Genomic DNA, 57,671 nt, shown 5'->3' on the forward strand with positions numbered 1-57,671 from the left:
AGTCAAACAACGCTATGCTCGCGCTTCGTGACAAGCGGAGGAATGGCGATCGACTGGACTCACTCCATCGATCAGCGTTTGTGCCAACATCGCGAGGGCGGAAGGCCAGCTAGATGCTTCCAGTGTTACAACATACTCACTATGGCAATCCCGCGGGAGAGCGCAATAATTCATAGGAAGCTTGAGACTTCGACCTTCTGATCGAAACCGCAAAATCGCAAAGCTACGCACTGCAAATCCACGCTTAATCTGCCGCCAAGTGCAGAGAATATAGATGGAGGAAACATGATGCCGGAGCCCCAATCCAGGCCAACGCCAACCCTGGAGATGCGGAACGTTTCCAAGACCTTTCCAGGCGTAAAGGCGCTGGACGGAGTTCATCTCAAGGCATGGGGGGGCGAGGTATTGGCGTTGATGGGAGAAAACGGCGCCGGTAAGTCGACTCTTATGAAGATCCTGTCAGGCGCGTACCAGCCCGATGCCGGAGCAGAGATCCTGATCAACGGACAGCATGTCGACATTAGCGATCCCATCGCGGCTAAACGCCATGGCATAGCGATCATCTATCAGGAGCTGTCTCTCGCGCCCAATCTGACCGTTGCCGAAAATATGTTTTTGGGCGACGAGCTTCAACGCCGCGGCTTCGTGGACCGAAGGTCCATGAATGAGCAATGCCGTCCGGTCCTGCAGCGCCTCGGCGCGCCGTTTGGTCCGGAAACACGCGTGGGCACTCTTTCGATCGCTGAGCAGCAACTTGTTGAGATTGCTCGCGCATTGCATGCCAAGTCCAAGATCCTGGTTCTGGACGAGCCGACAACGGCGCTGTCCTCGCGCGAGTCGGAGCGCCTGTTTACGCTGGTGCGGCAGCTCCGATCCGAAGGCATAGCTCTTATCTACATCAGTCACCGCATGGCCGAGGTGTATGACCTGTCGGACCGCGTGTCGGTGCTGCGGGACGGCACGTATGTCGGCACCCTCGAGCGTGAGGAAATCAGCGCCGAGGCGCTGGTCAAGATGATGGTCGGACGTGACCTGTCCACGTTTTATAAAAAGGAACACGATCCACATTTCAGCCGTGGGCCCGTGATCCTCGAAGTCCGGGACATCACCGACGGCGGACGGCGGGTAAAGCCATGCAGCTTTCAGGTTCATCAGGGCGAGGTGCTTGGCATCGCTGGTCTTGTGGGCTCCGGCCGGACCGAGTTGGCGCGCCTTATCTTCGGCGCGGATGGGCGGACTGGGGGAGAGGTCCTTCTTGACGGACGGCCGGTCAGCATCACCGAACCGCAAGACGCCTTGAACCTGGGGATTGCCTATCTGACTGAAGACAGAAAGGCGCTCGGCTTGTTTCTGGATATGAGCTGCGGTGAGAATATCAACCTGGGCGTGCTTCACCGTGACGCCCATCGTGGCGGTATCCTGAATCTCGCAGCCGCCCGTCGACGCGCCGAAAATGCCTTCAAGGCGCTTCGTGTTCGGGCTGCAAGCCCAATCGTTACGGTCGGCAGTCTATCCGGGGGCAATCAGCAGAAGGTCCTCCTGTCACGTTGGCTCGAGATCGGTCCCAAGGTTTTAATCCTCGACGAGCCTACTCGCGGGGTCGATATCGGCGCAAAATCTGAGATCTACCGTATCATCGATGAGCTCGCCGCGCGGGGCATCGGCATTGTGGTTATTTCAAGTGAACTACCTGAAATCATCGGCATATGTGACCGGGTCCTGGTCATGCGAGAGGGGCAGATTCAGGGAGAAGTCGGCGGGCAGAGCGGGCGGGCGGTCACGCAGGAGAATATCATGACATATGCGGCCGGAGCTGCAGCCTGATCAAGCGGAAAGAACGCGGAGGAGAGCCTAGATGACGGACAACAGGACGTTGGAATCAGGTGCCCCGGATACGCCGAGTACCGCAATAGGCTCCGGGCTCTCCGCGCGGCAAGTCCAATGGCGGAGCATCGTCCAAGCTGCCGGCATGCTGCCGGTCCTGATCATCATCTGCATCGGTTTCAACTACATGACCGACGGACGTTTCTTCACGGCGCAGAACATCTCGATCGTCGCTCAGCAAGCCTCGATCAACACAGTGCTCGCCGCTGGGATGACCTTCGTGATCCTCACTGGCGGCATCGACCTCTCCGTCGGCTCTATCCTAGCCGCATCGGCCATGGCCAGCGTCACTGCGTCCCTGATCCCCGGATGGGGCCTCCTGGGCATTCCTGCCGGGATCTTGGCGGGTTTGTTCTTCGGCTTCCTGAACGGAGCGCTGGTGGCTTTCCTCAAACTACCGCCTTTCATCGTGACACTGGGCTCCCTTACGGCTGTGCGCGGGATAGCTCGTCTCATGGGTGGAGACACCACAGTCTTCAATCCTGAGCTGCCCTTTGACTTCATTGGAAATGCGTCCCTCTTCGGTGTCGTGCCTTGGCTTGCCGTGATCGCTCTCATGGTCGTGGTGGTCTCCTGGTTGATCCTTCGTCGGACGGTTCTTGGCGTGAGGATCTACGCGGTCGGCGGAAACCCGACGGCAGCACGGCTGTCAGGCATCAAGGTCTGGTCGGTCCTGCTTTTCGTCTATTGCGTCTCAGGTTTCCTTTCCGGATTGGGCGGAGTGATGTCGGTGGCGCGGCTATATGCTGCCAACGGCCTTCAACTGGGACAGGCCTATGAACTCGATGCGATTGCGGCGGTCATCCTGGGAGGAACGAGCTTCGTGGGCGGCATCGGCACCATATGGGGCACCCTGATCGGCGCCCTCATCATCGCCGTTCTGTCCAATGGGCTGATCCTGCTTGGCGTTTCCGACATCTGGCAGTTCATCATCAAGGGCTTGGTAATCATCGGTGCGGTGACGCTTGATCGCTATCGCCTTCAGGGCAGCGCCCGCACGTAAGAACGCGGCCACGCCATCTTGGCATCGGGCCGGGTAACGGCAGCTACCGGCGGAAGGCTGGCCCACCGCCGGAAGAGCTCGACAGAGGGTCAGGGAGGCTACGTCCAATGTTGAGAAAGTTGTTGGTTGCAGGAGCCGCGTTGGCATTGGCAACGAGCGCAGCGTCGGCGAAAGAACTCAAGTCCATCGGGATCACGCTCGGCTCTCTGGGCAATCCCTTCTTCGTTGCCCTCTCCAAGGGAGCTGAGGCGAAGGCCAAGGAGATAAACCCGAACGTGAAGGTTACGGCGACCTCGGCCGACTATGACCTGAACAAGCAGTTCAGTCACATTGACAACTTCATTGCGTCTGGCGTGGACATGATCCTGCTCAACGCCACCGACCCGAAAGCCATCATTTCTGCGGTGAAGCGCGCACAACAGGCGGGCATCGTGGTCGTGGCTGTTGACGTCGCGGCCGCCGGGGCCGATGCCACTGTTCAAACCAATAATGTGCAGGCAGGTCAGATCGCATGCCAATACTTGGCCGACAAGATCGGCGGGAAAGGCAACGTCATTATCCAGAACGGACCTCAGGTTTCAGCCGTCACCGATCGGGTCAAAGGGTGTAAGGAAGTTCTCGCAAAGAGCCCCAACATCAAAGTGCTGTCCGACGACCAGGACGGAAAAGGCGATCGTGAAGGCGGGCTCAGAGTCATGCAGGGTCATCTGACTCGTTTCCAAGATATCGCGGGCGTATTCACGATCAATGACCCGCAGGCCATCGGCTCGGATCTCGCGGCTAAGCAGCTCAACCGCAAGAACCTTGTCATCACGTCCGTCGACGGCGCACCCGACATGGAGTCGGCGCTGAAAAGCGATACGAGCATTGTTGCTTCGGCAAGTCAGGACCCATGGGCCATGGCGCAACAGGCTGTCGCAATCGGCTATGACATCATGAATGGCAAGAAGCCTGAGAACGCGATGATCCTCATGCCGTCAACCCTGATCACACGTGATAACGTGGCGCAGTATAAGGGCTGGTCATCGCCTCGTTGAATAATTGCGCCCGAGGCATTCCTCGGGCGCCTCTCGCGTTTCGGCGGATTGATCCTAAGCAGCCCGAGGCCTTGCATGGTCGATAGCCCTGGCGATGGCGCAGCAATTATGATGCGGCGATCAGTATAGTTCTGGTACCAAAAGTTGCCGATAGGACTTGTCTTAAAAGAAGAACGAAATCCTGCTGTGCGCTTGGCGCGAGTTCACAAGCCGAAGGCCCGCGCCACGTGCTGCCGAGGGAGAGAATCATGACAAGAGAAGAGAGAGTTTTCACCAAGGCAGAGAGAGCTTCAGGCAACCTCGCGCGCTGCTCCATGGCGTTCGTCTTGGCCGGGGGCAGAGGCAGTCGGCTGATGGAGCTGACCGACAGGCGCGCCAAACCGGCGGTCTATTTTGGCGGAAAATGCCGCATCATCGACTTTGCCCTCTCCAATGCTCTCAATTCTGGAATCCGGCGTATTTGCGTTGCGACGCAGTACAAAGCTCACAGTCTGATCCGGCATCTGAACAGAGGCTGGAACTTCCTTCGTGTCGAGCGCAACGAGGGCTTTGACATTCTGCCCGCCTCGCAGCGGATTGCCGAGGACAAGTGGTACCTAGGCACGGCAGATGCCGTTACCCAGAACATCGATATCATTGAAGGTTATGGCCCGGAATACATTGTGATCCTGGCAGGAGACCACGTGTATAAAATGGATTACGAGCTCATGCTGCAGCAGCACGTGCAAAGCGGGGCCGACGTAACAGTGGGCTGCCTTGATGTACCGCGCCATGAAGCGAGCGCCTTTGGCGTCATGGGCGTCGACGAGAGCGGCCGCATCATTTCGTTTCTCGAAAAACCGGCTGATCCACCGCCCCTGCCCGGCAATCCCGGCCTCGCGCTCGCCAGCATGGGAATCTACGTCTTCCAGACGAGATTCCTGGTCGACCTGTTGCGCAAGGACGAGAACGATCCCAATTCGAGCCACGACTTCGGCAAGGATCTCATCCCGGCAATCGTTCGAGACGGAAAGGCGGTGGCGCACCGCTTCTCTGATAGCTGCGTACGCTCAGGGGCTGAGGTTGAGCCCTATTGGCGGGATGTCGGAACCGTGGACGCGTTCTGGGAGGCCAATGTCGACTTGACCGACTTTGTTCCTGCCCTCGACCTTTATGATCGTGACTGGCCGATCTGGACGTATAGTGAGCTGACGCCGCCGGCGAAATTTATTCACGATGAGGAAAACCGGCGAGGTTCGGCAACAAGCTCTCTCGTTAGCGGCGGCTGTATCGTGTCCGGATCACGGATCGACAAGTCTCTGCTGTTTACCGGAGTCCACGCGCGCTCCTACTCGCTGCTTACCCATGCGGTGGTTCTTCCCTATGTCACGATTGGCCGTCACGCCCGCCTCAGCAAGGTGGTGATCGACCGAGGCGTCGCGATACCGGAAGGTTTGGTGGTTGGAGAGGATCCGGAGGAGGACGCCCGCCGGTTTCGCCGAACCGACAAGGGCGTCTGCCTCATTACGCAATCGATGATTGACCGACTTTGACCCGATCAGCTGCGCAAAGTCCGGCCGTTATGTCGAGACGGAGGCTTTGAATCCACGTTCGTTCGGCATGAAGATACGGCAAGTTCTGCGTCTTCTACGAAGAGGCGGGTTTCAGGCGTTCCAGCTATAGCCGAAGGACAAACCCGAGGACCGACGCGGGTGATCAAGTTCGCGCATTCGCCTTTCGAGGTCGACTCGGTCTTGAGCTTCCGCGAGATATGCGCGGTCGGCCTCATTTTCAGACAGAAGCCCGAGGGTACGGCGGAGGCTGCTGAAGGCGTCGGCAATCTTGCCGTCGAAAAAAGATAGAAATTTCATCATATATTTCCTTAATATTCCTGAAATCGAACCTCCTTTGGCGTTTCCATCGAGTGCCGCGGATTACGATTCCGCAGTCTTATTCAGTGCAATAACTGAGGTTATTAACGATTGTCTGGAATTCAACCCAGGCGGAGCCCGCTAGGCGCATGTCTCTTATGCACCTAGCGGTCACTAGTACCTGAACCAAGCGTGTATCAACCCTTCTCAGGCTGCAATTGCTGCCGTCTGGCAAGCGCGGCTATAAACATCCTGATACTTGGCCGCAGAACGATCCCACCCTTCAGGTCGGCTCATCGCGGCCCAGCGCATGGCCGTCAGTCGCGACTTGGATCCAAATGTTTCAAGTCCCCGCCGGATTGCGTCTAAAAATCGATGCAGCGAGTGTTCACCGAACAGGAAACCGTTGATTCCGTCCTCGATCGTATCGGCGAGCCCACCTGTCCTATGGGCGATTGGCAGGGACCCGAATCTCTGGGCATACATTTGGCTCAAGCCGCATGGCTCAAAACGTGATGGCATGAGAAGAAAATCGCTGCCCGCGTACATGCGGCGAGCATCCGCCTCATCATATCCGATCTTGACCCCGATCGATCCCGAGTGCCGTTCTGCCAGCGCTTGCGAGGCATACTCCAGCCTCGCCTCGCCTCGCCCGGTGACGGCCACCTGCCCTCCCTGTGAAACGATGCTCTCGGCAGCCGCAATGGTGAGATCGACGCCCTTTTGATGAACCAGCCGGGATACGACGGCAAAGAGCGGCCCGCGAGAGACCGCAAGCCCGAAACTCTTTCGGACATCGTTGGCGTTGGCGCGCTTGCCACGCCAGTTGTTCGCCGAGAAGGGGCTGACGAGATAGGGGTCCTTGCTCGGGTCCCAGCTTTCGTCGATGCCATTGACGATCCCATCAAGCCGCCCTTCCCCCGCCCGGGTTCTGAGGAGCCCGTCGAGGCCGCATCCGAATTCCGGCCTCGTGATCTCCTCCGCGTAGGTCGAGCTGACTGTCGTGATGTGCGACGAGTAGAAGATGCCGGCCTTGAGGAAGGAAAGCTTGCCGTGAAATTCTACACCGTTGATCTGAAAGGCTGCGTCAGGAATGCCGAGATGCGGCAGGCGGCTACGATCGAAGAGCCCTTGGTAGGCCAAGTTGTGAACGGTCAGGATGGTCGGAATCTGCCGTCCACGCCACGCGAGATACGCGGCAGCAAGGCCGGATGGCCAGTCATTGAGGTGTAGGAGATCAGCTCGCCACAGGGGATCGCCGGACCCGCAGGCGATATCCGCAGCCGCCAAACCGAGGCGCGCAAAGCGGATGTCGTTGTCGCTCCAGTCAACACCGCAATCGTCCCCGTAAGGGGTGCCCTCCCGATCATAGAGTTCCGGGCAGAGAAGAATATAAATGGTCAGACCGTCCGCAGTGATCGCGCGCCCGAGCCCACAGGCCGGAATCCCGGAGGCTGCCCGATCTGTTCGACGTTTCCGATTTTGGATAGAAGCTGGCGATAACCGGGAACGAGAATCCGGACATCGTAATGGCTCCGAAGCGCTCTCGGCAGAGCGGCAGAGACCTCACCAAGGCCGCCCGCCTTCACGTAATCCGCGATCTCCGAGGTCACATACAGAATGGACTGGCGTCGCTTAAGAGAAAGGACCTGAGAGGTATAGTTGTGCGACGCGCAAGCAGACGCATTCGGGAAAGCCGTTCTGGCTTCCAGATTGCTTGATTCCGACATTTCGACACAGTGGCGCGATCCCCATGCCCCTTCCCGCGCCGGAGGCAGGGGGCGCCCGTCAACTTTCTCACGATGTGAAAGTTCCACCTATTAGAAAACTTTTTCAGCGAGAACTCCTACAAACTCCATCCGGGCAGGACAAGCCGGTTCCGATGTGGGGATAGGAGTAAGTTCCGGCCAGGAGGCCGCAGCGCGAAACACCAAACACAAACTTGGCCGTTTTTCCAAAAAGCTCTGGAACAATGGCCCGGCGCCGTCGTTCGCAAGTACCCTTCCTATATCCCATCCCACGGAGACCCGATGCGGCGAGTTCACACGATGCCATTCGGCGCCGAAATCACGACCGAAGGTGTTCGCTTTGTCATCTGGGCACCGACCGCACGCGACGTGCGTCTCGTTCTGGATGAGACAGATTTCCCGATGCCCGCTGGACAGGATGGCTGGTACGAGCTGGTCGCCCCTCAGGCGAGGGACGGCGCTCGATACGGATACAGGATCGACGGCGATATCGTGGTGCCTGATCCGGGATCACGGTTCCAACCCGACGACGTGCATGGCCGCAGTCTTGTGGTTCGGCCCGCCTCCTTTGAGTGGTCCGATACCGATTGGGTCGGTCGGCCGTGGGAGGAGACTGTCCTTTATGAGGTCCATGTCGGCACCGCCACCCCAGAGGGCACCTATGTGGGCCTGATGGCGAAGCTAGAGGAACTCCGCGATCTAGGCATCACAGCGATTGAACTTATGCCGGTCGCGGAATTTCCAGGTCGTCGCAATTGGGGCTATGACGGGGTTCTTCCTTTCGCACCCGATGCCGCATATGGAACGCCGGACGATCTAAAACGGCTCGTGGAGCGCGCTCACTCGCTTGGCATGATGGTGTTCCTGGATGTGGTCTACAATCACTTCGGCCCCTCGGGAAATTATCTGCACGTCTATGCAAAGTCGTTCTTCACTGACCGGCACGAGACCCCCTGGGGCGCGGGGATCAATATCGATGGCGAGAGCAGCCGCCCCGTACGCGAGTTCTTTTTCCACAACGCACTCTACTGGCTTGAGGAATTTCATATCGACGGCCTGCGCTTCGATGCCGTCCACGCGATCTCCGATGACAGCCAGCCTCATTTCATCGAGGAATTGGCAAGGCGCATCCGCGAAACCATTCCTGGCCGAGAGATCCACCTGGTTCTCGAAAATGAGGCCAACGAGGCCCGCTGGCTTGGCCGCGACGAGGCTGGCCGGCCGCCGCTCCATACGGCCCAATGGGCCGACGACATTCACAACGCGTGGCATGCCCTCCTGACTGGTGAGAGCGAAGGGTATTACGAAGATTACGCCGACCAGCCGTTAGAAAGGCTTGCAAGGGCTCTGGCGGAAGGGTTCGCCTATCAGGGAGATCCGTCCCCGCACAAAGGCGGCGCGACTCGCGGGGAGCCTTCCGGGCATCTATCGCCTACGGCCTTCGTATCGTTCCTCCAGAACCATGATCAGGTCGGAAATCGCGCTTTCGGCGAAAGGCTTTCTCACCTCATACCTCCAGAGAAGCTTGCCCTCGCGCGGGCGCTCCATCTTCTTGCGCCGCAGATCCCACTCCTGTTCATGGGCGAGGAATGGTCTGCATCGACACCATTCATGTTCTTCGTCGATTTCGAGAATGATCCTGATCTGGCCAAGGCTGTGCGCGAAGGCCGACGGGGCGAGTTCAAGCACTTCAAGGCTTTCGCCGATCCGGAAGCCGCTCTTCAAATTCCAGATCCCACGGATCGCGCCACCTTCGAGCGCTCAAAGCTCGATTGGGCGGAGGTGAGCCGCTCGCCCCACTGTGACGTGCGGGCCGACATACGAGGGTTGCTGCAAGTCCGTCAGTCGGAAATCACCCCGTTGATAAAGAGCCCGTTCAAGGGATCTCGTTACAGCCTTGGTCCTGCACAGACCGTCGACATCACATGGCACTTCGCAGCGGGGACGCTCAGGCTGCTTGCGAATTTCGGCGATACCGACAGCAGGCATCAGAACACCAGAGACGCTCGCCCGATCTGGTCCACTTCAAGCACTACAGCCACGAGCCAAGACATCAGCCTCGCGCCTTGGTCCGGCATTGTACTAAAAGGTCTTCCGGAATGAACGGACTGGAAACGCTGCTCGGGCGGATGGCGACGCTTGTCGGGATTTCTCCACAGTATAAAGATGCTTTCGGCCGCAGCGTCGAGACCACTCCTGAAACCAGAAAGGCTCTTCTGACGGGACTCGGGCTCGCGGTTCAAAATGAGGCGGAGGCGCGAGAACGTCTCGCTCAGCTGGAGCGCCTGAAGACCGGTATCATCCCGGCTCTCGTGGTTGTCGCGCCCGATCGCGCTGCGACCATAACCCTGCGCGGATCGGCTCAGGAGCTTCAGTGGCGTCTCGAGGAAGAGACCGGCACGGTCCACGAGGGACAGACGCCGAAGACGGGTGGCGTTTTGCAGCTCCCTGCCCTGCCCGCCGGGTATCACCGCCTGCAGATTGGGGACGCGCGAGCCACTGTCATGGCAGCCCCGCCCAAGTGCTGGCAGCCGAATGTGCTAGGCGGCGATGTACGCCTATGGGGGGCCGCCGCACAGATTTATTCGCTGCGATCCGAGAGCAATTTCGGGATCGGCACCTACACGGACGTGGCGGTTGTCGCGCAGGGTGTGGCTAGGTTCGGTGGAGCCTTCCTGGGTCTCAGCCCGGTCCATGCCCTGTTCGCGTCCGACCGTTCGAAGATTTCTCCCTACTCGCCATCCTCGCGCCTGTTCCTCGAGACGATCCATATCGACCCGACATCGGTTCAAGGCTTCCGCGAATCCCGCGCCGCGGCTCTCTTAGGGCAATCGGATATCGAAGAGCGCCTTTCGCAGCTTCGAGAGGCAGCGTTGCTCAATCACGCAGCGATATGGTCGACCGTGCGTCCGCTCTTCGATTTGCTCTGGGAGTATCACCAAGCGCATGGCGACCAACGTACATTCGAGGCGTTTCGGCGGGCGGGCGGAGAAGCTCTTGAGGCGCATGCAACGTTCGAAGCGTTGTCGGAGCACTTCAAGGAGCAGGGGCGGTGGTGGCTCGGAGAATGGCCGGTGGAATTTCAGTCCATTGAGTCGGATGCTGTTCGGCGCTTCCGGACCGAGGAGGCCCAACGGGTCGCTTTTTATGCATGGCTCCAGTGGGTAGCCGACCAGCAACTCGCCGACGCGGCCGCGAGGGCTCGGGATGCCGGAATGCCGATCGGGCTCTACAGGGATCTCGCGGTAGGAGCCGACCGCGGCGGGTCGGAGGTGTGGGCCACCCCGCAACGCTACGCAGCTGGCCTGTCGATTGGGGCCCCGCCCGATCCCCTAGGCCCACAAGGGCAGGATTGGGGCCTGCCGCCGTTCAATCCACTAACGCTTGAAGCGGATGGTCTCTCGGCGTTCCGTGACCTCGTATCAGCCAACATGCGCCATGCAGGCGCGATCCGCATCGACCATGCGTTCCAGCTCAGCCGTCTATTCCTCATTCCGCCGGGAGCGCCAGCATCGCAAGGCGCCTACGTTGGTTTCCCGTTCGAGGCGATGTTGGCCGTACTGCGGATTGAGAGCCATCGCGCTCAATGTCTGGTGATTGCGGAAGACCTCGGCACCGCGCCGGAGGGCTTTTCCAAAGCCATCATGGAATCCGGAGTGCTGAGCTACCGTGTTCAGCCCTTCGAGCGCGAGGGGGAGGCATTCACGCGTCCAGCCGAGTATCCGCGATCCGCGCTCGCGGTTCTCACGACTCATGATCTTCCGACCTTTGCTGGCTGGTGGCGCGGCCTCGACATCGATCTGCGCCAAACTTTCGGCGTGTTCGATCCGGCAACAGGTCGGAGAGAACAGGCTGGGCGTCGCGCCGACCGCCAGCACTTTGCGCAGGCTCTGGCGGAGCAGAAGCTCCTGCCCTCGCCGGACGCTCCTGAGGAGCCGCCCCTCGAAGGAGCCGTGCGCTATCTTGCCCGAACCGCATCGGCTCTTGCGGCGCTGCAACTCGAAGACGTGTCGGGGGAATTGAATCAAGCAAACATGCCTGGGCTCGACGCTGGTCATCCCAACTGGCGCCGACGCCTCTCAACCTCCATCGAAGAGATCACGGCGTCGAACAGCCTGTTGGCCAAACTTGCCTCCGCCATGGCCGAGGAAGGGCGGGACATGCACCGGCGGCGCAACATGCTTGCCTCTCCGCCGCCCAGGGCGACTTATCGTCTCCAGTTCCATAAGGATTTCACCTTCGACGATGCGATCGAGGTCATTCCCTACCTTGCGAAACTCGGGATCAGCCATGTCTACTCGTCTCCGATCCAAGCTGCCCGCCCGGGCTCGACACACGGCTACGATATTGTCGACCACTCCGTCATCAATCCCGAACTCGGGGGCGAGGACGCCTTCCGCAGGTTTTCGGATATCTTAAAGCAGCATGGGCTGAAGCTATTGCTGGATATCGTGCCTAACCACATGGGCGTGGGTGGGGCCGATAATCCATGGTGGCTTTCCGTCCTGGAGTGGGGAAAGCTGTCCCCATTCATCGACGCCTTCGACATCGATTGGACCCGTCCTGGAGCGGATGGAAAGCTCATTCTTCCCAATCTCGGCGACCTTTACGGACGCGTTATCGAGAACGGCGATCTCAAGCTGACCTTCGATCCAGCTGAGGGAAGTTTCAGCGTCTGGCACTGGGAACATCGTTTTCCACTCTGTCCGCTGACCTACCCTGTCGTGCTTGAGCATGCGCTCACAGCCCTCGGTGATGCTCCGGGATCAAGGGAACTGGCCAGGCTCAGCGCGCAGTTTGGGGTTTTGAGCGAGGGCGCTCCTAGTCATCGTATTGCCGCAGCAGATCAACTGAAGGCGGAATTGGCGAAACTCGCCAGTGCGTCTCCTGGAATGAAAAGCGCGATCGATCAGGCCGTCGAGATGATCAGCGGCACCCCGGGAGTCCCGGAGAGTTTCGGCATTCTTCATCGTCTGCTGGAGGAACAGGTCTACCGTCTGGCCTATTGGCGGGTTGCGTCCAGCGACATCAATTACCGTCGCTTCTTCGATATTAACAGCCTTGCCGGTCTGCGGGTCGAGGTGCCGGAGATCTTCGAGCGTTCCCATGAATTGTTGTTCCGTCTCGTGGACGAGAAGCGGGTCGATGGGCTTCGGATCGACCACATCGACGGTTTGGCTGATCCCAAGGGTTATGTTCGCGCCCTTCAAAGCAAGGTCGGTCCAGGCTTTTATGTTCTCGTCGAGAAAATCCTTGAACCGGGCGAAGAGCTGCGCCCCTGGCCCGTGGCGGGAACCACCGGCTACGATGTCTTGAACGTCATAGACGGAGTCCTTCTCGAAACGCAGGCTCGCGGTGCGTTCGAGAGCGCTTATCGCGATGCATCTGACCTCGACGGCAGCTATGATAGTCTCCTGAGGCAGGCGAAGACGGAGATTACGCAGAACAATTTTGCAAGCGAGCTTGCTGCGCTGGTCTCCGATGCCAAAACGATCGCTGATACGAATTATCGAACCCGCGACTACACGGCCTTCGCGATTCGCAAGGCGATAGTCGACATCATTGCAGCCTTTCCGGTTTATCGAACCTATCTTGACGGCGTCGAGCCCTCGGCCGAGGACGTGTCTCTGATCGAGTCGACCATCGAGGCGGCCAAACGCTTCAGCGGCCTGTCCGATCACAATGTGCACGAGTTCATAAAGGCGGTCCTTCTTGGAAACGGAAATGCCGACGGTGCTTCACCACGTCCCGACGATGACGAACGTTTCCGCCGGTGCTTTCAACAACTGACCGGGCCGGTCATGGCCAAGAGCCTCGAGGACACCCTGTTCTATCGCTATGGGCGGCTTATCGCTCTCAACGAGGTTGGCGGGGACCCCGGCCATTTTGGCATCTCTCTTGCCGAGTTCCACGAGGGCAACGCGGTTCGGGCGCGGGAATGGCCCCATGCAATGATTGCCACCGCAACTCATGACACGAAACGTGGTGAGGACGCCCGCGCTCGTCTTCTGGCGCTCTCGGAGATACCTGACGAGTGGAGAGATGCGCTGGATCGCTGGCGTGGGATTGCGTCGCCTCACCTGTCGCTCGTAGATGATCTCCCGTCGCCCGATGGAAACGATCAGGTCATTCTTCTGCAGGCTCTGCTCGGCGCATGGCCCCTGGAGCTTCTGGACGAGGATGACCCTGCGATCCTGAGCACTTTCCGGGAAAGAATGGAGGGATTTGTCCTCAAGGCGCTTCGGGAGGCGAAGCGGCATACGAGTTGGATTGATACGAACGAGGCCTATGAGGATGCAGCTCTACACTTGTTGCGGGCGCTCCTTGAGCCGCGAAGCGAGTTCCTCGCGAGTTTCCGCCCCCTTGCCAAGCGCCTCTCGCTCCTGGGGATGCTGAACGGTCTTTCGCGCACAATCCTCAAGATGACGATCCCGGGCGTCCCGGACATCTATCAGGGGACGGAGTTCTGGGATTTCTCCCTTGTCGATCCGGACAACAGGCGGCCCGTGGAGTACGAAGCCAGGGTTCAAGCGCTTGGAGGCAAGATCGGGCTCGAAGGATTGATTTCGGAGTGGAAGGATGGGCGCATCAAGCAGCATTTTCTCTCCAAGCTGCTCGAAGACCGGGCGCGACACCCCGCTTTCTACGCAGAGGGTGATTATCGGCCCACGGTTATTTCCGGCTCCCGCTCCGATCACCTGATCGCCTTCACCCGGAGCCATGGCGATGAAACTCTAGCGGTTATCGTGCCGCGACACTGGTCTGACCTCACGTCGGGCGGAGCACAGCTTCAAGTGAATACGGAATGGCGGGACACGGCAATCAACCTGCCCGGCGGCCGCTGGCAGGACGTCATCAGCGGTCACGAGGTGGAAACTGGGACGGAAGATTGCCCGGTTGCATCTCTGTTTGCTTCTACGCCTTTCGCCGTACTGAGGAAGATCAGCTAAAAACTGGCTCTGTGGAGCGAAATCCACGCCATTACACGGGCACTTCGCTCCCTTCAAACGTTTTACTACTCGCTGCTGTCAGGCCGGCCCGCTAGAATCTCTGGCAGATTCTTGGCGTGATTGTCTTACGATTAATGTTTCGATGGTCTCTTATGTCTATCGTTCGCCCTGGAATCCATATGAATGAGCAATTCAAGACGCGCAGACGCCCTATAAGGGAAACCGCGTCGCCCCTGATCCGCAAATCCAGGATGCGGGAGGGCTTGCCCTACCCCCTGGGAGCAACCTGGGACGGGCTTGGGGTCAATTTCGCTCTGTTCTCGGCGAATGCCACACGGGTGGAGCTTTGCCTCTTCGACGGGGATGGGAAGCACGAACTGGAGCGCGTCGATCTGCCCGAGTATACCGATGAGGTCTGGCACGGTTACCTGCCGGATGCGCGTCCCGGCACCACATACGGCTACCGCGTCTACGGGCCCTATCAGCCCTCTGAAGGACACCGGTTCAACCCCCACAAGCTTCTGATCGATCCCTACGCCAAGCAACTGATCGGCGGCGTCACGTGGAACCCGGCCTTGTTCGGCTACAGGATCGGCGCACCCGATGGGGACCTGTCCTTTGACCATCGAGACAGCGCCGCCTTCATGCCCAAGTGCCGTGTTGTAGAATCAGCCTTCACATGGGGTCATGAGCGTCGGCCGCAGATCCCGTGGGAACGGACCATCATCTACGAGATGCATTTGCGCGGGTTCACCATGAAACACCCGTCGGTTCCAAAGGATTTGCGAGGGACCTTTTCGGGCCTCATGCATCATGACGTGATCACCTACATCAAGAGCCTCGGTGTTACGGCGATAGAGCTTCTTCCAATCCATGCTTTCGCGGACGAAACGCACCTCGTGGAAAAGGGGCTGCGAAATTACTGGGGCTATAATTCGATAAGTTTCTTTGCCCCTCAGCCGAACTATCTCGCCACCCCATTTGTCAATGAACTGAAACAAATGGTCAGCCACTTCCATGACGCGGGCATCGAAGTGATCCTCGACGTTGTGTACAATCACACCGCGGAAGGCAATGAAACCGGTCCTACCCTGTCGTTCAGGGGCATTGATAACGCCTCCTATTACAGGCTCGAGCATGACCGGCGATATTATGTGAATGACACCGGAACCGGGAATACCGTCAATCTCAGCCACACGCGGGTGTTGCAACTCGTCACCGACAGTCTCCGGTACTGGGCCCAGGGGGTTCACATCGACGGATTTCGCTTTGATCTTGCAACCATCTTGGGACGTGAACCGCATGGTTTCGAGGAAGACGGTCGCTTCCTCGATACGGTCCGGCAGGATCCCGCGCTGAGTCAGGTGAAGCTCATTGCGGAGCCCTGGGATTGCGGTCCAGGCGGCTATCAGGTCGGTCGCTTTTCACCCGGGTGGGCCGAGTGGAACGATCGATACAGGGACACTATTCGGGCGTTCTGGAAAGGTGAGGAGGGAAAAGTTCCTGAACTGGCGTCACGGCTCACCGCCTCGGCGGATATCTTCAACAAACGCGGACGCAAGCCATGGGCTTCCGTGAATTTCGTGACGGCTCATGACGGGTTTACGCTCAATGACCTCGTCTCCTACGAGAAAAAGCACAATGAGGCCAACGGAGAGGCCAATCAGGACGGACACGACCACAATCTTTCTTTGAATCATGGCGTCGAAGGCCCGGCCAGCGACCCGGACATCAAAGCGCTGCGCTTCCGCCAGATGCGTAACATGCTGGCGACGCTGCTCTTCTCCCAGGGAACGCCCATGCTTCTGGCCGGCGACGAGTTCGCCCGGACCCAGAAAGGCAACAACAATGCCTATGCGCAGGACAATGAGATCTCCTGGATCGACTGGGAGTCGATCGACCAGGATCGCACGAAGCTGCTCAACTTCACCCGCAAGCTTATTCACCTGCGTCACAGCCAACCGATCCTGAGACGCGGACGCTTCCTGGCCGGGACCTACAATGAGGAACTCGACGTCAAGGATGTGACGTGGCTGACGCCAAGCGGCGAGGAGATGGAGCCGGGGCACTGGAACGACGCAAATGCGCGTTGCATAAGCATTCTTCTCGATGGACGGGCGCAAGCCACGGGCATCCGCAAGCGTGGCACCGACGTGACCCTCCTGCTCATCCTGAACGCCCACCACGAGACCGTACCGTGCAGGTTGCCGGAGGTCGTCGGGGGACGAGTATGGCTCTGCCATGTCGATACTAACCTGCCTGACCTGGAGGCGCCGCCCCTCTGTAAGTTTGGCTCAAAGTACGACGTGGCCGGACGCTCGCTGCTGCTGTTTCAACTCGTTGCAGAAGACGCCGATGCGGCGCAGGTGCGATAAAGTTCGGCGTAGCGTTTCGCCGGCTGGGTCCAGCCCACGTCGGTCCCCATACCGTTGCGTTGCAGGCGTTTCCAACTATCCCTGTCGCGCCATAGCGTCTTTGCTCGCGCAACGGCTCCACCGAATGCCGCAGGAGTGACCGGAGAGAATTGAATACCGGTCGCGACACCGGCTGCGACCGCCATCTCGTTCGCGTCGATGATCGTATCAGCGAGCCCGCCGACCCGTGCCACGAGCGGTATGGTTCCATACCGCATGGCGCAAAGCTGCGTCAGGCCACAGGGCTCGAACCTGGAGGGCACCAGCAACGCATCGCTTCCGCCCTGTATCTGATGGGCGAGAGCTTCATCATAGCCGAAGAAGCAGCCGACTTGACCCGGATAAACCGACATGGATGCTCGAAAGGCTGCTTCGAGCCCCCTGTCGCCGGCTCCGAGCAATGCAAGCTGGGCTCCATCAGCTAGTAGGCTGGGTAATTCTCCGAGAAGGAGGTCGAGGCCCTTCTGCTCCGATAACCGACTCACGACGCCAAAGACAAGCGCGTCGGGATCAGGGCTAAGACCCAATCGTTCCTGGAGCGCTGCCTTATTCACTGATCGGGCTTCCAGACCGGCCCTGTCGAAGCGGGCGGCAAGATGCGGATCCGTTGCCGGATCCCAAACAGTCTCGTCGATCCCGTTCAGAATTCCGGACACGATACCGGACCGGGTCCGCAGCAGGCCGTCGAGCCCCATTCCGCCCTCTGGGGTCTGGATTTCAACTGCGTAGGTCGGGGACACGGTTGTGATGCGGTCGGCGAAATGCAGACCCGCTTTCAAAAACCCTATCTGACCGTAATATTCGACCCCGTCGATGGTAAAGGAACCAGCAGGTAGGTTGAGGTAGGAAAGAAGATATGCCGGAAATCCACCCTGGAAGGCGATGTTGTGCACTGTGAGAACGGTTCCGGGCCGACGCCCGCCGGCATAGTGCAGATAGGCAGGCGCAAGGCCCGCTTGCCAATCGTGCGCATGGACGACGTCCGGCTGAAATTCCGGTAGGCCGCCAAGCCCGATCATCGCCGCAACCTCGCTAAGCGCGGCAAACCGCTGGGCATTGTCCGGCCAATCCCACCCCTCAGGCGTCACATAGGGAGAGCCCGGCCGATCATACAGGTGAGGCGCATCGAGCACGAAAAGCTCAAGGCCTCCGGCTTTGGCGGAGAGAATCCGGGCCGTACCCCCGTAAAGGCCGTCATAGCGATGGACGACCTCCGCACTCTCGACGGACCGCATGGCCGCCGGATAGCCTGGGATGAGGGCCATCATCCTGACGTTCTGACTGGCAAGAGCTCGGGGCAGCGCTCCGGCGACGTCAGCAAGACCACCCGTCTTGATGATCGGATAGATTTCCGATGCGACGGAGAGAACGTTGAGCGGCCTCATCTCATAGCCTGACAATTTTCCGAGGCCCGATCCAGTCGATAGCGAGCGCGGGCGTCACGGTCTCGCCGCGCCCGCGCGAACTCCTTGCCGAGCGTCTTCTGCAACGTCTATGCCCAGGACCCTGTTAGGGAGTCTGGACTGACCGTTTCCGCCTTGGCGTCGTTGCGGGCTCGAGGCCTGCATCGTCCGGTTTCGGAGAAGCGGGAGCCCGTTTTTTGCGAGTTTTGACCATACCAACGTCTGCCAGCACGTTCTCTGAAAGACCAACTGCATTGACGGAGGGCATCGCGACGTCGTCCGGCATCGCTGACGTGTCGGACAGCCCGGAGCCTGATTGAGTTTCGCTTCCCTCGTCGAAGGCTACGCCTTCTTCGCTTCGGATCTGTTGCTCAGCTTCGTACCAATAATCGTCGGCCTTGCCAGGGATATGCCCGTCCCGCACCCAAAGCTCGTAAGCGCGCTCCCGGATTTTCTGTTCAATCTGACTGTCCATGACTTCCCTTTGCCAATCTACGTCGGCCGCGCGACCCGGTCCTATGCGCCGTATCGGAGCCAATATTGCTACCCCAGGGCCACACCGCCCTGAGGCTTGAACCTGAACCGGGATTATTGGGTCCTGTTTCAAATTTTACAACCGCATCAGCGCGATTTGGCTCGAAACTTGGAGTGTGTTGCATTGCGGTGCCCTCCTCTATCCTCACCACACGGCCGAAGGGCGACGGCTCCTCATACATGCACGTCGCCGAAGGCGAGCTCACCCTCTCCCTGTGGCTTGCGGAATGCCGAATAGAGAATCCACCCGTAGAAAAGCGCCACCACACTGACAACAAGCCAGCCAGGTGCAGGGCCAATGGCGGCGTTTCGGACCCATTCGTCGAGAGACCGCACGAGCTGCACCTCGACGGCGCTCGGCTCGAGCCGGATGAAAGTGGTCTTGAGCAACCAGGCCAGCAACAGGATCAGGAACAGCCAGCAATAGTTGCGCCGCAGGCGGCGGGTGAGCGCCTGTTGACTGCTGATTAGGAACAAGGGGCGCCTGAGATCCCCGCCCAGCACCTGAACCCAGTTATCCGTCGTCCCGTCCTCCGGAGCGAAGACCTGAGCGAAATAGTTACGTTCCAACCGACGCACACGGCTCCGATAAACATCGAAGAAGCGATACCGCCGCGCCTCGATCACCAGCAACAGCAGGACCAGAAGCATGGCGAAGACCAACACTCCATGGTGAGCGGTGGGAGTCGAGAGGGAGAGCGACAGCATGGCGGCCACGACGGTAATGGCCCAGTTCGTCGTACGGTCGATCCGGTCCCGCCAGCCCGCCATGCGGGCGATCTCGGCGCGATGGTAATGCGCCACGAGATTGATGAACTCGGTGGATGTGGTGGGAAAGACCGGCGTCGTGATCATAGGCCGAAGATTGGGATTCGCGACCTCGTTGTTCTTCGTCAGCATTTTCTCCTCCCGAAGCATATGTGAGAACACAGTCGGGTACGATCTTGATACTCCTTCGGTTCAATCTGAAGACTCGGGCTCCCGGGCTTTCGTTCGAACTATTGCTCCGTACAGCTTAGGCAAGCGGGACCATCCAGCCGCCTCCAGTATCGTGATTGTCGGCGCGCGCTTTTGCCGATTGGCAGCAATCACCAAGTTGAGAAACTTAGGAAATTTATCATAGATTTCGCGGGAGAGGTCGTCGAACCGGATGCCTCCTGACAGGTTCTCTTTTGCATTCGCTTTATCTTATGTAGCTCGGAACGATCACAACCGGACGAAGGAGAAGCCATGACTGCGGCAACCAGACTCGAAGGCCGTCATGCTCTGGTGACGGGCGCCTCACGCGGGATCGGCCGCGCCATAGCGATTCGCTTTGCCCAGGAAGGCGCAACCGTCGCCATCAATTACAGCGGATCAGAGAGCGCCGCAAAGGAGACGCTTGAACAGGCGCGGGAAGCATCCCGCCAAGTGGGCGGCCCAGCAGATCGTCACTTGATCGTGAAGGCCGATGTCGGAGACGCAGGGGCGGCAAATGCCATGTGCGATCAAGTGATCGGCAAATGGGGGCGGCTCGATATCCTTGTCAATAACGCCGGCATCCAATCCGAGGCGGAAAGCCACAACTACTCGATTGAAGAATATCAGCGTATTTTGAACGTCAATTTGACAGGTGCGCTGGTCTGTTCCCAGGCAGCGATCCGCCATTACTTGGGGCGGCCTGGCGGCGGGGTCATCATCAACTGCTCGAGCGTACACCAGATCATCCCGAAGCCGGGCTATGTCGCCTATTCGATTAGCAAGGGCGGCCTTGGCAATCTGACCCGCACCCTTGCGCTGGAATACGCGGATCGCGGCATCAGGGTGAACGCCGTTGCTCCGGGGGCGATTCTGACTGACATCAACTCGGCCTGGAAGGATGATCAGGAAGCCCGCGCGAATGTCGAAGATCATATCCCCATGGCGCGCGCCGGCACCCCGGACGAAATGGCGGCTATTTTCGCCTTCTTGGCGTCGGACGACGCGTCCTACGTGACAGGCCAGACGCTCTATGCCTGCGGGGGCCTGACCTTGTTCAACGATTTCAGAACGAACTGGGCCTCCTGACGTCCCCTACAACGCGTATGAGCCGGGAGGAGAGGAGATCCCCTCCCCCCAGCCTTTGCCTCGCGTCCTCAATGAGCAGGCTGCTGTTTGGCCCGCGTGACGATCTGTGTCGGGTTGACGAACCGCAGGGCAATGATCAACCAGATAAGAGTTGTGACCATATACACCACGGCCATGGCGTCGATGGACTGGACGGCGCGCACGCCGGCGGCGAAGACGGCGTAGTAGAGCGCCACCACGAGGGTTTGGCTCGTTGGTCCCGCCACCAGGAAGGTCAGCTCGAACATGGCGATCGTGCGCACCAGCACCAGCAGCAGCGCCGCAAGAATACCGGGAAGGAGCAGCGGCAGAAGCACATGGATGAAGAGCTTGAAGGTGTTGGCTCCGAACACCCTTGCGGCCGCCTCGATCTTTGGATCGATCTGTTCGATGAAGGGGATCATCACGAGGATCACGAAGGGGACCGTCGGCACAAGGTTGGCGGCCACCACGCCCCAGAAGGTTCCGGCAAGGCCGGTGCGATAGAGAACCGTCGCCAGCGGAATGCCGAAGGTGATCGGCGGGATGAGGAGCGGCAGCAGAAAGAGAAGCACAAGGAGGCGCTTGCCGGCAAAGTCGCGGCGGGCAAGCGCATAGGCGGCCGTGACCCCGAGCACGCCGGAAATCAGCACCACGGCGCCCACTACCTGGAACGTCACGAGAAGCACATCGCCCAGTTGGAACTCGCTCCAAGCCGACGAGTACCAGCGGGTCGTCCAGCCGATCGGCAGCCAGGTCCCGAGCCAGCGGGTGGCAAATGAGCTGGTGACCACCGTGGCGATCATGGCCAGCAGATTCACCACAAAGAAGCCCACCACGGTCCAGACGGCCGCCGCCCAGAGCTTCGAGCCGATTGTTGTGTCGCGGATCATCGGATCACCCTTTCGCACCCGAGGCAGGGCCTCGATAGAACAAGCCGCGGGAAGCCAGGACCGCCACCACGATGGCGAGTTGGACGAACCCCATGATCATCGCGACCGCCGAAGCCATCGGATAATCATACTCTTCGAACGCCGCCTGATAGGCCGCAATCGAGATCACACGTGTCAGACCTGCAGGCTCTCCAAGCAAGACCGCCGACGGAAAGACCGAAAAGGCTTGAACGAAGGACAGGCAGAACGTGATGGCGAAGCCCGGCATGAGCAGAGGCAGATAAATATGCCGGAATCGCTGCCAAGCGCTGGCCCCGAGCGTCGCGGCCGCCTGCTCGAGCGCAGGATCAATGCCGGTGACGTAGGACAGAGTCAGGAGGAACGTGAACGGGAACCCGGTGATCACCAGGGACGCGAAAACGCCCCAGTAGTTATGAACGAGCTTCAGGGGCTGGGAGATCAGCCCGAAGGTCATCAGGGTTCGGTTGAACCAGCCCTGGGGTCCAAGGTAATTCAGCAGTCCTTCGGCCACCAGAACGGTGCCTAGCGTGATGGGCAGAACCAGGATCGTGGTGAGAAGACGTTGGCGGCGCATCAGCCGAACGCGAAACGCGATTGGGACCGCAATCAACAGATTGAGGAGCGTGACCGGGACTGCCAGCCCGAGCGTCTTGCCAATCGTCTCGTAGAGAAAGGGATCGGAGAAGAAGCGCTTGTAATTGGCAAGCCAGTCTCCGCCGGCTTTTGGCTCGAAGGACAGGATGAAGCCGAATGCGAAGGGGTAGACGAAGAGAAGAAGGCTGAAGATGGCGGCGGGTACGACGAGTAATGTCACCGCGTCGAACCCGTAGGCCGCCAACCGCTGGCGCAGGCTGGGGCCCTCTAGGATCGTGGGGGTTGGAGCGAGCGCGTCCATCATGCCCTCCCCTGTATCGGCTCCGCGAAGACGAGAATTCGCTCGTCGCCAGCGTGTAGGTGAATCTGCGATCCAGGCTCCACGCTCACGTGGGACCGGAAAACGAAATCATGTCCGCCGTGCGAATGGGCCGTGCCGACAAATTCGCGCCCACGATACTCGATGGTATCCACCGTGACCGCGAGTGAGTTGGGTCCGGGTTCTCCGACGACGAGATCATCGGGCCTGATGGCCGCATAGGCCGACGAGCCGGAAGAAAGCTTCTCCCTCGCGATGCCGTGGATCTGGGCCCCGTTCACGTCGATGACGGCCCGATCGTTCGTCGAGGACAGGACGCGCCCCTTGAGCTTGTTGCGGAAGCCCATGAAATCCGCCACGTCGAGATGAGCAGGTTGTTCGTAAAGCTCCTTCGGCGTTCCCACCTGGCGGATGACGCCGTCGCGCAGAACGACGATACGGTCGGCGAGCGAGAGAGCTTCGTCTTGATCATGGGTCACGTAGATGGTCGTGGCGCCAAGTTCATTGTGAATGCGCCGGATCTCCGCCCGCATCTCAAGCCGCAGCTTGGCGTCCAGGTTCGACAGCGGCTCGTCCATGAGAACGAGCGGCGGCTCGATCACAATGGCGCGGGCAATCGCTACGCGCTGCTGCTGCCCACCCGAGAGCTGACCGGGCAGCTTATGCTCCTGCCCCTGGAGGCGAACGAGGCTGAGCGCCTCGTCGACCTTTCGGTCCATCTCGGCCTTCAGCGTGCCACGCATCTTGAGGCCGAAACCGATGTTTTGGCGCACGTTGAGATGGGGAAAGAGCGCGTAATTCTGGAAAACCATCCCGAACCCGCGCTCCTCCGGGCGAAGCGTGTCGACCCGGTGTTTGTCGAGCCAGATCGCCCCACCTGTAACGGGAAGGAGGCCCGCGATGCAGTTCAGGGTCGTCGACTTGCCGCATCCTGAAGGCCCGAGGAGCGCGATGAACTCGCGCCGCCGGATCGTCAGAGAAATGTCGCGCAAGGCGTTGAGTGTCCCGAAATCGCGGCTCACGCGATCGAGCCGGACTTCTTCGAACTGTGACAAGGCAATGGTCATCGCGGGTCCCCTGGAGTTACTTGCGCTTCGCGCCGCCGACCTGCTCGTCCCACATGCGGAATGCGACGACCATCTGTTCGGGCTGGAGCGGCAGTTCGATCGGATTTTCGGCAATCCACTTCTCGTATTCAGGACGTCCGAATTCCTTCAGGGCTTCCTGGCTTTCCGGCGGAGCCATGTCGAGGGTCACCCCCTTCACGGCGGGGCCCGGATAGAAGTAGCCCTCGTCGTAGGTGTAGGCCTGCTGCTCCTTGGTGAGCAGGAAGTTCATTAGATCGAGAAGAACGGCGAACTTCTCGTTGGGGAGGCCCTTGGGCACGCACATGTAGTGAGCGTCCGCCACCCAGTGGAAGCCTTTTAGGGCCGCAACCTTGGCCTCCTTCGGCACGACGCCGAGGACGCGCGGGTTAATGTCCCAACCGGTGGTGGACACGGTCATGTCGCGGGAGCCTTCTCCCAGCTCCTTCATCACCGCACCCGTGCCGGAGGGGTAGTATTCGATGTATTGACCGAGTTCCTTGAGATACGCCCAAGTCTTGTCCCAACCCTTGGCCGGATCCTGCGGGTTGCTGTCCCCGAGAATATACGGCAGACCCATGATGAAGGTGCGGCCGGGTCCGGAATTTGCCGGCCGGGCATAGATGAGCCGGTTCGGGTTGGCCTTCGCCCACGCCAAAAGTTCCTCGGCCGTGGTCGGCACATTCTTCACCTTGTCCGGCATATACTCGAGCAAAGGTCCGGAGGGATAATAGGTGACGACGACGCCTTGTCCCTTGGCGAGGGTCTGCATCTTGGCTGCCGCCGGCAGGTAGATGTCGTCGAGCTTCGGCAGCGCGCCCGCATGGGCCGGCAGTAGATCCACCCAGAGTTTCTGGTCGATGCCGGCGGAGAGCGCGTCAGTCCCGGTCAGAACCAGATCGATGTCGACCCGGCCTGCATCCTGCTGCGCCTTGATCTTGCCTGCGAGCTCCGGAGCCGGCGCCTTGGTGAACGTGATGCGCGAGACGAGATTCGGTTTGGCCTTCCGGTAATTCTCGATAGCTTTCTGGGTGAGGGCAAGATTGCCGGCGACATCGATAACGCTGAGTGCCACGGGGCTCGTCGGCAGCGCCATTTGGCCGAAGCTCGGCCCTCCGAATGCGGCAACGCCTGCAGCTCCGGCGACACCTCCAACGAAGGTCCGTCTGGTGATTGGATTTGTCATTGTCTTCCTCCCATTTTGTTCGGCATGGCTCTGTTGAACCATGTCCGGCCTCACAGCCTGTAAGCCTCTTTGGCGAGGCGATAAGCGAGATCGTATGCCACCTCGTGCGCCTCGTCCTCGTCGAGGCGATGCGTCGTCACGAGATTTGCCAGAAAGGCGCAGTCGACCCGGCGCGCAACGTCATGGCGCGCGGGGATGGACAGGTAAGCTCGCGTATCGTCGTTGAAGCCGACGGTATTGTAAAATCCCGCTGTTTCGGTCGTCATCTCGCGGAACCGGCGCATACCTTCCGGCGCATCGAAGAACCACCAGGCTGGGCCGAGCTTCAGCGCCGGGTAATGTCCGGCCAGGGGAGCAAGCTCTCTGGAGTAGCTCGTCTCGTCGAGGGTAAAGACAATCAGCGTGAAATCGCGCTCGTTGCCGAAACGATCGAGGAGCGGCTTGAGCGCCCTTACATAGTCGGTCTGTGACGGGATGTCGGCGCCCATGTCGCGGCCGAACCGTGTGAAGATCGCGTTGTTGTGGTTTCGGACCGACCCCGGATGGATCTGCATCACCATCCCGTCCTCGACGCTCATGGCGGCCATCTCGGTGAGCATTTGGGCCCGGAAAAGCTCGGCATCCTCTGCGCTCGCTCCAGAGGTGGAAACACGGCGGAACAGTGCATCGGCATCCGGGAGGGACAGGTCGGCGGTTCGCGCCGTCGGGTGTCCATGGTCCGTAGAGGTCGCGCCATACTCGCGGAAGAAGGCGCGGCGCTTCCTATGGGCCTCAAGGTAGCCGTCCCAAGTCGAGGTGTCGCAGCCCGTGATCTCGCCGAACTTCGTCAGGTTCTGTCGGAAACCCTCGAATTCAGGGTCGACGACCGGGTCCGGGCGATAAGCGGTGATGACCCTTCCCTCCCAGCCTGACTTGCGGATCATCTCGTGGTACTTCAACGGATCGAGCGGGCTTTCCGTAGTGGCGATCGCCTTGATCCGGAAGCGCTCGAACAAGGCCCGAGGCCTGAACTCCGGCGTGCGCAAAGCCGCATCGATCCGGTCAAAGTAGTGATCCGCAGTCGCCTCCGATAGCCGCTCCTCGAAGCCGAACAGCGTTGCGAAGGTGTGGTCGAGCCATGCCCTGGTGGGAGTTCCCCGGAACAGGTGGTAGTGGGCGGCGAAGCGTCGCCAGATAGTGCGCGGGTCCTTCTCGACCGTCCCGCCGTCCTTGGTCGGGATGCCAAGATCCGCCAAGGGGATGCCCTGGCTGTAGAGCATGCGGAAAATGTAGTGGTCGGGAATGACGAACAGCGTCGCCGGATCCGGAAAAGGTTCGTTCTCGGCGTACCAACGGGGATCCGTGTGGCCGTGCGGCGAGACGATGGGCAGGTCCTGAATCCCGGAATAGAGCTTTCGCGCCACATCGCGCGCTGCGGGCTCGACAGGAAACAGCCGGTCCGGATGGATCAGCATAGCGTTCTCCCTAGGGCCTATTCCGACTTGCTTTTCGTTCGGTTCAAGGCCTGACACCGCCACTGTAGGGCCCAATGTGGTTCTTTGCAATGGTCTACTAGTATGGTAGTGTGCCACCTATGTTGGATTGCACGCTTCCAAATCTTGGTCTCAGCCGCGAGCCCATGGCCCGCCAGGTGACTCGCGCGCTTCGTCAAGCCATCGTGACCATGCAGCTGGCTCCAGGAGAAATGCTGTCCGAGCAGGACCTCGCGCGGCGCTTCGGCGTCAGTCGTTCCCCCGTGCGGGAGGCCCTGATCAAGCTGAGCGAGGCGGGTCTCGTGCGCGTGCTGCCCCAACGGGGCACTCAGGTGGTCAAGATTTCGCGCGCTGGCGTCGAGGATGCCCGCTTCATCCGCGAAGCGGTCGAAACAGCGGTTGTGCGCGAAGCGGCAGCCCGGGCGAATCCGACCATGATCGCTGGCTTGAACGAAAGCTTGGCAAGACAGCGGCGCGCGCAGCGCTCCATAACGCCGGAGGAATTCCTCGAGCTTGATGAGGAATTTCATCGCCTGCTGGCTGAAGCCGCCGGGCGTCCTGCAGCTTGGCAGATGATCGAGGACGTCAAACCCCAGATGGACCGGGTGCGTTTTCTCGACATGGCCCAAGCCACCCCACGGCACATCGTGGTCGCACAACACGGCACGATCGTGGACGCCATCAAGGCGCAGGATCCTGCCGCAGCAGAAAAGGCGATGCGCCATCATCTGAGCGAGATTCTGCGATCACTGCTGGAACTTGCCACAGAGCATCCTGATCTTTTCGAATGGGAACCAGAGAACCCGCCCGCTGCACTGAGTGCGTGAGCCTGCCCTGCCCGCTCGCATCAGAAGCGACGCATTGAGGAAAACGATATGTTGGACAAACCAGTCATTGCCCCCCGCACCGTTCGTCTCCATGAGAGCGACAATCTTGTCGTCGCGGTCGACCCGATCAATCCAGGATCGATCCTGAATGGGGTTACTGCTCAGAATCGCGTACCCCGCGGCCATAAGATGGCGATCTCGGCGATTGCCCAGGGAGAGCCGGTTCTCAAGTTCGGCCAGATCATCGGTTTTGCCTCGAAGCCGGTAGAGCCGGGCGAATGGCTGCACGAGCACAACGTGGAAATGCACGCTTTCGCGCGCGAGTATCACTTTGCCGAGGATGCAAAGGCGGAGGAGGTTCTTCCTTTAGAAGCTCAGGCCACCTTCGAGGGCTTTCGGCGCCAGAACGGCAAGGTCGGCACCCGCAACTACGTCGCCATCCTCACGAGCGTGAATTGCTCGGCTTCCGCTGCCCGCTTTATTGCCCGCGAGGTCGAGCGTTCCGGCATTCTGGCTGATTATCCCAACATCGACGGGGTCATTCCGCTCGTGCACGGGACAGGCTGCGGCATGGACCTGAAGGGCGAAGGCTCCGAGGTCCTCAAGCGCACCCAGTGGGGCTATGCGTCCAATCCCAACATGGCCGCCGTGCTGATGGTGGGTCTGGGCTGTGAGGTATTCCAGATCGGAAAGTGGAAGGAGCTCTATGGCCTGCAGGAGAGCGACACCTTCCGCACGATGACAATCCAAGACGTGGGTGGCACACAAAAGGCCGTCGAGGCCGGCGCAGCAGCGATCCGGGACATGCTTCCCATCGCCAACCGTGCAAAACGCGAGACCGTTCCGGCCTCGGAGCTGATGCTGGCCTTGCAATGCGGAGGCTCTGACGGTTATTCCGGGATCACCGCCAACCCGGCCCTGGGCGCGGCCGTCGACCTCCTGGTCAAGCATGGCGGCACGGCAATCCTGTCCGAAACGCCGGAGATCTACGGCGCTGAGCACCTGCTGACCCGGCGCGCGGCAACCCGCGAGGTGGGTGAAAAGCTCGTCGAACTCATCGACTGGTGGGAGGACTATACCTCTCGCAACAGGGGCGAGATGAACAACAACCCATCCCCGGGCAACAAGGCGGGCGGACTGACCACGATTCTCGAGAAGTCGCTGGGCGCTGCGGCCAAGGGCGGCACGACCACGCTGACCGGAGTTTACCGCTATGCCGAGCCTGTGACGGCGAAGGGCTTCGTGTTCATGGACACTCCAGGCTACGATCCGGTTTCCGCCACGGGCCAAGTGGCCGGCGGCGCGAATGTCTTGTGCTTCACCACAGGGCGCGGCTCCGCTTATGGCTGCAAGCCGACCCCGTCGATGAAGCTCGCGACGAACAGCGAAATCTATCGTCGGATGATCGACGACATGGACATCAATTGCGGCGACATCCTCGACGGCGTTTCGATCGAGGAAAAAGGCCAGGAGATCTTCGACGCGGTTCTACGGGTCGCTTCGGGGCAGCATACGAAGTCCGAAGTGCTCGGATACGGTGATGCCGAGTTCCTCCCCTGGCAAATCGGCGCAACCATGTGACGTTAGCACGAAAGGGGATGCCTCTTCCCAACCTCTGGAGGCATCCTCTATCACTGCGAGGGCAAATCAGCCTTCTGCCTGTTCCGGAGTCCGAAGAGATGAGTCTTGAGTCCGTTCGCGCTTTTTTTGCCACCAAGGCTCCGGATATCGACATCATCGAGATGGACACCAGCACCGCCACCGTGGCCTTGGCGGCCGAAGCTCATGGGGTTGAACCTGGGCGAATTGCCAAGACCCTCTCTTTACGTGTCGGCGAGCGCACGTTGCTTGTCGTGACGCGCGGCGATGCCAGACTCGACAACCGCAAGGTTAGGGCTACCTTTGGCGGCAAGGCCTCGATGTTGGATGCGGAGCAGGTGCAGGCGGTCACGGGTCATCCTGTTGGCGGGGTATGTCCGTTTGGGCTGGCGACGCCATTGCCGGTTTACTGCGATATCTCGCTCAAGGCCTACGATCAGGTCGTGCCTGCGGCTGGTTCTATCCATGCGGCGGTGCGCATCGACCCGCTGCGAATCGCCGAGCTTGTCGAGGCGGACTGGGTCGATGTCTGCCAGCCTCCGCAAGCGGTCGAGTGACCGGAGGCTCTAGGATATAGCTCGCCGAAGCTTTTCGTACCGTTTGAGGACCCGGTCGCGCTTGAGCCTCGAGAGTCTTTCGATCCAGAAGATTCCATCGAGCTGATCGATTTCGTGCTGCAGGCAAACCGCCAGATAGCCATCGGCCTCTTCGACGTGCCGAGCTCCATCCAAGCTCTGATACTCGACCCGTACCCGTGCCGGACGCACAATCTCCTCAGTGACGCCAGGCATGGAAACGCTCCCCTCCGTGTGGCGGATCGTGTCCTCGGACGCCCAGACAACCTTTGGATTCACATAATAGAGCGGCTCCGAAGCAGGCTCGATCTGGATCACAACCAGTCGCTTGAGAACGCCGACATGTGGGGCCGTGATGCCGACCCCAGGCGCCTTGGCCATAGCGATCCTCAGCTCACCTGCAAAAGCACGCAGGCTGTCATCGAACTCGACGACAGCTTCTGCTTTTTGGCGCAGCCGAGGGTCGGGGTAGAAGATGATCGACTGCTCGGCCACTGGCTATCTCCCGGAAAACGTTTCGGGAGGCCACTTACCCGTTATCTAGAGCAGGCGGCAAGCGCCTGCCTCAGGCCGCCATTCTTGCTTCCTTGATCGTGACGATGCGGCGAACCTCTTCGCCGTCGATCGTTTCCCGTTCGAGCAAGGCTTCGACAAGGCTGTCCAGCGCATGCCGATTCTGCTGGATGCAGGCTTTCGCTGCTTCGTACATCTCGTCGATGATCCGCCGGATCTCGCGTTCGACCTCGGGCGGGAGCCCTTCGCTCGAGCGAACCACCCGGACCATGCCGATTGCTGGACTCATCCCCCACTCGGTGACCATCCGCCTGACGAGATCTGTCGCATGGGCAATATCGCTCGCGGCGCCCGTAGTGACCTTCTTGGGCCCGAACACGACCTCCTCGGCTGCCCTTCCGCCCATGGCGACGATGAGATCTGCTTCGAGCTTCTCCACCGGAATGCAGTGGCGGTCGTTCTCCGGCAGCCGCATGACGAGACCGAGCGCTTGGCCATGAGGAATAATGGTAGCGCTGTGGACCTTGTCGGACCCGGGCGTCAGGCAAGCGCAGACCGCATGCCCCGCCTCGTGCACGGCGACGAGGCGGCGCTCCTCGCTCGTGATGACGAGGGAACGCCGCTCAAGGCCCATGATGATCTTGTTGCGAGCAGCCTCTAGATGATCGGGCGAGATTTCATCTGCTCCCTCGCGAGCCGCGAAAATCGCGGCCTCGTTCAGCAGGTTGCCGAGATCCGCACCGGAGAAGCCAGGGGTTCCCTGGGCGATCGACCGCAGGTCGGCGCCGGTCGAGAGCCTTACGTTCCTGGAATGAACGTTCAGGATTGCCTCGCGGCCGCTGATGTCCGGCAACCCGATGTGAACCTGGCGGTCAAACCGGCCTGGGCGCAGCAACGCCGGGTCGAGCACATCCACCCGGTTCGTAGCTCCGATCACGATCACGCCAGCCGTCGTGTTGAAGCCGTCCATTTCCACGAGGAGCTGGTTCAAGGTCCCCTCGAACTCGCGGTCCGCCGCTGAACCGCCACCTCCCCGCTTGCGCCCGATGGCGTCGATCTCGTCGATGAAGATGAGGCAAGGGGCGCGCTTCCGGGCTTGCTGAAACAGCTTGGAGACCCGGCTTTTGGCAATCCCGATCAGGGGCGCCGAGAAATCGCTTCCCGAAACCGCAAGGAACGAAACCCCGGCCTCACCGGCAAGCGCCTTGGCAATGAGGGTCTTGCCCGTGCCCGGCGGCCCTACCATCAGGAGACCGCGAGGAATGCGCGCACCGACCTTCGTGAAGGCCTCGGAGTCACGCAGGAACGCGATGACTTCCTGTAATTCCGCCTTCGGTTCATCCTGGCCCGCCACGTGCTCGAAGCGATCCGGAAGCGCACGGACTACGCGAGGCCACCGGGAAACCGGATTGAAATCGGTCTGAACCGCCAATAGCGCAAGCACGACGCCGATCAGCACCAGCGGAACGAGCAGGCTTGCAACGCCGGTAGGGTCGATCCCCGGCTTGACGAAATCCACATGGGCGCCTGCGGCGGCTGCGCGGTCAAGATAGTCCGCGTTCAACAGGCCGCTGGGGAGACGCACGAACGCTTTTTGCCCCTCGGCAGTCTCAACCGAGAATCCGCCCTCGTCCACGAGAACCCTTTGAACTTTACCGGCAGCGAGATCCTTGGAGAATTGGGAATAGGAGATCTCCACCACAGGCTCGGCCAACAGTTGCGATCCTGTAATTGCCCCGATTGCCGCAATCAAGACCAAGACCGCAGCAGCGGCGATGGCCTTTCTCCTTCTGAGGAGTTCTCTGGTTTGCTTGAAAAAATTAGTCACAGGCCGCGCCCCCATAGCGCAAACATAGATTCTATTTGCAGGTGTCAGGGGTAATAGGTTTCAGCGCAGAATGCAGTACGGCGAAATGGCACGTCGGGATCCGGACCAACCCGGTGACTGCGTCTAAGGCCGAGCTTGGCCCACGAAATACAGGTAATTCCGGTCATTCCAGCGTCTACTCCACCAGTCCATACACCACTAAATGCCTATTTTTTGAGCAGGCTTGTTCTACAGGAGGTAGCAAACACGGTTTTGCACTTCTTCTTATGGGGGACGCTGATGGCTCATTGGGAGGACCCGGCAGGAGCGCCCCAGGATGGCCAAGTTCGAGACCGACTGTTCTTGCCTCACCTCCGTGCATCAAAGGCGCGCAATGGATCCGGATCAGCTATTTCCCATCAACCTGTGCGATGGGCGTCTAAAACACGCCATTCTAAGCGAGTTTGCCGGGCGCTGTCCCACAATCCGGGACGTCAGGAATATTCCTGATTCGACGTGGCTGGCGGTCCCCGGCGTCGGCCCAACAAACCTGGCGAAGATCCGATATCTTGCGACGGGCGCACCTAATCGTGTGTCACCCAGGGGAACAAGTCATCGCCTAGCTACGCTGCCAACTGGCGAATTGCTTTCGCGGCTGACGACGCTCCAGGCTGAAATCAACTGCGTGGCGGACGAGATCTGGGTGAGGATCACGCCACCCGAGCAGGTGAATGAAGCGCAGTTGGATGCGCAGGCCTCCTGAAGGGACAAGCGTGCCTTCGCAGCCTGTCTGGCTCGATTGACACGGTACCGTCTCGGTTTAGCGGAGCAGCCGGCAACCGTTTCATGCGGTCGATGCAAGCTCTGTGCAAGCTCGCCATGTAGAAATTGGCCGTCGGCCGCACGGGTTGAAGATGTCGCGCCGAGCTGCTCCTGAGGGTGCCCGAATGATCAATCACGTTGCCGCCGTGGAGTTCGTCGCAAAGGCTTTCTACGAGCTGCAAGAGGAAGCGCGTGGGTGGGACCGTGAGCCTGAGGCCCTTAGAGAACCCTTTCGCCGATATGCGCGGGACGCGATTGCACTTCTCGAACCGGTTGGGGAAAAGACGCCGTCCGGCGTTCACGTCAACTCGGACTAATGTCGGGGAGCAAACCACCCGCCTTAGTGGAGACGAACGGGTTTGATGAATCTGTCCCGGTCCGCGGACGTAATGCTGACATCGAACCGGTCACCTTCCCGCTCCAGACTGAGCGGAATATCGACGCCCGCCGGCCCCAACGCCCAGATGGCGCGGTAGAAATCCGCCAGCGAAGTGACTGGGTTGCCTGCTACGCCATGCACGATATCGCCGGCCCGAAGGCCTGCCCGCTGCGCCGGGGCATCACCCGCAAGCCCGATGATCATGACACCGGCGCCCTCAAGTTCAGTGGCGTAGAGGCCGAGCCATGGTCGGGGCGGCAGGTTCACCCGGCCGAGCGTCAACAGATCGTCGAGAATCGGCTTCAGGAGATCGATGGGGACGCTCATGTTGAGCGGCACAACCTGTTCTCCGGGTGCCTGATGCTGCAGTTGGAGGGACCCGATGCCAACAAGATCGCCCCTGGGCCCGATCAGGGCAGTGCCGCCCCAGTTGGGATGGGCCGGCGCCGTAAAGATTGCCTCGTCGAGGAGGTATTCCCAGTAGCCGGCGAATTCCTGCCTGGCGACGACGCGGGAGGCGAGCGAGTGCGAACGTCCTCCCGCTCCTCCGACCACCACTGGAGTATCGGCCGCAAGGCGGCCTGATCCTCCAAGGGGTAATTCCTTCACGCTCAGGGGCGCGAGCGCCTGCACAAGACCAAAGCCGGTGCCGTAATCATAGGCCAGCACATGGCCTTGAACGACACGACCTGCATTTGTGGTGAGCCAAACCTCCTCGGCCTCGGTGATGAGGTAACCGATGGTTACGATCAAACCGTCGCCGCGGATGACAACGCCCTGGCCCGCCCTATCGACCCCTAGAGTTTCAGCCGTGAACGCAGTCTCAGGAACCCTCGCGCGCAAGGAAACGACGGCCTCCAGTGCTCTGTCGAGGTCATAGGCGTAAGCACTCGGGTCAGGCTGGAACTGAAGCGGGATCTGCCAGTCGTCCGGTGATTGCATTGAGGCCTCCGAACCAAAGATCGCCACATGACGCTTCTTATTAGGTAGGTGGCTTTCGGCGTTACGACAGAGGGAGGCCCTCGAATAGCAACGGGGGAGCAAGCATATCCGCTCGCTCGGTGGTTCAACGACAAGGATGCCGGGAGGCTAGGGGTGAGGAAGATCGACGGAATAGGGCTGTGGCGCTGTCTGTTGAAGCGTCGCGCCACGCCTCTTCTTGAGGAGGTTGCTCTTCGCGTTAGACCCTTTGTTCAACGCGAATCTGTCGTATGCCTCCCGGCGCGGCAGGATGCGCCGCGCGTGCAAGCGCAATCGGAAGGTCCGAGTGCAACGATCTCTCGATCCGAGCACGAGCCGCAATGGCAATGGCGCAAACCTGGCGCTCCGTAACACGGTCTCGCGCCATCATTTTCCGGACGATCGGCTCGTTGAGCAATTCATCCAAGGTTGGCTCTTCGAACGGCAGCATCGGCGCCTCCACAACATACTTCAGTGAAACCAGCTATAGGATTTTTGTGACAGGGATGCGGCACCATTTCCGCCCGTCGAGGGTGTCCGCGGCCGAACCGCGAACACAGTCCGACTGCCTCACGGCCAGAGGGGCGCTGCGATAATAGACGCAACGAAGGCCAGAGCGCCGCTTGCGGCAAGCACGCACCAGTAATGATCCATGTTCCTGTTATGGTACATCGTGAACCTGCGGTTAGTGATATATACGTAGTAACGCACCCATTGTACGCTGCGCATCGGGAATGCTCTTGCATTCAACCGCTCGGCGGCGAGACAAGAACCGGCTCGGACGTCCCGATTCTCGTAAAAAGAAAGGGCCCCGCAACCGGCGCCCAGGTTTCGGCTCGAAGGGGCAAATATCGAAGCCGAATAAGTCTGATATACTTGGCCGGCCCACCTCTGTCTGTTCGGTACGTCCCTACGTACAATGCCGTGTAACTTTATTCGGTTTGTCTTGACTTGGAACATCGCCGTCACCGGAATTTCGCACTGGTGCAGGATCGCATTTTCGGGCCAACATTGGAGACTGGTGTCCGCGGTCTTCAGCAGAAATTGGTTTAGTCTCGAAAGAAACTTGGCGTGACCGTGAACGATAGGCCGGTGGCTCCATAAATTGACACAGTGTCCTGTACACCATGCTGTATTCTCCATGGCGTTCTCCCGTCCGTTGATCTCTGGTGCGGCTTTGCGTCATGGAGAAACGCCATACGGATTATTTCAAACGGTATGGCCGGAAGATTGCGCCACTTCCGGCAGCCAAAATCACAGTTTCACTTAGCAAGGAAAACATCGTGCTTCCGCGTCCGATCATCGCCCTGCTCGCCCTCACGATCGGCCTGCCCTTCCTGATCCTGTTCGCGGTCGTCTCCTCGGCAGCCGGCGCTGAGGTGCGAATTTTCACAACCGTTCTGCAGGGCACGGTGCTCGGGACGTTTCTGATCCTGATGATCTTCGAAATCAAACGCCTCGTGGATCAATCTCCGGACGGACACTAGCCGGACCCTGAGGATGAGGCGCATTCCCAACTCTTAGCACAGACCTAAAATCGGCTTTGCCGGTCGGCAGGGCTTTGTAAACCCTTGTCACCGATAGTCGGGATATGACGCAAGGGAATATAATGCGCTTCCATCTCGGTCTTTGGCTTGCCCTCCTCTCCTCTACAGCCGGTGCAAGTGCTCAGGCGGCACCCGGCCTCGTTGCCCCTGTCGCATCGCCTGCACCGAAGGCGGATGGCAAACCTGTTGTTCCGGCCCCTCCCACAGCGGTAGCAGTTTCTCAAGATCCTCGGCCGACGCTCAGCAGCGACACCTTCATTCATACGGTTCGCGCAGCTGGGATCTATAAGCACCTTGCTGAAGCCGGCGGTTGGGCTAGCTTGCCGGCCGACACAATCCTGAAGGCAGGCGATAAGGGCCCTCTCGTCACGGCTCTGCGCGAACGGCTCGCCACTGAGGGCGATCTGCCAGGCGACATGAGGGCAGGCCAAGTATTCGACCAAGCGCTTACCACTGCCGTGAAACGTTTTCAGGCTCGCCATGGTTTGCCGGAATCCGGTGCGGTTCGCGCAAAAACTCTGGAGGCACTGAATGTCCCCGCGCAGACACGGCACCGCCAGCTCGCCGCGTCCGCCAAGCGGCTCATGAGTTCGGCGTTTCCTTTCGGCGAGCGTTACGTGGTTGTGAACATTCCGTCCGCCACCGTTGAAGCCGTCGAAGGCGGCCAGGTGGCGCGCCGTTACGTGGCAGTCGTGGGAAAGGTCGATCGGCCCTCGCCTACGGTGGAAACTCGGATCACGGCGGTCAATCTCAATCCGACCTGGACCGTTCCGGTGTCCTTGATCAAAAAGGACATCATTCCGCATGTGCGCAAGGATCCGGCCTATTTGGCGAAGATGAAAATTCGCATTCTCGATGGCAAAGGCCAGGAGGTCGACCCGCAGACCCTCGACTGGTCCACGAATAATGCAGTCAACTACACCCTGCGCCAGGATCCCGGGGAGGCCAATTCCCTTGGCCAGATTCGGATCGATATGCCGAACAGGGATGCGGTCTACATGCACGACACTCCTACGAAGCGACTCTTCGCGCAAGATGTCCGCTTCCACTCGTCAGGCTGCGTGCGGGTCGCGGATGTGCGCAGCTTCGCCGAGTGGCTGCTCAGAGGCACCAACGGGCCCGGCGGGGCTTGGAACCAAGATGCAATCGACACCGCAATCGCGACGACGAACAGGCAAGACCTCCGCCTGGACAAGCCCATTCCGGTGGCGTGGGTCTACCTTACTGGGTATGGAATGCCGGATGGTACGGCCCATTTCCGCAACGACGTCTACGGGCTCGACGCGCCCATGTCCGATCCTGTGCCTGATGCAGATCCCGTCGATGTGCAGGCAACATCCTCAGTGAAGTCCAGCCGCTCCTGAGATAGGCCGCTTTGGCAGCCCGATCGAGATGTGAAGCCTATAGGCCAGCGTCCTCTTCGGCCGGAGGTTCCAGCGTGAACAATTCCTGCGGCCGTTGAATTCCCCGCAGGGCATAGCGTCCGACCGAAACGAGGCGCGACCGGTCCGCATCCGAGGCAGCGGACAGGAAGGCGGAGGAGATCAGGACGTCTCTCTCGGCGGATCGGCAGAGGGCTGCGATCCGACTCACTTCGTTTACGGCCGGCCCCACAACGGTAAAGTCGAGACGGTTTTGGCTACCGATATTCCCATAAAAGACCTCGCCGATATGGAGCCCGAGATACGCGTTCGTCACCGGAAGTCCACGGGCGCGTCGGTCCTCGTTGAGCGCGTGGAGTTGAGAGCGGGCATGCGCTTCGGCGGCCAGCGCGCACCGGCAGGCCTCGGCCGGATCCTGCGCCTTGAAGATCGCCAGGGTCCCGTCGCCGATCAGCTTCAGAACGTCTCCGCCCGCCTCGTGGATGGCTGAAATAATCGCCTCGGAATAATCGTTCAGGAATGGGATGATCTGCTCGGGGTCAGCCGTCTCAGTGATATGCGTGAAGCCGCGCAGGTCGCTGAACCACAACACGGCCTGAATGCGGTCTGTCACGCCCCGCGCGATCCCGCCGCTCAGGACCCGGCGGCCTGCGTCTCGACCGAGATAGGTCTCGACAAGGGTCTCGGCGATCCGCGCAAGGGAGGCACATTTCATGGCAAGCGCCAGGGTGGGAACAAGGTCGCGAAGAACCGACAGCTGCCCGTCGGTAAATCCCTCAACCGCATCAGTGGTCCAGGACGAGTAGACACAGTCCATCTCGCCGATCACCCCGTCAGCCGAGAAGCGGTTGATCAGGGCGACGTAGTCGGTTTGCCCCTCAAGTCTCAAATCCTCGAGGACTGGAAAGTCGGCATGGTGATCTTCGCCCACCCGGCGTCGCAGCATGTCCTCGCCCGTCTGGTTGAGATGATGATAAGGACTGCGAAGCCAGTGCGCGGCGGCCTCGCCGCCTTCGTTGGTTCGTCCGTACTCGGCAACGGGCTGGACACCTCCCTGGTCGCGCCGCCATCGAAAGACCCTACCCTCATAGACCGGGTGCAGGGTATCGATCGCCATGTTCACGCGAGTGAGAGGAAAGCCCATCTCCACAAGGCGATCGCAGAAATTCCGGAGGAGATCAGGTTCCGAGACCCCGGCCAAACCGGCTTCCGTCACCCATCCGACAAGCTTGGTTGCCTGCGCCGCGTCCATGGAGTCCCTCTGCTTATTTCAAGACAGCGGCCCTTCCTGGCTGCCGGTACAGGCACATGTAGGAGATATCCAAGGAACCGCCACCATTGGTCCGTCATCCGACCGAAGATGGGGCCGACCAAGGCGAAAAGGACGCGGGGTATCGCCTTTGGTGGCCCCTCAACTATTTGAATGAGGGTGGAATTCGAAAGCGGTTACAATTCTTTTAGAGCCTCCTGATCGGACCGAGAACGCCCGGATCGATCACGCCGAGGATAGGAGCATCTGATGAACCGGATCGCGGTCATGCTGGCTTTCACCCTGGTCGCAACGATTGCCCTCGCCCAGTCGCGGCCGTCCTCCGTCAATCGACCGTGCGCGGCCAGCCAGCAGCTGGTCTATTCCCATGGGGCGCTAGTTCTTGGAACAGGCGGATACACTTATGATCGCTTCGTTCGCGATCAGAGCTTTTGCGAGTTCAACGAATATACGACCCCTGCATACGTACCGAGCCTCGATACGCCGCAATGCTTCGTGGGATTCCGTTGCAAGGCAGGGCCGAGAGACCTGTTCGGAGACGATTGATCTCTCGCGAGATCGCAGCTTGAGCAATGACAAGCCTTCCTTCATCAACTGCGCAGGAAGGCTTTGAAATCATCCCAGACGCGTTCCGCCGCCAGGGATGACGCTACCCGGAGCCAATCGTCCGGAAGCCTTTCGAGATATGACCGAAGGCGGCCGGAGCCGCCTGCAGACCCGATGTGAACATTGGCAAGCTCTCGCCCCATCGCGTGCAGGAGGTGTTTCTGGTCGGGAGCATGCTCGATCTCGTCGATCTCGACTTTCCGTGCCTCGGGGGATAGACGCCGCACCACCCAGCGCTCGGCGATGTGCAGGGCCGGATCCGGCGCCCGGCAGGCGGCCTGGACCGCCCTGCGGCTGTGACGGGCCGGATCGTCGATTGCGGCCTGTGTCATGGATACGGCAGACGGAATGGCGGCTTTCACCTCGCGCGCCACAAGACCGCCGTTCCATTCAACCACCCCCATGAACCGGGGTCGCCCGAGGCTCCCAAGTCCGGCCTTCCGGCGAAAAAAGCGGATGGAGGCGGCCTTCTTGGGCAGGCTGGAGCGTAGCAGGTCGCGGGCTTCTTCCGGAATTGCAAACTCGTCGACCTCCTCCTGGCTCAGGAGCTTGCGCCAATGCTTTCGGGCGTTCTCGCCGCTTGCGGCCGCCAAGTCGCGGAGCCAGGCATGGCGGTCCTCCAGGATGAAGGGGTCTGGCCCGAACTTCAGGTGCGCCCAGTAGCCTTCGAGGATGGTGTCGGCAGCCTCGAAGGCCGAGAGCTGAAACTCCTGCCGGCCAGCCTCCAGCGCGGCGCTCGCAGCAAGCCGGACGAGATCGCTCGTAAAAGGCAGCTCCGCGGCCTCGTCGAAATCGTTGATGCCCCAGACAAGGCGGCCTTCAACGTCCCGCCAGGTTCCGAAATTTTCGAGATGGATGTCCCCGACGATCAGAAATGACGGAGCCGAACGGACCGGAGCCGGCGCCGTCGCGACATGAAAAGGCCATCGGTAGAAAGAGCCACGCAGGAAAGCGAAAGGGCTCTCCCGCATCTTCATGCGCTTGAGTTTGAGCCCCTGCTCCTCTGGCGTGAAGTAGCGGCCCATCCAGTCCACATAAGCCTGTGTGGCTGCTTCGAAGGATGGTTCCGCCTCCTGGCCCACTGGGATTCTCCTCGTCGCTATTTGATAGAGCTGGCTAGACGGTCCTATGAGTGGTGCTGGATGCTCTTGTTCGGGTCTTTCCTCAGCTTGGCCAGCACAGGCGACACCACATATTGCGCGAATGGAATGACAGCTGCTCCGAGGAGCAGTCCGAACAGGCCGGAGGCGGCTGCGGAGACTGCCCACTCGGCCAGCCCCGCCACTGCCGGCAAGGCATGGCCGATGGTTTCGCCCGCCGCATGGATGGCATGTCCGAGCGCAGGAAGACCGTAGCCTTCAAGGCCATGGATGATGATGCCGCCGCCCACCCAGACCATGGCGGCGGTTCCGACGATGCTGAGGAGCTTCAGCAGTATCGGCATGCCCAACACCAGACCGCGGCCGACCGCCTTCGTCAGCGGTCGCACCAGACGATCAGGGCCGCTTGGTGGCGCGCCTGTTGCGTCGCCTCCGAAAATACGGCCCAAGCGGGAGATAGGTCGGTCGCTGGCCGCAAGGGCCACGCCCACGTCGTCCGCCTTCACGATCAAGGCAACGCCCCCATAAACCAGGGCGGTAATACCGACGCCGACGGTCGCCAGCACCAGGGCCTGAGTCCAGAACGACGCGTTCGGAACCGTCGCCAGGGTAATGGCCATAATTTCTGCCGAGAGGATGAAGTCCGTCTTGATTGCGCCGTTTACCTTTTCGGTCTCGAAACTCTCGGCGCTCTGGCTCGCGGCTCCGATGGCTCTCTCATGCTCGTGGGCGTGGTGTGGCCACAGAGCTTCATACACCTTTTCGGTCCCCTCGTAGCACAGGTAGGCCCCGCCGATCATGAGCAGCGGAGTGATCGCCCATGGGGCGAAGAGGCTTAGCGCAAGGGCGGCCGGCAGGAGGTACAGAAGCTTATTCTTCATCGATCCCAGAGCGATCCGCCCCACGATGGGAAGCTCTCTGGCCGCCGCGAAACCCACCACGTAACGGGGCGTGACGGCGGCGTCGTCGATGACGACGCCCGCGGCTTTGACGCCAGCTCGCGCTGCCTGGGCCGTCACATCGTCCAGCGAGGCAGCGGCGACTTTAGCCAAGCCCGCGATGTCGTCCAGCAATGCGATCAGGCCAATGCTCATGGGTTCTCCTGTTGAACTGCCGCTGCGATGGGCTCTCCAGGGGCACCTATATGGAACTGTCCCGGCCTCGACCAACACTTTGATCCGATCATGGACGAGCCGGCCCCGGTATCCCTGTGGAGATCGCTCCCGAACGACCCTGGGGTTAGATGGGAGCGGGCAGAATTTGTTCCAAAGGCCTGCCTCCTCAAGGAACATACCTGACAACAGCCAAGTTTGTATCTGCACGGACCCCTAGCCGGCTAAGGCGCTGATGACGACGAGGAGGAGAGAAGGTGGAGCAGTTCCTGGGGATGTCGATTATCCCGTTCAACGAGATGATCTGGCGTTTCGGCCTCGCATGCGCATGCGGACTTTTGCTAGGATTGGACCGGGAGGTGCGCGGAATCTCGGCCGGCGTTCGCACCCACATGCTCGTCGCGCTCAGTTCAGCCATGACGATGCTGATTTCGCTTGAGCTCTACGAGGAGGTCTCGGCCCGCGGCGAAGGCGATCCAGACCCTACCCGCGCCATCCAGGGTTTGGCCCAGGCCATCGGGTTCCTCTGCGCCGGGGTCATCTTCGTTGCCCGAGGCAGTGTCTTCGGAGTCACCACCGCGGCGACCCTATGGATGACAAGCTCCATCGGGATGGCGGCAGGAGCCGGCATGTACCAAATTGCTGTCGCGGGTTTGATCTTCGCGGTCCTGATCGTGTCGGTGATGTGGCTTATCACGCGTTTCCTGCCCGGATCATCATCCCCCTCTCCGAGGGACGACGCCTAACCGTCGCGCTGCTCCACCTCATTGATGCCGAACCCAGCACGATTTCGGTGACCTACGAACGTCTTGCCCATGTTCTGCCCCATCTCGACCCGTAACATGGCTCCTGGACGGGAGTTTGGGAATGCGCGGGATTATGCGTGGCCTTGCGGCCCTGTTGCTGGGAGCGGGATTTCTGGCGGGGGGACCAAGTGATGCTTGGAGCGAGACGGAGGTCGATGTGGCCCTCGTCCTCGCGGTCGACGTTTCCCTATCAATGGAACCTGAAGAGCAGGACTTGCAGCGGCAAGGTTTTGTCGAGGCGTTCCAATCGCCCGAGGTCCATGACGCGATCCGGAAAGGGGTGCTCGGCCGCATTGCCGTCCTGTACATCGAGTGGGCGGGAGCCGCCCATCAGGAGGTGGTCGTCCCTTGGACAGTGATCGAACAGCCTCGTGATGGCGTCGATTTCGCCGCGCGGCTTTCGCGAAGTCCGACACGCCGGGTAGGCTATACGTCCATCTCCGGGGCTATCGACTTCGGCCGCGGCCAGTTTCGTGACGGCGCCATTCGATCCCTTCGACAGGTCATCGACATCTCAGGGGACGGGGCCAATAACCAGGGCCGCAACGTGACGTCGGCCCGTGACGACGCGGTGGCGCAAGGGATCACCGTCAATGGCCTCCCGATCATGCTCAAGCGGCCGGACAGCTTTTGGGATATCGAAGACCTCGATCTCTATTTTCGGGACTGCGTCATCGGCGGACTAGGAGCCTTCATGGTCCCGGTCCGGGAGAAGCACCACTTTGCCGAGGCCATCAAGGCAAAGATCGTTCGGGAGATTGCCGAGGAGATGCCGCAAAGGGCGTTGGTCCAGCCCGTCCAAGCCGAACCAAGCGTCCATTGCCTCGCCGGAGAAAACCGGCGAAGGCAGCGAATGGGAAACTGACTGCAATGGCGCCGCCTTCCCTCGTACGACCGAGATCCCTCGCCGTCATCGACCTGAGCCAGTCTGATTGAGCGCGTCCTCCACACTCCACGCTTCGGCCTTCGTCGGAAATACGACCGGAGAGATTGTGGCGCTCTCGAATGCCTGAACGACATGTTTGTACGAGCGTTCCGCGTCCGTATGCTGCCCCCTCGTCCGCGTCGGCTCAAGGATGAATAGCAGGAGCGAGTGTCCGGTGACTTCGTATTCGTGATCGAACTCGAAATTCGGGAGTTGGTTGTTCTTCTCGTCGTTCGTATCGAGCAAACGCACCCAGCGCCTTCCACCCGCCGCTTCGGGAAGCTTGAACGATACGACGTCATGGTAGGAATTGAGGATCAGGAGCAGCGTTGAGTCCGAACCCACACGACGGATGCCGGTTTCCTGAGCCCGCCCGTCGAGAAGAACCCCCATGCAATGGGCATGTGGTTCAGTCCAGTGCTCCGGCGTCATCTCGTCCCCCGCAGGGGTGAGCCACGTTACGTCCTTGACCCCGAGTTCCTCGTCGTAAGATCCGGTCAGGAAGCGACCGCGACGCAGCATCGGAAGCGACCGCCTAATTGCCAGCAGTTTCTGGACGAATTCGGCCAAGTTCCTCTGATCCTCGCCAATACCCTCCCAATCGACCCAGGAGATCTCATTGTCCTGGCAATAGGCATTGTTGTTACCATTCTGAGTCCGGGCGAACTCGTCGCCGGCGAGCAGCATCGGCGTCCCGCGCGATAGAAGCAGCGTCGCCAGCATGTTGCGCATCTGGCGGAAGCGCAGCGCCTGGATGTCCGGGTCGTCAGTCGGCCCCTCGACCCCATAATTGCTGGAGAGATTATGGGAGTGTCCGTCGCGGTTGTCCTCCCCATTGGCCTCGTTGTGCTTCTCGTCATAGGAAACGAGATCGTTCAACGTGAAGCCATCATGAGCGGTGATGAAGTTCACCGAAGCCCAAGGCTTGCGGCCGCGTTTGTTGAACAGGTCCGCCGATGCGGTAAAGCGCGAGGCCAGGTCCGGCAGTTTTCCTTCCTCGCCCTTCCAATAGGCCCGGACGGTGTCGCGATAGCGATCGTTCCATTCGGCCCAGCCGGGTGAAAAGCGGCCAACCTGATACCCTCCCGGGCCGCAATCCCATGGTTCGGCAATCAGCTTGACCTGGCTTAAAACCGGATCCTGCCGGCACGCATCCAGGAATCGCCCGTCCTCATCGAACCCATGGGGCTCCCGACCCAGGATCGTCGCGAGGTCGAACCGGAAGCCGTCCACATGCATCTCCTGCGCCCAGTAGCGAAGGCTGTCCGTGACCATCTGCAGGACGCGCGAATTGCTCAGGTTGACGGTGTTCCCGGTGCCCGTGTCATTGATGTAGTAGCGCCGGTCCGGCGCAAGCCGGTAATAGGAAGCGTTGTCGATGCCCTTGAAGGAAAGCGTCGGCCCCAGCTCGTTTCCTTCTGCGGTGTGGTTGTAAACCACATCGAGAATGACCTCGATTTCCGCTTCATGGAGATGAGCCACCATCTCCTTGAATTCCGCGAAAGCGAAATCCGCATTGGAGGCATAGCGGCGAGCGGGAGCGAAAAACCCGATGGTGCTGTAGCCCCAATAGTTGCTCAGGCCCTTTTCCGTCAGATAGCTGTCGTCGACAAATGTGTGAACGGGTAGAAGCTCCACGGCGGTAACGCCGAGACTCTGAAGATAGTCGAGGGTTTCCTTCGCAACGAGGCCCGCATAGGTGCCGCGCAACTCTTCCGGCAGGCCGGGATGACGCTTCGTGAAGCCGCGAACATGGGTCTCGTAGATGACCGTCTTTTCCCATGCGGTCAGCAGACGGCGGTCCTTGCCCCAAGTGAAGGCCGGGTCAATGACGCGGCATTTCATCATGAAGGGCGCGCTGTCGCGTTCATCGAACGTAAGATCATCCCCTGACTCCATCTGGTAGCCAAACAGGGCCGGATTCCATTCTACTCGTCCGACGATCTGCTTTGCGTATGGATCGAGGAGAAGCTTATTGTGATTGAACCGGTGCCCTTGCGTCGGCTCATAGGGGCCGTGAACGCGGTAGCCGTATGTGGTGCCGGGGCGCGCGTCCGGCAGGTAACCATGCCAGACCTCGTCCGTATATTCAGGCAGCTCGATCCGCTCGATCTCCCGCTCTCCGGATGGGTCGAACAGACAGAGCTCCACCTTGGTGGCATTAGCCGAAAACAAGGCGAAGTTCACGCCCAGACCATCCCAGGTAGCGCCGAGCGGAAAAGGTCGCCCCTCGCGGATACGCGACCGACGCATAATAGTTGGCGCTTCGGAGCGGGCTGCGGCTGTTTCGGTCTGGTGGTTCTCAAGCTTCATGGATTACTCAAATCAGGATGTTCGGACGCCCACTGCGCCGGAGATCACCGGTCAACGCACAAGCTTCGCAGAAGCTCCATTCTGTCGTTTCCCTGGTGCGTATTTTTCATGGGCCGAGGGATCTAAACGTGGTTTTCGACCATGGGCCGAAAGGGGATGAGCGGGACCGGCCGAACTGGAAAAAATTCTCGTGGAAAATCGACGCCGTCTCGCACGATTATCACCCCGACGTCCCAAAATCGGTCCCAATTCATGCTGTAAGTTTGGCAAATGAAATCACGGGGGCTGCCACCTTCCCAAGCGGAGTGTCCTATGAGGCACAAGTTTAACGTTGGCCAGTCTGTCTATCCTGCGAAATCTCGGGTCAATAATCCCGATACATACCTGATCGTGCAGGTCCTGCCTGAGACCTCCTACGAACCGCAATATCGGGTCAAGGGCGTGTCGAGTGGGGTCGAATGCGTCGTCTGTGAGACCCAAATCAGCTCAAGCCGATTGTTGTCCGGAAATGCGATGTCTCCCATGCACCAAATGGAGAGGGAGAATCCTGCTCAGGTCGTCTGGTGCTAGCCGGGCTTCGGCCACAGAACGGGCTGCACTTCTTAAGCCCGGACGAAGGGACCGCTAAAACTTTTTCAGCAGAATGGTGCTGAGCGGCGGCAGGGTGAGCGCCAAGGAGGCGGGATGTCCGTGGGAAGGAGCATCCTCGCTCCAGACCACGCTGCCGTTCCCCATGTTGCTTCCTCCGTAAACAGCCGCATCCGTATTCATGATCTCGCGCCACTCGCCACGTTCGGGAACGCCAATCCGGTACTGATTCCGCGGAACAGGGGTCATGTTGCTCACGGCCAGGATGACGGAGCTTTTATCCTTTGAAAACCTCAACATGGCGAACACCGAGTTAGCGTGATCGTCCACGACCGCCCAGGCAAAACCATTTGGATTGCTGTCCGTGCCATGGAGCGCTGGTTCGTCCGCATAGACCCTGTTGAGATCGCGCACGAGTTTTTGGACGCCCGCGTGCAGGGGATGATCCAGAAGTTCCCACGAGAGCGAGGCATCGTGGTTCCATTCCCGCTCCTGCGCGATTTCGGCTCCCATGAAAAGCAGCTTCTTTCCAGGATGCGCCCACATGTATCCGAAATAGGCGCGCAAGTTTGCAAAACGCTGCCATTCATCCCCGGGCATCTTCCGGATCAACGAGCCTTTTCCGTGCACGACCTCATCGTGGGACAAGGGAAGGATGAACCGCTCCGAATAGGCATAGACCATGCCGAACGCGAAGGAGCCGTGGTTGTAGCTGCGGTAGATCGGATTTTGCTCCATGTAGTGGAGCGTGTCGTGCATCCATCCCATGTTCCATTTAAACGCAAAACCGAGCCCCCCCTCTTCGGTGGGCTTAGTCACTCCGGGCCACGCGGTGGATTCCTCCGCGATGGTAATCGCGCCATGGCAGCGATGGGTGATGATGCTGTTGAGGTGCTTGAAGAACTCGATGGCCTCCAGGTTTTCCCGTCCGCCATATTTGTTGGGAATCCACTCGCCAGCCTGGCGGCTATAGTCGCGATAGAGCATGGAAGCGACCGCATCCACACGAAGTGCGTCGATGTGGTAGCGCTCCAGCCAGTCGAGGGCGCTGGCGATCAGAAAGCCTTTCACCTCGTTGCGGCCCAGGTTGTAGATGAGCGTATTCCAGTCCTGGTGGAAACCCTCGCGGGGATCCTGATGCTCATAGAGAGCCGTCCCGTCGAACTGAGCCAGGCCGAAAACGTCCGTTGGGAAGTGAGCCGGGACCCAGTCCAAGATGACGCCGATGCCAGCTTCGTGGCAGCGGTCGATGAATCCGGCAAAGTCCTCGGGCGTCCCGTAACGCCCTGTGGGAGCAAAGAGCCCGAGCGGCTGATAGCCCCATGAGCCGCCGAACGGGTGCTCCATGATCGGAAGCAGTTCGATGTGAGTGAAGCCCAGCCCTTTTACGTAAGGAATCAGGCGGTTAGATAATTCTCCCCAGTCGAGGCTCCGGTTTTCATCCTCGGGGATGCGCAACCATGACCCGACATGGACCTCGTATACGGAAATTGGAGCGCTTTCGGACTGGCGCTCACTCCGGGAAGCCATCCATTCGGCGTCGGTCCAGCGGAACGGGTCGGACCGCGCAACGATGGACGCGCTTCCGGGCGCGGCTTCGCTGGAGCGTGCCACGGGATCGGCTTTCTGGGGAAGCAGTTGGCCATAGGGTCCGATCAGCTCGTATTTGTAGCGCTCTCCAGGGCCAAGGCGCGGGATGAACAGCTCCCAGATTCCAACGCCCGGGCGCAGGCGCATTGGGTTGCGTCGTCCATCCCAGCTGTTGAAATCTCCCACCACGGATACGCGCTGGGCGTTGGGGGCCCAAACGGCGAAGCGGACGCCTCGTACGCCGTCGATCGTCATCGGCTGGGCGCCGAGAACATGGCTGAGTTCGTAATGTGTCCCCTGCCCGATCAGATGGAGATCGAGGTCGCCGAGCAGCAACCCAAAGCTATATGGATCTTCCGTTTCTTGGACGGCGTCCGGCCAGAAGATCCGCAACCGGTGGGTGCCCGAGTGCTCGCCATAACCGGCGAACAGCCCGTCCGGATGAACGAGTTCGAGCTTCCCGAGGCTCGCCCCCGTTTCACGGTTCAGGAGTTCGACGGCCATTGCACCCGGCAGGAACACCCGCGTGATGCTGCCCGGCCCAGCCGAGTGCTGGCCGAGAACCGAGAAAGGATCGCCGTGGCGGCCTTCCACCAGGGCCTGGATCTGTGGTTCGTCAAGACCGGCGAGGAATATGTCGGGTCTTGCCGTCATGCATCTTCTCCATTGCCGATCTCTACGAGACGGTCCGCGATCCTGGCCAAGCCCTGAAGCGGGATCGCCAGCCATTTCGGGCGGTTGGCCGCTTCGTAATGGATCTCATACGCGGCTTTTTCGAGCAGGAACAGGTCAAGCAGCAAATCGCGCTTCCCGTCAAAGTATCCCAGGTGGGGAGCCTCGGCGACGACCTCCCAATAACCGTCCAGAAAAGCCTTCTGGGCTTCCGCGTGGAAGCGCTTGAGGAGCGCGGCGCGAACATCACGGAACTGCTGCGATGACATCTCCTCATCCGGTGTCGCAACGGAAACTGCCACATAATCGAGAGACCGCAACAGGCCGGCGACATCGCGGAGAGGGCTTGTCTTCGCCCGCCGCTCCTCGAGGCCTCGAAGAGGTTCGCCCTCGAAGTCGATGATGTAAGCATCCCCTTGGGCAACGAGAACCTGCCCGAGATGAAAGTCCCCGTGGATTCGCGTCAGAAGGGTGCCGCGACCGCTGTCCGCCAGACGGTCGACGGCCGAGACGAGCTGATCGCGCTGCGCGAGAAGCCTCCCGGCCAGACGGCTAGCCTCCGGATCAAGATCCTGATCCATTCCCTCCAGCAGATCGAAAGCCGACAGGAGTTGATCGCGCGCCCGGGTCTTCCAGCCTGCGATCGCGTCCGAATCAGCCTCGACCGGAGCGAAGGCAGGATCATCGGACGAGCCGGCCAGCGCCACATGGAGCTCGCCGAGCCTGCGCCCGACCACCGAGGCAAAATTCTCCAGGGTGATGAAGATGCCTTCTTCCCGTGCCCCCTCATTTTCGATCAAAACGTATTCTTCTACCGTACGCTTGAGGTTCTCAAGCATCCAGTTCCAGGCATCGCCCTGGTTGCGGATTGCGCCTTGTACGATCGCGAGAGTATGTGGCGTTCCATCCTCCGACGTGCGCACGATTTGGCCCAGCAGGGGCGCGGTGTTCTCGTACCCAACCTTCGTCAGATACTGCGTCATCTCCGCTTCCGGATGAATGCCGGCGAATACCCGTCGCACGAGCTTGATCATGGCGAGATCGCCGACGATCAGGGAGCTGTTCGACTGTTCGGCGGAGAGCCAGCGAATGGAAGCGTCCGGTGTGACCTCCATGCAATCCAGCTGGGAGGTCCCTAAAAACTGGATCTGACCGTCGGGAGTCGAGACGCTCGCGCGCTCGCACAGGGCGCGAAGAACCCCGTGGGCCCAGCGCTCCAACGCGAAACCATCCGTCAAGAAGCCGACCCGGGCCCCTCTTCGAACGCGCGCCAGGGCAAGCTGCTGCGGCAGGGGCGACGTGCTGTCCTTTTCCCACGCAATCCCGAGCGGCATGGAATAGCACTCGGTGCGGTCACCTACGGTGGCCTCGATCTCCGCGATCAGCACGTCTTCGGCAAACGGCATCGGCACGGCCCAGGAAATCCGGGTCTCTGACAGGTCCTCGTTCTTCGACGCGAACCAGCGCCGGATCGGAAGATAGGTTGGCAGGATATCCCGCGCGATCACCTGGGAATGCCGGTCTTCCAGGATTTCCTGAAGTTTCCCGCGCAGAACCAAGGTAGTGAACTCCGGCAACTGCTCCGGAGGCGACGTTCTCCATTTGGGGCTGTCGGCTTCCGAAATCAGCTGGAACCAATAGAACCCGTATGGCGGCAGCGTCAGCATGTAGGTCAGCTGCCCGATAGGTGGAAACGGCGACGGTCCCGTCATCTCGATCGGCACCTGGCCTGCGAAGGCGGACAGATCAAGCTCGACCGCCTGAGGGGTACGCGAAAGGTTTGCGACGCAGAGGATCGTTTCACCTTCATGCTCGCGCAGGTAAGCCAGGACCTTGCGGTTCGACGGATAAAGAAGTCGGAACGTTCCCCGGCCGAAGGCGTGGTGGCTTCCTCGAAGCGACAACATGCGGCGCATCCAGTTGAGGAGCGAGTGCTGATCGCGGCTCTGCGCCTCCACATTGACGGCCTCGAAGCCGTAGAGAGGATCCATGATCGGCGGCAAGACCTGGCTCGCGGGGTCTGCCCGCGAGAAGCCGCCGTTTCGATCCGGCGACCATTGCATGGGCGTTCTGACCCCATCCCGATCGCCCAGATGGATGTTGTCGCCCATGCCGATCTCATCGCCATAATAGATGACGGGCGTTCCGGGCATGGACAGGAGAAGCGCATTCATCAGCTCGATGCGACGGCGGTCGCGCTGCATCAAGGGGGCCAGCCTGCGGCGAATCCCGAGGTTGATGCGGGCTCTCTTGTCAGCCGCATAGGTATCCCAGAGATAGTCGCGCTCCTCGTCCGTCACCATTTCGAGAGTCAGCTCGTCATGGTTGCGGAGGAACACCGCCCACTGGCAATTCTCTGGAATTTCCGGCGTCTGACGGAGAATGTCCGTAATCGGGAAGCGGTCTTCCCTGGCAATGGCCATGTACATGCGCGGCATGAGTGGGAAGTGGAATGCCATATGGCACTCATCGCCATCGCCGAAATATTCCTGCGTGTCCTCGGGCCATTGGTTGGCTTCGGCCAGCAGCATTCGGTCCGGGTAGGTCGCATCGAGAGCCGCACGGATCTTCTTCAGGACCACATGGGTTTCCGGAAGGTTCTCGTTATTGGTTCCCTCGCGCTCCACCAGATAGGGAATCGCATCCAAGCGCAGGCCGTCGATTCCCATATCGAGCCAGAAGCGCATGACGCTCAAGACTTCCTTGAGAACGCGCGGATTGTCGAAGTTGAGATCGGGCTGGTGGGAGTAGAAGCGGTGCCAGAAATAGGCTCCAGCGGTCGAGTCCCAGGTCCAGTTCGATTTCTCCGTGTCGAGAAAGATGATGCGCGTCTCGGGGTATTTGTGATCCGTATCCGACCAGACATAAAAGTCGCGATCACTTGAACCAGGCTTCGCGCGTCGGGCGCGCTGAAACCAGGGATGCTGATCGGATGTGTGGTTGATCACGAGTTCCGTAATCACCCGCAATCCCCGCGCATGAGCTTCGCGCACGAAGGCCTTGAACTCCTTCAGGGTTCCATAGTCCGAGCTCACATCCCGGTATTCGGCGATGTCGTAGCCGTCATCAAGGCGCGGCGAAGGATAGAAGGGCAACAGCCAGACCGTGTTGACGCCAAGAGACGCAATATAATCCAGCTTGGCCAGCAGGCCCGCGAAATCTCCGATGCCGTCATTATTGGCATCGAAAAATGACTTCACGTGCAGCTGGTAGATGATCGCATCTTTGTACCAGAGCGGATCGTTGCCGAGCGACGAACTGGCGGCTTTGGTCGACGTATCGTTCTTCTTGAGCATTCTCTAGTCCTTCGGAGCAACACGCCAAATCGAGAAAGGAAGTTCCCCCGGATCGCACCGCACGCGCTGAGTCTTGCCAGTCCAGGTAAAGCGCTGATGCCGCATGAGATCCTCCACAGCGAGGGATCCATGATCGGGCAGGCCAAAATGCCAGAGCGGGATCTCCACGTCGGCTTCCTGAACGTTGTGGGGGTCGAGGCTGATCGCCACGAGCAGAACGTTCTCCCGGCCGGGGGTCGCCTTCTCGAAGAACAGAATGTTGTCGTTCCAGGCGTTGAGGAACGTGACGCCATGATGCGAGTGAAGCGCCGGATTGTCGCGCCGGATCCGGTTCAGACTTGAGATCTCGCCGATGATGTTGCCGGCGCGGTTCCAATCCCAGGCCCTTATCTCGTATTTCTCGCTGTCGGCATATTCCTTTTTCTTCGCGTCCGGCCTGCCCTCGCAAAGCTCGAAGCCGCTATACATGCCCCACAACCCTGAGAGTGTCGTCGCAAGTGCCGTGCGGATCAGATAAGCCGACCGCGGTGCGTTCTGCAGGAAGTCGGGATTGATATCGGGCGTATTCACGAAGAAATGCGGGCGGAAGAAATCCTTCGGGGCCGTCTGGGTGAGTTCCGTCAGATATTCCGTCAGTTCCGATTTCGTGTTGCGCCAAGTGAAGTAGGTATACGACTGCGAGAATCCAATCTTGGCGAGGCGGTACATGACCTTCGGGCGTGTGAAGGCCTCGGACAGGAAGGCCACGTCCGGGTGGTCGCGACGGACATCGGCGATGAGCCACTCCCAGAACGGGAACGGCTTCGTGTGCGGATTGTCGATGCGAAAGAGCTTAACGCCCTGCTCTACCCAAAGCAGGATCATGTCCCTCAATTCCACCCACAGGGACGGCATCGCTCCCTTGGCATAGAAGTCGACGTTGACGATGTCCTCGTACTTTTTCGGAGGATTTTCGGCGTATTTGATGCTGCCATCAGGCCGCCAATCGAACCAGCCCGGGTGCTCTTTCAGCCAGGGGTGATCAGGTGAGGCCTGTACGGCAATATCAAGCGCCAATTCCAGCCCATGCTCAGCGGCAGCCGAGACAAGTCGCCTGAAATCCTCGAAAGTACCGAGCTCCGGATGAATGGCGTCATGACCGCCGGCCTCAGAGCCGATCGCATAGGGACTGCCAGGATCGTCAGGCCCCGCTGTGAGGCTGTTGTTCTTCCCTTTCCGGTGCGTGCGGCCGATCGGATGAATCGGGGTCAGGTAAAGGACGTCGAAACCCATGTCGCGAATGGCCGGGAGCCGGCGGATCACGTCGTCGAAGGTACCATGCCTGTTGGGATCACCGCTTTGCGAGCGTGGAAATAGCTCGTACCAGCTCGCGAAGCCTGCCGCCGTGCGCTCGGCATCAAGAGGAATCGGCGTCGATCGCAAACGATAAGGCCGGGGGTCCGCCGACGTCATCACGTCCAATGTGTCGGAGGCCAACAATATATCCAGACGGACCGTGTAATCAGCCCCCGCGAGCCTTTCAGCAATCGGGCGGACCCGGTCCGCAACATCGCCGTGCGTCTGCGAAAGGATCTCCTCGATCAGGAGGCGTCCCTCCTCCAGTTCGAGGGTCACGTCGAGGCCCGCGTCGTTTTTCTTGACCAGTTCCGAGTGGAAGATGGCGAACGGGTTGCGCCACGTTTCAACGGCGAATTCGTACCGTCCCATCCGTTCCAGCGGAAAGCTCCCACGCCACCGGTCGTTGACCACGAGCGTCATAGGAGCCTCGCGCCACTGCGACTCATCGGCCGCACGCCAGAGCAGCGAGGCCGCCAGCGGATCGTGTCCATCGCCGAAGATGTCCGCTTCGACACGAACAAGCTCGCCGACGATCCTCTTGACCGGAAACTCGCCGCCACCCACTGCCGGCGTGATATTCTCGATGATAAGCCGTGGCGCGACGATTGCATCGTCAACCGACACAGCGGGAACAGCCGACTTGATGCTCGTCAGAGGGTGCCCCTCAAGAATCGTGATCTCGCCGGGCCGGAGCCTGACAGTGCTGGCTGGCGTCAGTTCGAGCCCATCCTCCCGGACATCGCGGAACGTGACGAAACGAGATCCAACCTCGGACACCAAAAAGGATCCCGCCGCCTCGGTGCTGCGTCGAAGGTCCGCGTTCACCAGGATAAGCCGAGCCGCGTTCGCATGACGAACGTCTTCCGCGTCGACTCTTATGACTGCAGTCACGGGTGAAGCCTGGTCGATGAGGGCTCTTGTAGGCTTGCGCGAGAACCGTCCATCATCTCGTGCGAGATACTCATTCGCGGCCTTTACATCTCGGGAGATGTCGATATTCCCCTTATCCCGCAGCCCGGCGATGCCCATGCCATCGCCGTGGTCTGGCTCGTACCGGTCCCGGCATCCGAACTCGAACCCCATGGGCACGAGAAGTCCGTCTCCGGCCGCGGCGGCAAGCCACAAAGCACGGATGGCCCGACGCTCCAGAATTTCTTGCGTTTCGACCTGGCGCGCCAGGCGCTTGTCAAAAGGCGCTTCCGGGAACGCAATCTCATGGCCGATGCTGCGGTGGAGATCGTGTTCATCGACGATCCAGCTCTCTCGGAAGTCCCACCAGCAGAGTGACGAGAATACACCGTCAAATCCAGCTTCGCGCAGCTCGCCTCGCGTTTCAGAGCGCGTCCCCGGCGTCCAGGCAAGAAAACGCACGTTTGACGACTTGTCCCGCGCGGCTTCGATCAACTGCGCCCAAACGGCAGGCGGCACATTGTCGACGTGAAGGCAGCGGAATCCAGAGATGCCCGCCTCAATGAGCCGCCGTGTTCGATCGTTCAGCAAGGTTATATAATCAGCATGAACAGGCGCCCCGCTGTCGAACGGTATGACCACCGCGTCGCGGTCAGCCGGATCAAGGCGTGGATCAAGGATATCCATATCCGAGGCGTCTAAACCGAGATCGCGAGCAATCCGGCTGTCAGCTGCGACACGGTCCGCAACCAGGTCGAGCATAAGAGACAGGCCCCGCGCGCGTGCCTTCTCGACAAGTCGTGCGATCTCTGTTGATGCATCCCCTCCGCCAAGTGCAGGATGAATTCTGTCCGCGTCACCAGTCAGAAAAACGCTACCGCCGCGACCTGGCGCGAATAGCGGGGCTGTCAGTACGGTGTCAAATCCTAACTCGGCCGCGTGGTCGAACGTCTTGTCCCATGCATCGACCTGACCTGCGAGCAGTGGATGGACATAATAGATCCGCGGCGCCGCGGATCTGGATTCCCCCGACTGCAACGAATGATCTGTGAGGTGGCCTTCTTCTGATGACACGATTTCGCCCGTTGCTGTTCGGTCTGATCAATCGGTGGCGACCTCGCAGCCGGCAAACAGTCGCAAGCCGACCTAGACCGGTAGAGTTCCCCGTCAGAAAAACAGCACCTGGACGCCTTTGTTCCTGGCAAAACCAACATCATCGGAAGATGGAGCGCGCCTATCCGCGACGCAGCGGACACGCAACAAGTGAATGAAACTCTCTCAAGAGCCACTTCAGGCGCGCAGGCCGTTCCTGCTATCAACCGAAAGCAATGTTATGCAATTTCGCGCCTCCGTGTCGCAGGTTTGGAAGCGATAGCAAATCCACGAGGGACCCAATTCGATCGTCCTCGACACATCCGGTCAGGAGACCAAAGCTGTTGTTTGGGTATATAGGCTGCGGGTTGCGAAGGCTGGACGTTGAGCCTGTACGCTGCGTCGTCACGGCCGTCAAAGATGAGGTTACTTCTTCAGAGGCTCTGTTAGGGTCAAACGAGCGATCCGCTAGATTCATTCGAGTGCGGCGGGCCGCCACGGTTTAGCACCGTTTTAAGCATTGTCGGTGAATGTTATTGTCAAGTCGATGCTCACTCCCCGAACAGGGAGTATTGATGATTATACGTTCAGATTGTTTATTTCGTCTGACGTAGAAAGATTATAGGTTACTCGTGCAAGGCTTAGATCAGAATTCATTGGCCACGCTGGAATTCGACGACAGGTCCTCGTCAGTAGTTCCCAAGGACATCGTCACAGCCGCGCTTCCCATAGATGAAAGCGCCGTGCTCGTTCTCCGAAACGCCATTCTGGCCAAGCTGACCTATGCCGTCGGGACAACCCCCGCCCATGCGAAGGACCGAGACTGGTTCGTGGCCACAGCTCTGGCGGTACGGGATCGTATCGTCGATCGGTGGGCGTCCTCCCATGGGGCTGACGGTCAGGCCGGCCGCAAGCACGTTTACTATCTTTCTCTCGAGTTTCTGATCGGACGGCTCCTGTCCGATACCCTGCACAACCTCCGCCTAACCGAGCCCGTACGGGAAGCTCTTGCAGGTCTTGGCGTCGACTTGGACGAGCTTCGCTCCATCGAGCCCGATGCCGCTCTTGGAAATGGCGGTCTGGGCCGTCTTGCGGCCTGCTTCATGGAAAGCATGGCGAGCCTTGAGGTGCCGGCTTACGGGTACGGTATCCGCTACGAGCACGGTCTTTTCCGCCAAATCATTCTCGATGGGCGGCAATACGAGCAGCCTGAGGATTGGCTGTGCCAGGGCAACCCGTGGGAGTTCGAGCGGTCGGACGTGATCCACCCTGTCGGTTTCGGGGGCACGTCCGAGGAGGTTCAGGCTCCTGACGGATCACGAGCCTTCGTCTGGATCCCGGCCGAGACGGTGCAAGCCGTCGCATACGACACGCCGATTGTCGGCTGGCGAGGGCGTCACGTGAATGCTCTGCGGCTCTGGTCAGCGCGGGCAACCGAATGCCTGTTGCTTGATGCGTTCAACATGGGCGACCATGTGGGCGCGCTCGCGAGCCGGACGCGAGTCGAAGCGATCTCCCGCGTGCTCTACCCGGGAGACACGACGGATGCCGGGCGGGAGCTGCGCCTGCGCCAAGAATTCTTCTTCACCTCCGCGTCCTTGCAGGATTTGCTGGCCCGCCACATCCGTCTCCATGGCGATCTCGCCACTCTGCCCGATTACGCTGCTCTCCAGCTCAACGACACGCATCCGGCCATCGCCGTCGCCGAGCTGATGCGGCTCCTCATCGACGAGCATCGCTTCCACTGGGAGGACGCGTGGGCCATTACGACCAAGACCCTGAACTACACGAACCATACTCTATTGCCGGAGGCTCTCGAGCGGTGGCCCGTATCGTTGCTGGAGCGCGTCCTTCCGCGCCACCTTCAGATCATTTACCAGATCAATTGGCTGCACCTTGAACCCCTCACCCGCGGTGAGATCGACGTCGATCTTGTCAAGTCGCTGTCGGTAATCGACGAGAGCGGCGGGCGTTATGTTCGCATGGGCCATCTTGCGTTCATCGGAGCCAACAAGGTCAATGGGGTGTCTGCGCTCCATACTCAGCTCATGCGCCAGACCGTGTTCCGCGACCTCCACGCCGTCTATCCGACGCGGATTGTCAACAAGACGAACGGGATCACCTTCAGGCGCTGGCTCCATCAGGCGAACCCACGCTTAAGCGCACTCCTGGTCGATGAGCTTGGCGAAGAGGTCCTCGACCAGCCTGATGCCCTCCTCGGCCTAGAAAAGCTCGCGGACGATCAAGCTTTCCAGAATCTGTTCAGGAAACAGCGGGCTGCCGCCAAAGCAGACCTCGCGAAGGTCGTGGCCGAGCTCCTCGGTGAGACAATCAGTCCGGACGCTCTGTTCGATGTGCAAATCAAGCGCATCCACGAATACAAGCGGCAGCTTTTGAATATCTTGGAAGCGATTGCACTCTATAGCGCCATTCGCGCCGAGCCCGAGCGGCACTGGGTTCCCCGCGTGAAGATCCTTGCCGGCAAAGCCGCCGCGAGCTATCACCAGGCGAAGCTGATCATCAAGCTTGCCAACGATGTAGCGAAGGTCATCAACAGCGACCCACTCGTAGCGGGAAGGCTGAAAGTCGTCTTCCTTCCAAACTACAATGTCAGCCTCGCCGAGGCCATTGTACCCGCCGCGGATCTATCCGAGCAGATCTCGACCGCCGGCATGGAAGCGTCCGGGACAGGCAATATGAAACTTGCGCTCAACGGCGCGCTCACCATCGGCACGCTCGATGGAGCCAACGTGGAAATCCGCGAGTGCGTTGGCGCCGAGAACATCTTCATCTTCGGCCTGACGGCTCAGGAAGTAGAAGCTCGTCGCAGGAGCACGGCGCATCAGGAGCCTGATGCATGGTCGGCGCGGCTTCGAGGAGCACTGGAACTGATAAGGGTCGGCACTTTCTCGCCTGATGAGCCGCACCGCTTCGATCCCTTGCTCCATGCCCTCGCGGTCGATGACCTCTTCATGGTCACAGCCGATTTCGATGCATATTGGGCGGCTCAGCGCCAAGTGGACGATCTATGGCAGTCGCCTTCGGCTTGGTGGCGCGCAAGCATATTGAACACAGCCAGGGTCGCGTGGTTCTCCTCGGATCGCACGATCCGTGAATATGCCGAAGAAATCTGGCGGGTTCCAGTCCAATAGCCGGCGAGGCATTAGATCAAGGATCGAAGTGTTT

The 57,671-nt window shown here is 60.1% G+C and carries 38 protein-coding genes and 1 pseudogene; 19 read left to right on the forward strand and 20 right to left on the reverse strand.

Translation table 11 applies throughout. The annotated features are described in order from the left end of the window. Positions 1 to 288 precede the first annotated feature (288 nt). The 4 genes from DRB19_RS09800 to glgC all read left to right on the forward strand — a co-directional run bounded on the left by DRB19_RS09800 (position 289) and on the right by glgC (position 5,456). Positions 289 to 1,824, forward strand: a complete 1,536-nt coding sequence (locus DRB19_RS09800) for a sugar ABC transporter ATP-binding protein (protein WP_210207460.1) — start codon at positions 289 to 291, stop codon at positions 1,822 to 1,824. Between the two features lie 31 nt (positions 1,825 to 1,855). Beyond that, complete coding sequence (locus DRB19_RS09805; RefSeq protein ID WP_114185863.1) at positions 1,856 to 2,887, forward strand: ABC transporter permease subunit; 1,032 nt, start codon at positions 1,856 to 1,858, stop codon at positions 2,885 to 2,887. Positions 2,888 to 2,994: 107 nt separating this feature from the next. Further along, positions 2,995 to 3,924, forward strand: coding sequence for an ABC transporter substrate-binding protein (locus DRB19_RS09810; protein ID WP_114185864.1), 930 nt, complete (start codon positions 2,995 to 2,997; stop codon positions 3,922 to 3,924). Positions 3,925 to 4,172: 248 nt separating this feature from the next. Next, entirely contained in the window at positions 4,173 to 5,456 is a 1,284-nt protein-coding gene (gene glgC / locus DRB19_RS09815) for a glucose-1-phosphate adenylyltransferase (RefSeq protein ID WP_114185865.1), read from the forward strand. Between the two features lie 111 nt (positions 5,457 to 5,567). On the opposite strand, the gene DRB19_RS09820 is transcribed toward glgC, so the two are convergent. Continuing rightward, on the reverse strand, positions 5,568 to 5,774 hold the full coding sequence (locus DRB19_RS09820) for a DUF3563 family protein (RefSeq protein ID WP_114185866.1): 207 nt from the start codon (positions 5,772 to 5,774) through the stop codon (positions 5,568 to 5,570). Between the two features lie 207 nt (positions 5,775 to 5,981). Beyond that, positions 5,982 to 7,504: pseudogene (glgA, locus tag DRB19_RS09825) on the reverse strand (glycogen synthase GlgA). Positions 7,505 to 7,804: 300 nt separating this feature from the next. Between glgA (DRB19_RS09825) and treZ the strand changes: the two are divergent. From treZ to glgX (DRB19_RS09840), 3 genes are all read left to right on the forward strand, one after another. After that, positions 7,805 to 9,625 (forward strand): malto-oligosyltrehalose trehalohydrolase, encoded by a 1,821-nt coding sequence (treZ, locus tag DRB19_RS09830; protein WP_114185867.1) that lies wholly within the window; start codon positions 7,805 to 7,807, stop codon positions 9,623 to 9,625. Further along, the gene (gene treY, locus DRB19_RS09835) at positions 9,622 to 14,472 is read left to right on the forward strand and encodes a malto-oligosyltrehalose synthase (protein WP_174799942.1); all 4,851 of its coding nucleotides are present in this window, start codon (positions 9,622 to 9,624) and stop codon (positions 14,470 to 14,472) included. Before treZ ends, treY begins: the two co-directional genes overlap by 4 nt. Positions 14,473 to 14,651: 179 nt before the next feature. Next, positions 14,652 to 16,847: a glycogen debranching protein GlgX gene (glgX, locus tag DRB19_RS09840; protein WP_114185868.1), complete on the forward strand. Its 2,196-nt coding sequence runs from the start codon at positions 14,652 to 14,654 to the stop codon at positions 16,845 to 16,847. Here glgX (DRB19_RS09840) and glgA (DRB19_RS09845) read toward each other — a convergent pair. The 3 genes from glgA (DRB19_RS09845) to DRB19_RS09855 form a co-directional block, all read right to left on the reverse strand. Next, complete coding sequence (glgA, locus tag DRB19_RS09845) at positions 16,805 to 18,271, reverse strand: glycogen synthase GlgA (RefSeq protein ID WP_114185869.1); 1,467 nt, start codon at positions 18,269 to 18,271, stop codon at positions 16,805 to 16,807. The genes glgX (DRB19_RS09840) and glgA (DRB19_RS09845) overlap by 43 nt on opposite strands. Positions 18,272 to 18,395: 124 nt before the next feature. Beyond that, positions 18,396 to 18,764: a DUF2934 domain-containing protein gene (locus DRB19_RS09850; protein WP_114185870.1), complete on the reverse strand. Its 369-nt coding sequence runs from the start codon at positions 18,762 to 18,764 to the stop codon at positions 18,396 to 18,398. A 233-nt stretch (positions 18,765 to 18,997) separates the two neighbouring features. Next, positions 18,998 to 19,723: a DUF2270 domain-containing protein gene (locus DRB19_RS09855; RefSeq protein ID WP_373867361.1), complete on the reverse strand. Its 726-nt coding sequence runs from the start codon at positions 19,721 to 19,723 to the stop codon at positions 18,998 to 19,000. A gap of 330 nt (positions 19,724 to 20,053) precedes the next feature. Between DRB19_RS09855 and DRB19_RS09860 the strand changes: the two genes are divergently transcribed. Further along, a complete protein-coding gene (locus DRB19_RS09860) occupies positions 20,054 to 20,869 on the forward strand; it encodes a glucose 1-dehydrogenase (protein WP_114185871.1) in 816 nt (271 codons plus the stop codon). Positions 20,870 to 20,937: 68 nt separating this feature from the next. Here DRB19_RS09860 and DRB19_RS09865 read toward each other — a convergent pair whose 3' ends face one another. Genes DRB19_RS09865 through uxaC form a run of 5 tightly spaced genes read right to left on the reverse strand, consistent with a single transcriptional unit; the run spans position 20,938 to position 26,439 of the window. Further along, a complete protein-coding gene (locus DRB19_RS09865; RefSeq protein WP_114185872.1) occupies positions 20,938 to 21,780 on the reverse strand; it encodes an ABC transporter permease in 843 nt (280 codons plus the stop codon). A 4-nt stretch (positions 21,781 to 21,784) separates the two neighbouring features. Further along, positions 21,785 to 22,696 carry an ABC transporter permease gene (locus DRB19_RS09870; RefSeq protein ID WP_114185873.1) on the reverse strand — a complete coding sequence of 304 codons (912 nt, stop codon included), beginning with the start codon at positions 22,694 to 22,696 and terminating at the stop codon, positions 21,785 to 21,787. Then, positions 22,696 to 23,781, reverse strand: coding sequence for an ABC transporter ATP-binding protein (locus tag DRB19_RS09875; protein ID WP_114185874.1), 1,086 nt, complete (start codon positions 23,779 to 23,781; stop codon positions 22,696 to 22,698). The genes DRB19_RS09870 and DRB19_RS09875 overlap by 1 nt, the downstream gene beginning before the upstream one ends. A gap of 16 nt (positions 23,782 to 23,797) precedes the next feature. Next, a complete protein-coding gene (locus tag DRB19_RS09880) occupies positions 23,798 to 24,985 on the reverse strand; it encodes an ABC transporter substrate-binding protein (RefSeq protein ID WP_114185875.1) in 1,188 nt (395 codons plus the stop codon). 50 nt (positions 24,986 to 25,035) lie between these two features. Next, positions 25,036 to 26,439, reverse strand: coding sequence for a glucuronate isomerase (gene uxaC / locus DRB19_RS09885; protein ID WP_114185876.1), 1,404 nt, complete (start codon positions 26,437 to 26,439; stop codon positions 25,036 to 25,038). A gap of 164 nt (positions 26,440 to 26,603) precedes the next feature. Between uxaC and DRB19_RS09890 the strand changes: the two genes are divergently transcribed. From DRB19_RS09890 to DRB19_RS09900, 3 genes are all read left to right on the forward strand, one after another. Next, on the forward strand, positions 26,604 to 27,284 hold the full coding sequence (locus tag DRB19_RS09890) for a GntR family transcriptional regulator (RefSeq protein WP_245439372.1): 681 nt from the start codon (positions 26,604 to 26,606) through the stop codon (positions 27,282 to 27,284). A gap of 48 nt (positions 27,285 to 27,332) precedes the next feature. Beyond that, on the forward strand, positions 27,333 to 28,865 hold the full coding sequence (locus DRB19_RS09895) for a UxaA family hydrolase (protein ID WP_114185878.1): 1,533 nt from the start codon (positions 27,333 to 27,335) through the stop codon (positions 28,863 to 28,865). A gap of 98 nt (positions 28,866 to 28,963) precedes the next feature. Beyond that, positions 28,964 to 29,440, forward strand: a complete 477-nt coding sequence (locus tag DRB19_RS09900) for a YbaK/EbsC family protein (RefSeq protein ID WP_114185904.1) — start codon at positions 28,964 to 28,966, stop codon at positions 29,438 to 29,440. A gap of 9 nt (positions 29,441 to 29,449) precedes the next feature. On the opposite strand, the gene DRB19_RS09905 is transcribed toward DRB19_RS09900, so the two are convergent. Both DRB19_RS09905 and DRB19_RS09910 read right to left on the reverse strand, forming a co-directional pair. Then, positions 29,450 to 29,953: a peptide deformylase gene (locus DRB19_RS09905; protein ID WP_114185879.1), complete on the reverse strand. Its 504-nt coding sequence runs from the start codon at positions 29,951 to 29,953 to the stop codon at positions 29,450 to 29,452. Positions 29,954 to 30,023: 70 nt separating this feature from the next. Then, a complete protein-coding gene (locus DRB19_RS09910) occupies positions 30,024 to 31,685 on the reverse strand; it encodes an ATP-dependent metallopeptidase FtsH/Yme1/Tma family protein (protein ID WP_162815639.1) in 1,662 nt (553 codons plus the stop codon). A gap of 430 nt (positions 31,686 to 32,115) precedes the next feature. On the opposite strand from DRB19_RS09910, the gene DRB19_RS09915 reads away from it, so the two are divergent. Both DRB19_RS09915 and DRB19_RS09920 read left to right on the forward strand, forming a co-directional pair. Further along, positions 32,116 to 32,541 carry a hypothetical protein gene (locus tag DRB19_RS09915; protein ID WP_114185881.1) on the forward strand — a complete coding sequence of 142 codons (426 nt, stop codon included), beginning with the start codon at positions 32,116 to 32,118 and terminating at the stop codon, positions 32,539 to 32,541. Between the two features lie 184 nt (positions 32,542 to 32,725). Further along, positions 32,726 to 32,917, forward strand: coding sequence for a hypothetical protein (locus DRB19_RS09920; protein ID WP_114185882.1), 192 nt, complete (start codon positions 32,726 to 32,728; stop codon positions 32,915 to 32,917). 23 nt (positions 32,918 to 32,940) lie between these two features. Here the strand turns inward: DRB19_RS09920 and DRB19_RS09925 are convergent, their stop codons facing one another. Continuing rightward, the gene (locus DRB19_RS09925) at positions 32,941 to 33,921 is read right to left on the reverse strand and encodes a S1C family serine protease (RefSeq protein WP_114185883.1); all 981 of its coding nucleotides are present in this window, start codon (positions 33,919 to 33,921) and stop codon (positions 32,941 to 32,943) included. A 1,301-nt stretch (positions 33,922 to 35,222) separates the two neighbouring features. On the opposite strand from DRB19_RS09925, the gene DRB19_RS09935 reads away from it, so the two are divergent. Continuing rightward, positions 35,223 to 35,426 (forward strand): hypothetical protein, encoded by a 204-nt coding sequence (locus DRB19_RS09935; protein WP_147021734.1) that lies wholly within the window; start codon positions 35,223 to 35,225, stop codon positions 35,424 to 35,426. A 122-nt stretch (positions 35,427 to 35,548) separates the two neighbouring features. Beyond that, complete coding sequence (locus DRB19_RS09940) at positions 35,549 to 36,850, forward strand: L,D-transpeptidase family protein (protein WP_245439374.1); 1,302 nt, start codon at positions 35,549 to 35,551, stop codon at positions 36,848 to 36,850. Between the two features lie 37 nt (positions 36,851 to 36,887). On the opposite strand, the gene DRB19_RS09945 is transcribed toward DRB19_RS09940, so the two are convergent. Next, positions 36,888 to 38,120, reverse strand: coding sequence for an adenylate/guanylate cyclase domain-containing protein (locus DRB19_RS09945; protein WP_114185887.1), 1,233 nt, complete (start codon positions 38,118 to 38,120; stop codon positions 36,888 to 36,890). Between the two features lie 267 nt (positions 38,121 to 38,387). On the opposite strand from DRB19_RS09945, the gene DRB19_RS09950 reads away from it, so the two are divergent. Beyond that, complete coding sequence (locus DRB19_RS09950) at positions 38,388 to 38,684, forward strand: hypothetical protein (RefSeq protein ID WP_114185888.1); 297 nt, start codon at positions 38,388 to 38,390, stop codon at positions 38,682 to 38,684. Between the two features lie 44 nt (positions 38,685 to 38,728). Here the strand turns inward: DRB19_RS09950 and DRB19_RS09955 are convergent, their stop codons facing one another. Then, positions 38,729 to 39,826: a DUF2252 family protein gene (locus DRB19_RS09955; protein WP_114185889.1), complete on the reverse strand. Its 1,098-nt coding sequence runs from the start codon at positions 39,824 to 39,826 to the stop codon at positions 38,729 to 38,731. A 44-nt stretch (positions 39,827 to 39,870) separates the two neighbouring features. Further along, positions 39,871 to 40,938: a DUF808 domain-containing protein gene (locus DRB19_RS09960; RefSeq protein ID WP_114185890.1), complete on the reverse strand. Its 1,068-nt coding sequence runs from the start codon at positions 40,936 to 40,938 to the stop codon at positions 39,871 to 39,873. Between the two features lie 275 nt (positions 40,939 to 41,213). Between DRB19_RS09960 and DRB19_RS09965 the strand changes: the two genes are divergently transcribed. Together DRB19_RS09965 and DRB19_RS09970 are read left to right on the forward strand one after the other, a co-directional pair. After that, on the forward strand, positions 41,214 to 41,702 hold the full coding sequence (locus DRB19_RS09965) for an MgtC/SapB family protein (RefSeq protein ID WP_245439375.1): 489 nt from the start codon (positions 41,214 to 41,216) through the stop codon (positions 41,700 to 41,702). A gap of 121 nt (positions 41,703 to 41,823) precedes the next feature. Then, positions 41,824 to 42,627 carry a DUF1194 domain-containing protein gene (locus DRB19_RS09970; protein WP_114185892.1) on the forward strand — a complete coding sequence of 268 codons (804 nt, stop codon included), beginning with the start codon at positions 41,824 to 41,826 and terminating at the stop codon, positions 42,625 to 42,627. A gap of 45 nt (positions 42,628 to 42,672) precedes the next feature. Here DRB19_RS09970 and glgX (DRB19_RS09975) read toward each other — a convergent pair whose 3' ends face one another. The 4 genes from glgX (DRB19_RS09975) to DRB19_RS09990 form a co-directional block, all read right to left on the reverse strand. Further along, on the reverse strand, positions 42,673 to 44,940 hold the full coding sequence (glgX, locus tag DRB19_RS09975; protein WP_114185905.1) for a glycogen debranching protein GlgX: 2,268 nt from the start codon (positions 44,938 to 44,940) through the stop codon (positions 42,673 to 42,675). Between the two features lie 684 nt (positions 44,941 to 45,624). After that, positions 45,625 to 47,832 carry a 1,4-alpha-glucan branching protein GlgB gene (glgB, locus tag DRB19_RS09980; protein ID WP_114185893.1) on the reverse strand — a complete coding sequence of 736 codons (2,208 nt, stop codon included), beginning with the start codon at positions 47,830 to 47,832 and terminating at the stop codon, positions 45,625 to 45,627. Continuing rightward, positions 47,829 to 51,146, reverse strand: coding sequence for a maltose alpha-D-glucosyltransferase (gene treS / locus DRB19_RS09985; RefSeq protein ID WP_114185894.1), 3,318 nt, complete (start codon positions 51,144 to 51,146; stop codon positions 47,829 to 47,831). The genes glgB and treS overlap by 4 nt, the downstream gene beginning before the upstream one ends. Positions 51,147 to 51,149: 3 nt before the next feature. Continuing rightward, positions 51,150 to 54,155, reverse strand: coding sequence for an alpha-1,4-glucan--maltose-1-phosphate maltosyltransferase (locus DRB19_RS09990; protein ID WP_245439377.1), 3,006 nt, complete (start codon positions 54,153 to 54,155; stop codon positions 51,150 to 51,152). A 1,073-nt stretch (positions 54,156 to 55,228) separates the two neighbouring features. Between DRB19_RS09990 and DRB19_RS09995 the strand changes: the two genes are divergently transcribed. Then, positions 55,229 to 57,637 carry a glycogen/starch/alpha-glucan phosphorylase gene (locus DRB19_RS09995; RefSeq protein WP_245439379.1) on the forward strand — a complete coding sequence of 803 codons (2,409 nt, stop codon included), beginning with the start codon at positions 55,229 to 55,231 and terminating at the stop codon, positions 57,635 to 57,637. The last annotated feature ends 34 nt before the right edge of the window (positions 57,638 to 57,671 follow it).

Origin of the sequence: Microvirga aerophila (assembly GCF_003332305.1) — a bacterium.
Lineage (GTDB): Bacteria > Pseudomonadota > Alphaproteobacteria > Rhizobiales > Beijerinckiaceae > Microvirga > Microvirga aerophila.

Excerpts from the sequence above, each read along its gene's own strand:
- DRB19_RS09800 (WP_210207460.1), top strand. The coding sequence starts at position 289 with ATGCCGGAGCCCCAATCCAGGCCAACGCCAACCCTGGAGATGCGGAAC.
- DRB19_RS09805 (WP_114185863.1), top strand. The coding sequence starts at position 1,856 with ATGACGGACAACAGGACGTTGGAATCAGGTGCCCCGGATACGCCGAGT.
- DRB19_RS09810 (WP_114185864.1), top strand. The coding sequence starts at position 2,995 with ATGTTGAGAAAGTTGTTGGTTGCAGGAGCCGCGTTGGCATTGGCAACG.
- glgC (WP_114185865.1), top strand. The coding sequence starts at position 4,173 with ATGACAAGAGAAGAGAGAGTTTTCACCAAGGCAGAGAGAGCTTCAGGC.
- DRB19_RS09820 (WP_114185866.1), bottom strand. The coding sequence starts at position 5,774 with ATGAAATTTCTATCTTTTTTCGACGGCAAGATTGCCGACGCCTTCAGC.
- treZ (WP_114185867.1), top strand. The coding sequence starts at position 7,805 with ATGCGGCGAGTTCACACGATGCCATTCGGCGCCGAAATCACGACCGAA.
- treY (WP_174799942.1), top strand. The coding sequence starts at position 9,622 with ATGAACGGACTGGAAACGCTGCTCGGGCGGATGGCGACGCTTGTCGGG.
- glgX (WP_114185868.1), top strand. The coding sequence starts at position 14,652 with ATGAATGAGCAATTCAAGACGCGCAGACGCCCTATAAGGGAAACCGCG.
- glgA (WP_114185869.1), bottom strand. The coding sequence starts at position 18,271 with ATGAGGCCGCTCAACGTTCTCTCCGTCGCATCGGAAATCTATCCGATC.
- DRB19_RS09850 (WP_114185870.1), bottom strand. The coding sequence starts at position 18,764 with ATGGACAGTCAGATTGAACAGAAAATCCGGGAGCGCGCTTACGAGCTT.
- DRB19_RS09855 (WP_373867361.1), bottom strand. The coding sequence starts at position 19,723 with ATGCTGACGAAGAACAACGAGGTCGCGAATCCCAATCTTCGGCCTATG.
- DRB19_RS09860 (WP_114185871.1), top strand. The coding sequence starts at position 20,054 with ATGACTGCGGCAACCAGACTCGAAGGCCGTCATGCTCTGGTGACGGGC.
- DRB19_RS09865 (WP_114185872.1), bottom strand. The coding sequence starts at position 21,780 with ATGATCCGCGACACAACAATCGGCTCGAAGCTCTGGGCGGCGGCCGTC.
- DRB19_RS09870 (WP_114185873.1), bottom strand. The coding sequence starts at position 22,696 with ATGGACGCGCTCGCTCCAACCCCCACGATCCTAGAGGGCCCCAGCCTG.
- DRB19_RS09875 (WP_114185874.1), bottom strand. The coding sequence starts at position 23,781 with ATGACCATTGCCTTGTCACAGTTCGAAGAAGTCCGGCTCGATCGCGTG.
- DRB19_RS09880 (WP_114185875.1), bottom strand. The coding sequence starts at position 24,985 with ATGACAAATCCAATCACCAGACGGACCTTCGTTGGAGGTGTCGCCGGA.
- uxaC (WP_114185876.1), bottom strand. The coding sequence starts at position 26,439 with ATGCTGATCCATCCGGACCGGCTGTTTCCTGTCGAGCCCGCAGCGCGC.
- DRB19_RS09890 (WP_245439372.1), top strand. The coding sequence starts at position 26,604 with ATGGCCCGCCAGGTGACTCGCGCGCTTCGTCAAGCCATCGTGACCATG.
- DRB19_RS09895 (WP_114185878.1), top strand. The coding sequence starts at position 27,333 with ATGTTGGACAAACCAGTCATTGCCCCCCGCACCGTTCGTCTCCATGAG.
- DRB19_RS09900 (WP_114185904.1), top strand. The coding sequence starts at position 28,964 with ATGAGTCTTGAGTCCGTTCGCGCTTTTTTTGCCACCAAGGCTCCGGAT.
- DRB19_RS09915 (WP_114185881.1), top strand. The coding sequence starts at position 32,116 with ATGGCCAAGTTCGAGACCGACTGTTCTTGCCTCACCTCCGTGCATCAA.
- DRB19_RS09920 (WP_114185882.1), top strand. The coding sequence starts at position 32,726 with ATGATCAATCACGTTGCCGCCGTGGAGTTCGTCGCAAAGGCTTTCTAC.
- DRB19_RS09925 (WP_114185883.1), bottom strand. The coding sequence starts at position 33,921 with ATGCAATCACCGGACGACTGGCAGATCCCGCTTCAGTTCCAGCCTGAC.
- DRB19_RS09940 (WP_245439374.1), top strand. The coding sequence starts at position 35,549 with ATGCGCTTCCATCTCGGTCTTTGGCTTGCCCTCCTCTCCTCTACAGCC.
- DRB19_RS09945 (WP_114185887.1), bottom strand. The coding sequence starts at position 38,120 with ATGGACGCGGCGCAGGCAACCAAGCTTGTCGGATGGGTGACGGAAGCC.
- DRB19_RS09950 (WP_114185888.1), top strand. The coding sequence starts at position 38,388 with ATGAACCGGATCGCGGTCATGCTGGCTTTCACCCTGGTCGCAACGATT.
- DRB19_RS09960 (WP_114185890.1), bottom strand. The coding sequence starts at position 40,938 with ATGAGCATTGGCCTGATCGCATTGCTGGACGACATCGCGGGCTTGGCT.
- DRB19_RS09970 (WP_114185892.1), top strand. The coding sequence starts at position 41,824 with ATGCGCGGGATTATGCGTGGCCTTGCGGCCCTGTTGCTGGGAGCGGGA.
- glgX (WP_114185905.1), bottom strand. The coding sequence starts at position 44,940 with ATGCGTCGGTCGCGTATCCGCGAGGGGCGACCTTTTCCGCTCGGCGCT.
- glgB (WP_114185893.1), bottom strand. The coding sequence starts at position 47,832 with ATGACGGCAAGACCCGACATATTCCTCGCCGGTCTTGACGAACCACAG.
- treS (WP_114185894.1), bottom strand. The coding sequence starts at position 51,146 with ATGCTCAAGAAGAACGATACGTCGACCAAAGCCGCCAGTTCGTCGCTC.
- DRB19_RS09990 (WP_245439377.1), bottom strand. The coding sequence starts at position 54,155 with ATGCTCGACCTGGTTGCGGACCGTGTCGCAGCTGACAGCCGGATTGCT.